General features: G+C 50.2%; 47 protein-coding genes (1 of these 47 running past the window's edge). 8 read left to right on the forward strand and 39 right to left on the reverse strand.

Going from position 1 to position 57,671, the window contains the following annotated elements; genetic code table 11:
* From VNQ80_RS00950 to VNQ80_RS00990, 9 genes are all read right to left on the reverse strand, one after another.
* A partial coding sequence (locus tag VNQ80_RS00950; RefSeq protein WP_325635447.1) for a hypothetical protein occupies positions 1 to 2,449 on the reverse strand: 2,449 nt, incomplete at its 3' end.
* A 78-nt stretch (positions 2,450 to 2,527) separates the two neighbouring features.
* Positions 2,528 to 3,172 carry a response regulator transcription factor gene (locus VNQ80_RS00955; protein WP_325635449.1) on the reverse strand — a complete coding sequence of 215 codons (645 nt, stop codon included), beginning with the start codon at positions 3,170 to 3,172 and terminating at the stop codon, positions 2,528 to 2,530.
* Between the two features lie 111 nt (positions 3,173 to 3,283).
* On the reverse strand, positions 3,284 to 3,625 hold the full coding sequence (locus tag VNQ80_RS00960; RefSeq protein WP_325635451.1) for a hypothetical protein: 342 nt from the start codon (positions 3,623 to 3,625) through the stop codon (positions 3,284 to 3,286).
* A gap of 248 nt (positions 3,626 to 3,873) precedes the next feature.
* Positions 3,874 to 4,515, reverse strand: a complete 642-nt coding sequence (locus tag VNQ80_RS00965; protein ID WP_325635453.1) for a response regulator transcription factor — start codon at positions 4,513 to 4,515, stop codon at positions 3,874 to 3,876.
* A 108-nt stretch (positions 4,516 to 4,623) separates the two neighbouring features.
* Entirely contained in the window at positions 4,624 to 5,253 is a 630-nt protein-coding gene (locus VNQ80_RS00970; RefSeq protein ID WP_325635455.1) for a response regulator transcription factor, read from the reverse strand.
* A 103-nt stretch (positions 5,254 to 5,356) separates the two neighbouring features.
* Positions 5,357 to 6,118, reverse strand: coding sequence for a hypothetical protein (locus VNQ80_RS00975; RefSeq protein ID WP_325635457.1), 762 nt, complete (start codon positions 6,116 to 6,118; stop codon positions 5,357 to 5,359).
* Positions 6,103 to 9,102 (reverse strand): histidine kinase, encoded by a 3,000-nt coding sequence (locus VNQ80_RS00980; RefSeq protein ID WP_325635459.1) that lies wholly within the window; start codon positions 9,100 to 9,102, stop codon positions 6,103 to 6,105. The genes VNQ80_RS00975 and VNQ80_RS00980 overlap by 16 nt, the downstream gene beginning before the upstream one ends.
* Before the next feature lie 31 nt (positions 9,103 to 9,133).
* On the reverse strand, positions 9,134 to 9,661 hold the full coding sequence (msrA, locus tag VNQ80_RS00985) for a peptide-methionine (S)-S-oxide reductase MsrA (protein ID WP_325635461.1): 528 nt from the start codon (positions 9,659 to 9,661) through the stop codon (positions 9,134 to 9,136).
* A gap of 174 nt (positions 9,662 to 9,835) precedes the next feature.
* On the reverse strand, positions 9,836 to 10,858 hold the full coding sequence (locus VNQ80_RS00990; RefSeq protein WP_325635463.1) for a N(4)-(beta-N-acetylglucosaminyl)-L-asparaginase: 1,023 nt from the start codon (positions 10,856 to 10,858) through the stop codon (positions 9,836 to 9,838).
* 171 nt (positions 10,859 to 11,029) lie between these two features.
* On the opposite strand from VNQ80_RS00990, the gene VNQ80_RS00995 reads away from it, so the two are divergent.
* Both VNQ80_RS00995 and VNQ80_RS01000 read left to right on the forward strand, forming a co-directional pair.
* Positions 11,030 to 12,262, forward strand: coding sequence for an NlpC/P60 family protein (locus VNQ80_RS00995; RefSeq protein ID WP_325635465.1), 1,233 nt, complete (start codon positions 11,030 to 11,032; stop codon positions 12,260 to 12,262).
* Positions 12,263 to 12,292: 30 nt separating this feature from the next.
* On the forward strand, positions 12,293 to 13,351 hold the full coding sequence (locus VNQ80_RS01000; protein WP_325635467.1) for a dipeptide epimerase: 1,059 nt from the start codon (positions 12,293 to 12,295) through the stop codon (positions 13,349 to 13,351).
* Here the strand turns inward: VNQ80_RS01000 and VNQ80_RS01005 are convergent.
* The 10 genes from VNQ80_RS01005 to mutS form a co-directional block, all read right to left on the reverse strand.
* Entirely contained in the window at positions 13,348 to 14,739 is a 1,392-nt protein-coding gene (locus VNQ80_RS01005) for a putative oxidoreductase C-terminal domain-containing protein (RefSeq protein ID WP_325635469.1), read from the reverse strand. The two genes, VNQ80_RS01000 and VNQ80_RS01005, sit on opposite strands and share 4 nt — an antisense overlap.
* 174 nt (positions 14,740 to 14,913) lie before the next feature.
* Positions 14,914 to 16,335, reverse strand: coding sequence for a Gfo/Idh/MocA family oxidoreductase (locus VNQ80_RS01010; protein WP_325635471.1), 1,422 nt, complete (start codon positions 16,333 to 16,335; stop codon positions 14,914 to 14,916).
* A gap of 33 nt (positions 16,336 to 16,368) precedes the next feature.
* A complete protein-coding gene (locus tag VNQ80_RS01015; RefSeq protein ID WP_325635473.1) occupies positions 16,369 to 17,214 on the reverse strand; it encodes a ThuA domain-containing protein in 846 nt (281 codons plus the stop codon).
* Between the two features lie 41 nt (positions 17,215 to 17,255).
* On the reverse strand, positions 17,256 to 18,227 hold the full coding sequence (locus VNQ80_RS01020) for a PmoA family protein (RefSeq protein WP_325635475.1): 972 nt from the start codon (positions 18,225 to 18,227) through the stop codon (positions 17,256 to 17,258).
* Between the two features lie 165 nt (positions 18,228 to 18,392).
* Positions 18,393 to 19,868 carry a M14 family zinc carboxypeptidase gene (locus tag VNQ80_RS01025; RefSeq protein ID WP_325635477.1) on the reverse strand — a complete coding sequence of 492 codons (1,476 nt, stop codon included), beginning with the start codon at positions 19,866 to 19,868 and terminating at the stop codon, positions 18,393 to 18,395.
* Positions 19,869 to 19,880: 12 nt separating this feature from the next.
* Positions 19,881 to 20,897, reverse strand: a complete 1,017-nt coding sequence (locus tag VNQ80_RS01030) for an LD-carboxypeptidase (RefSeq protein ID WP_325635479.1) — start codon at positions 20,895 to 20,897, stop codon at positions 19,881 to 19,883.
* A 16-nt stretch (positions 20,898 to 20,913) separates the two neighbouring features.
* A complete protein-coding gene (locus VNQ80_RS01035) occupies positions 20,914 to 22,248 on the reverse strand; it encodes a dihydroorotase (protein ID WP_325635481.1) in 1,335 nt (444 codons plus the stop codon).
* Between the two features lie 339 nt (positions 22,249 to 22,587).
* Positions 22,588 to 23,070 carry a hypothetical protein gene (locus VNQ80_RS01040; protein WP_325635483.1) on the reverse strand — a complete coding sequence of 161 codons (483 nt, stop codon included), beginning with the start codon at positions 23,068 to 23,070 and terminating at the stop codon, positions 22,588 to 22,590.
* A 107-nt stretch (positions 23,071 to 23,177) separates the two neighbouring features.
* Complete coding sequence (locus tag VNQ80_RS01045) at positions 23,178 to 25,034, reverse strand: endonuclease/exonuclease/phosphatase family protein (protein WP_325635485.1); 1,857 nt, start codon at positions 25,032 to 25,034, stop codon at positions 23,178 to 23,180.
* A 146-nt stretch (positions 25,035 to 25,180) separates the two neighbouring features.
* Positions 25,181 to 27,814: a DNA mismatch repair protein MutS gene (gene mutS / locus VNQ80_RS01050; protein WP_325635487.1), complete on the reverse strand. Its 2,634-nt coding sequence runs from the start codon at positions 27,812 to 27,814 to the stop codon at positions 25,181 to 25,183.
* A gap of 72 nt (positions 27,815 to 27,886) precedes the next feature.
* Between mutS and mtgA the strand changes: the two genes are divergently transcribed.
* Entirely contained in the window at positions 27,887 to 28,621 is a 735-nt protein-coding gene (mtgA, locus tag VNQ80_RS01055; protein WP_325635489.1) for a monofunctional biosynthetic peptidoglycan transglycosylase, read from the forward strand.
* A gap of 60 nt (positions 28,622 to 28,681) precedes the next feature.
* Here mtgA and VNQ80_RS01060 read toward each other — a convergent pair whose 3' ends face one another.
* The 16 genes from VNQ80_RS01060 to VNQ80_RS01135 form a co-directional block, all read right to left on the reverse strand.
* A complete protein-coding gene (locus tag VNQ80_RS01060; RefSeq protein ID WP_325635491.1) occupies positions 28,682 to 29,140 on the reverse strand; it encodes an ABC transporter ATPase in 459 nt (152 codons plus the stop codon).
* Between the two features lie 18 nt (positions 29,141 to 29,158).
* Entirely contained in the window at positions 29,159 to 29,710 is a 552-nt protein-coding gene (locus tag VNQ80_RS01065; protein WP_325635493.1) for a DUF420 domain-containing protein, read from the reverse strand.
* A gap of 24 nt (positions 29,711 to 29,734) precedes the next feature.
* Entirely contained in the window at positions 29,735 to 30,445 is a 711-nt protein-coding gene (locus VNQ80_RS01070) for an SCO family protein (RefSeq protein WP_325635495.1), read from the reverse strand.
* Complete coding sequence (locus tag VNQ80_RS01075; protein WP_325635497.1) at positions 30,442 to 30,825, reverse strand: cytochrome C oxidase subunit IV family protein; 384 nt, start codon at positions 30,823 to 30,825, stop codon at positions 30,442 to 30,444. Before VNQ80_RS01075 ends, VNQ80_RS01070 begins: the two co-directional genes overlap by 4 nt.
* A 23-nt stretch (positions 30,826 to 30,848) precedes the next feature.
* Complete coding sequence (locus VNQ80_RS01080; RefSeq protein ID WP_325635499.1) at positions 30,849 to 31,577, reverse strand: cytochrome c oxidase subunit 3; 729 nt, start codon at positions 31,575 to 31,577, stop codon at positions 30,849 to 30,851.
* A 9-nt stretch (positions 31,578 to 31,586) separates the two neighbouring features.
* Complete coding sequence (locus VNQ80_RS01085) at positions 31,587 to 32,168, reverse strand: cytochrome c oxidase subunit 3 (RefSeq protein ID WP_325635501.1); 582 nt, start codon at positions 32,166 to 32,168, stop codon at positions 31,587 to 31,589.
* 5 nt (positions 32,169 to 32,173) lie between these two features.
* Positions 32,174 to 33,076 (reverse strand): heme o synthase, encoded by a 903-nt coding sequence (gene cyoE / locus VNQ80_RS01090; protein ID WP_414692973.1) that lies wholly within the window; start codon positions 33,074 to 33,076, stop codon positions 32,174 to 32,176.
* Positions 33,077 to 33,270: 194 nt separating this feature from the next.
* Positions 33,271 to 34,329, reverse strand: a complete 1,059-nt coding sequence (locus tag VNQ80_RS01095; RefSeq protein ID WP_325635503.1) for a COX15/CtaA family protein — start codon at positions 34,327 to 34,329, stop codon at positions 33,271 to 33,273.
* 6 nt (positions 34,330 to 34,335) lie between these two features.
* Positions 34,336 to 36,228, reverse strand: coding sequence for a cytochrome c oxidase subunit I (locus VNQ80_RS01100; protein WP_325635505.1), 1,893 nt, complete (start codon positions 36,226 to 36,228; stop codon positions 34,336 to 34,338).
* Between the two features lie 32 nt (positions 36,229 to 36,260).
* Positions 36,261 to 37,613, reverse strand: a complete 1,353-nt coding sequence (locus tag VNQ80_RS01105; protein ID WP_325635507.1) for a cytochrome c oxidase subunit II — start codon at positions 37,611 to 37,613, stop codon at positions 36,261 to 36,263.
* Between the two features lie 71 nt (positions 37,614 to 37,684).
* Positions 37,685 to 38,920 (reverse strand): quinol:cytochrome C oxidoreductase, encoded by a 1,236-nt coding sequence (locus VNQ80_RS01110; protein WP_325635509.1) that lies wholly within the window; start codon positions 38,918 to 38,920, stop codon positions 37,685 to 37,687.
* A gap of 20 nt (positions 38,921 to 38,940) precedes the next feature.
* Complete coding sequence (locus VNQ80_RS01115; protein ID WP_325635511.1) at positions 38,941 to 39,564, reverse strand: cytochrome c; 624 nt, start codon at positions 39,562 to 39,564, stop codon at positions 38,941 to 38,943.
* On the reverse strand, positions 39,557 to 40,093 hold the full coding sequence (locus VNQ80_RS01120; RefSeq protein ID WP_325635513.1) for a DUF3341 domain-containing protein: 537 nt from the start codon (positions 40,091 to 40,093) through the stop codon (positions 39,557 to 39,559). The genes VNQ80_RS01115 and VNQ80_RS01120 overlap by 8 nt, the downstream gene beginning before the upstream one ends.
* A 4-nt stretch (positions 40,094 to 40,097) precedes the next feature.
* Positions 40,098 to 41,579, reverse strand: a complete 1,482-nt coding sequence (gene nrfD / locus VNQ80_RS01125; protein WP_325635515.1) for an NrfD/PsrC family molybdoenzyme membrane anchor subunit — start codon at positions 41,577 to 41,579, stop codon at positions 40,098 to 40,100.
* A gap of 22 nt (positions 41,580 to 41,601) precedes the next feature.
* Complete coding sequence (locus VNQ80_RS01130) at positions 41,602 to 44,616, reverse strand: TAT-variant-translocated molybdopterin oxidoreductase (RefSeq protein WP_325635517.1); 3,015 nt, start codon at positions 44,614 to 44,616, stop codon at positions 41,602 to 41,604.
* Between the two features lie 57 nt (positions 44,617 to 44,673).
* Positions 44,674 to 45,969 carry a c-type cytochrome gene (locus VNQ80_RS01135; protein ID WP_325635519.1) on the reverse strand — a complete coding sequence of 432 codons (1,296 nt, stop codon included), beginning with the start codon at positions 45,967 to 45,969 and terminating at the stop codon, positions 44,674 to 44,676.
* 691 nt (positions 45,970 to 46,660) lie between these two features.
* On the opposite strand from VNQ80_RS01135, the gene VNQ80_RS01140 reads away from it, so the two are divergent.
* Positions 46,661 to 47,158 carry a methionine-R-sulfoxide reductase gene (locus tag VNQ80_RS01140; protein ID WP_414692974.1) on the forward strand — a complete coding sequence of 166 codons (498 nt, stop codon included), beginning with the start codon at positions 46,661 to 46,663 and terminating at the stop codon, positions 47,156 to 47,158.
* A gap of 475 nt (positions 47,159 to 47,633) precedes the next feature.
* Positions 47,634 to 49,466 (forward strand): exosporium glycoprotein BclB-related protein, encoded by a 1,833-nt coding sequence (locus tag VNQ80_RS01145; protein WP_325635523.1) that lies wholly within the window; start codon positions 47,634 to 47,636, stop codon positions 49,464 to 49,466.
* 161 nt (positions 49,467 to 49,627) lie between these two features.
* On the opposite strand, the gene VNQ80_RS01150 is transcribed toward VNQ80_RS01145, so the two are convergent.
* Together VNQ80_RS01150 and VNQ80_RS01155 are read right to left on the reverse strand one after the other, a co-directional pair.
* Positions 49,628 to 49,774, reverse strand: a complete 147-nt coding sequence (locus VNQ80_RS01150) for a hypothetical protein (protein ID WP_325635525.1) — start codon at positions 49,772 to 49,774, stop codon at positions 49,628 to 49,630.
* 138 nt (positions 49,775 to 49,912) lie between these two features.
* Entirely contained in the window at positions 49,913 to 50,110 is a 198-nt protein-coding gene (locus VNQ80_RS01155; protein ID WP_325635527.1) for a hypothetical protein, read from the reverse strand.
* Here VNQ80_RS01155 and VNQ80_RS01160 point away from each other — a divergent pair.
* From VNQ80_RS01160 to VNQ80_RS01170, 3 genes are all read left to right on the forward strand, one after another.
* On the forward strand, positions 50,055 to 51,593 hold the full coding sequence (locus tag VNQ80_RS01160; RefSeq protein WP_414692975.1) for a gliding motility-associated C-terminal domain-containing protein: 1,539 nt from the start codon (positions 50,055 to 50,057) through the stop codon (positions 51,591 to 51,593). The two genes, VNQ80_RS01155 and VNQ80_RS01160, sit on opposite strands and share 56 nt — an antisense overlap.
* Positions 51,594 to 51,611: 18 nt before the next feature.
* Positions 51,612 to 52,523, forward strand: a complete 912-nt coding sequence (locus VNQ80_RS01165; RefSeq protein ID WP_325635531.1) for a PorP/SprF family type IX secretion system membrane protein — start codon at positions 51,612 to 51,614, stop codon at positions 52,521 to 52,523.
* Positions 52,524 to 52,665: 142 nt separating this feature from the next.
* Positions 52,666 to 54,966: an O-antigen ligase family protein gene (locus VNQ80_RS01170; RefSeq protein WP_325635533.1), complete on the forward strand. Its 2,301-nt coding sequence runs from the start codon at positions 52,666 to 52,668 to the stop codon at positions 54,964 to 54,966.
* Here the strand turns inward: VNQ80_RS01170 and VNQ80_RS01175 are convergent.
* Positions 54,949 to 55,953 (reverse strand): LacI family DNA-binding transcriptional regulator, encoded by a 1,005-nt coding sequence (locus VNQ80_RS01175; RefSeq protein ID WP_325635535.1) that lies wholly within the window; start codon positions 55,951 to 55,953, stop codon positions 54,949 to 54,951. The genes VNQ80_RS01170 and VNQ80_RS01175 overlap by 18 nt on opposite strands.
* A 225-nt stretch (positions 55,954 to 56,178) precedes the next feature.
* Positions 56,179 to 57,671, reverse strand: the 3' portion of a protein-coding gene (gene pnp / locus VNQ80_RS01180; protein WP_325635537.1) for a polyribonucleotide nucleotidyltransferase. Its footprint extends 646 nt past the window's final position; only the last 1,493 of its 2,139 coding nucleotides appear in the window; its start codon lies off the right edge, out of view; its stop codon occupies positions 56,179 to 56,181.

Below are 57,671 nucleotides of genomic sequence, written 5' to 3' on the forward strand. Positions count from 1 at the left end.
GCAACACCGTCCCCGAGGAAACGCCCAGGTTGTTCCCATTCGCATCTTTCAACTGAACGGTGACCAACGTGCTGCCGTCGGTCGTGATGCTGCCAGAGGCCGCTGTGATCGTGGTCGTGCCAACAGAGGCCGCACCGGCTACGAACTCAATAGTAACAGGACTACCGTTAGAAACTGGCGTTGCTGTTCCTTCAATCGGTACAGTGGCCGTAACTTCTGCTTCACCGGCTAGTGAAGAAGCCAATGTCGCCGTAGCCAAACCGTTTGCATCTGTCGAGACCGTAACAACTGCTGCGGCCGGATCACCACCATTATCCAAAAGACCATGCGTAGCGGTGAACACTATTTCTACATCCGGTTGATGAATATTATTTCCATAAGTATCTTTCAACTGTACACCAACAGTGGCTATTTCAACCCCGGCGATACGTTCGGTCTCGTCGACACTGAGTAGTGTGCCATTGGGACCGACGGAAATACTACCTGCCATGATTGTAATATCAACCTCATCCGAACCGCCTCCGGGTAAGGTCTCACCGCTTTGACGCGTGGCAGTAATTGTGTAATCACCTGCTTTGGTGTTCTCATAGCTAAAAGTAACACTTGCGCTACCTGCCGAGACGGTCACTGGACTTAGAGGGTCGAAAGTTGGTTCACCGTCGCCATTACTCGACAAACCAAACTCCGTATCCGTGGAAACTGCTTTGGTATTGCCATCTGCATCGACAACCGTCAATGTAAATTCATCACTTGCTATCCCGGCTGTTCCTTCCGTTGGCCCAGTCAATGTGACGGTATGTGCTGGACCAGGACTGAATGAAGCAGTGACATCTTTATCATCGTCCATCGTCAGGTTCATTGGGGTAGTATTCGCCGGATTGTCGTCCCAACCGCCGAACGTTGAAATTCCTTGAGCAGCGGCCGACAGCCTGATATTCGCCATATATGGAAGGGAAAGTGTCTGTTCGCCGTTACTGGATTGGAGAGCTGCGCCATCGTTTAATCCAATGATGGAACTGAATTGTGCCCCTTTGGTCGTCAATCCATTATATTCAGCATCCGCTAAGGCTTGCAATATCCCATCAAAAATAGGATCACCAGCAGCATTGTGCGCAATGGATACTGCTCCTTGGCCAGTACCGCTAAAGCCCAAGGTCAAATCAACAGCACAGTCACCTGTTTCACATCGTTCAACAGCTGGTTGAGGACCATTTTCATCACCCCAATGATTGAGTTCCATTTTTACGTCGGCATTATTCCGTAAATTGCCGACATGGTGATTTAATCCTTCTGGTAAGCCGATATCTTCTCCTGAACCACCTGCTGGGCCGGAGAAGTTGTCATCAATCTCGTTTCCCTCAAATTTGACCATTCGAAAGACCGCGCGCACAGCAGGTTCTTGGCCTTCCGGCGTGACAGCAGTTTGCTGCAAATGCACCCCGCCCCCGTGCCGATAGACAGCACCCGAAGCATAACCGGATTGAAAACCCCGGACCGTGTTATGCTGGACTTCACCTCCATACATGATCAATGAGGCATATACAAAAACATGAATACCCCCCCCTTCCCCCCGATGCGAGTAAGGGTTCTCCCGTGCAATATTCTCTTTGATGACGGAATTAATAATGATCCCTTCTCCTAAACCGACAACAACTGGCACCCCTATTGCTGAACGTCCTTCAAGGAAAATACCACCGCCATGGCTATCGCTCTTATTGCCGGAAACCTCTGAATCCATCAATATGAGTTTACCCCCATTACTATGAATACCTCCGCCACGGCTATCCGATGAACCGACAAAAAGTGGTTCCAAAGTTGGTGCTACGCCCTTCGCATAATTATTTGAAATCGTTGAAGCATTTATTTTCAGTAAACCCTTAAGACTATAAATACCACCCCCATTTCCGTGCAATACGGTACCATCGGCAGTATTCTCGGAAATTATCGAATTGTTCAACGTAAGATTACTACCATTATTAAATATTCCCCCTCCGGCCGCCCTATCGGCAAGATTAAATTTTGTATTGAGTATAGCAGAAGACCCCGAAGCAGTATTTCCTTTGACCTCCATGCGATTCAGCGTCACATCCCATCCTTCATGTATAAAAATCCCCCCGCCTTCGCCATTCCTCACATCGCCCCCCGTAATCGTCAGGTCTTCCAATATCAGCGTAGCTCCCTGGTTATCTGTTTGCCCAACCGTAAACACCCGCTGATTGGTACTCGTTTGTTGGATGGTAGTAATCCCCGCTCCTGCCCCACGGATGGTGATGGTTTTGTTATCGGGAATAACGAGTGCCGTACTTATCGGATAGGTAGTCGCACTCAAGGTAAGTGTGCCGCCATTCGGCGTATTATTAATATCAATCTGAAGATCCTGTGTATAAGACAAACTAGGATACAACCCTACAAAGAGGGCAACGAAAGTGACTACTTTCCGTATTCTCAACCTTAAAGTCCCGCTTTGATCATTCTTTTTCGTAATCATTTCTATTGGTTAGAATGGTATTATGTACTTATTTTATCGCTATATTGGTTTATTATACTTCTCCACCATCTCCCCCCGACTATTCAACTGCAACTTCCCATATACATTCCTTATATGGAATTTTACCGTACCTATGGTGATAGAAAGCTTCTCGGCTACTTGTTTATATGTATCCCCTTGTTGCAATAGGGAGACGATTTCCGCTTCGCGGGTGGTAAGCTGCTCACCGGCCGTACCGCTTTCACGATGTCCAAGGGCATTGAAATGCCCGAGAATCATCCGGGCGACTTGTGGGCTCATCAGCGAACCACCCCGAAGTACTTCCAACAGACGCACTTCCACTTGTGGCAATGGGGTGTTTTTCAATAGATAGTCTGACGCCCCGGCACAAATGGCCTGGAAAACGGTCTCCTTGTCTTCAAACACGGTAAACATGACGATTTGGGTGGTGGCTGATTTCCGCTTCGCGTACCACGCCACCTCAACACCTGATTTCCCAGGCAGGCTGACATCGCACAGCAACAGGTCTATGCGCTGTTCCTTCCAGCTTTCGAAAAATTGCTCGGCAGACCCTTCAGCCAAAATCGGCTTGAAATTTGGTGACGACGAGAAATACGCAAGCAATGCATCAAGAATGACAGGCTTGTCTTCGACTATAGCTAAATAATAATTAGCGGATCCCATTGGGTTCTTTCATGAGGTAGTTACATGACTTAACGACCACAAATGTATGCCCCTCAGGAATACGTTTTCCCACCCAAGTGGGTGGTTTTTCAGATTGTTACAGGCAGTTATCTAGGCAACGTCAGGCGTCCGCTGCCGAAGAAGCACCCCAAAGGCGCGATCCATCCGCACATCGATGATAACCTCGTCACTGTCGTTATCCGCAAAATCGGCTTGGATAGTCATCTTGCACCTGCCACCCAACTGTACCTTGGCAGACGTGATGTGCCGGTGCAAGTGTACCTTGGCCCAGGGTTCCTTGCCATCATCAACGCCAATGGCGTCCTCCCGGGTCGACACCAAGTAGTCTTCAATCCGACTAGCCCCAATAAAATCGAGCAACTCTGTTTCACCGAAATACGCCACAGCTTGGGCGATATCGACATTTTTTAACTGTAAATCCAAACTTTCCATAGGTATGCTGGTTTATCAATTTGAGCATGAATCAATTAGTTGGCAAAGTTAAGATATTCCGTTTAGGAATAAACTACCTAAAAAGGGCAGTTTCCGAACAATCGTCTTTCTAGCACGAAAGACAAGCGGATGGATGGAGCGGAAAAAGGTTTGATTTCAAAAATGCATGCATCCGGCAAGGATACCAGCGTTGCGTTCTACCACCGCAACATGGGGATCCGGTATCCGCCGGCGTGCATGCAAGGCTTTCAGGTTGGCCGCTTATATTTAGTAATCAGTTCTGAACGGCTGTTGATTTGCAACTTGCCGTATATGTTTCGGATATGGTATTTCACGGTATCCACACTGATGTGGGTTTGCGTGGCGACCTGCTTGTATGAATGGCCATCCTGCAACAAAGAGACGATTTCAATCTCTCTCGGCGTAAGCCGCTCGACATCTGCATAGGGTTTGTCCAAATAAGGGTTGAAATGGCCGATAACCATGCGGGCTACATGCGGACTCATCACCGATCCGCCATTTAATACTTCAATCAATCGCTCTTCTACCTGCGGCAACGGTGTGTTTTTCAATAAGTAGCCCGATGCGCCGGCACAAAGGGCCTGGAAAATTGCGTCCTTATCGTCAAAGACGGTATACATGACCACCTGCGTAGACGACGACCGCCGCTTCACATACCACGCTACCTCAATACCCGACTTGCCAGGCAAACCGATATCACACAGGAGTAAGTCGATGCGCTGGTCATCCCAACGTTCCATAAACTGTTCGGCAGAATCAGCCGCAAAGACCAGGTCGAATCGTTCGGACGCTCCAAAAAATGCTGTAAGCGAATCGAGAATGACGCGTCTGTCTTCTATAATTGCCAACGTGTTCTTGTCTGACTTCATGTCTTGTTTTTCATCGAGATGCTTACAAAAGTAATGGATACGGCAATAAGTTTTCCCACCCAAAGGGGTGGTTCTTCAAAAACAAGGGAATGGCAATGGCTTAGCGATTTAGTATTTGTTGACCAGTTCAGACCTTGAATTAATCTGTAGCTTGCTATAAATATTGCGTATATGGAATTTTACGGTATCCACGCTGATAAAAAGCCGTTCGGAAACGGTCCGGTAAGTCGCCCCGTGCTGCAACATGGATACAATCTCGATTTCCCGATGGGTAAGCCGGTCGATTGCCCTATTATCCTTGTCCAGCAACGGGTTGAAATAACCAACCACCATCCGCGCTACCTGAGGGCTCATCACCGAACCGCCGTCCATCACCTCCAACAACTGCTCTTCAATCTTAGCCATCGGTGTGTCTTTGAGCAAATAGCCGGAAGCACCGGCACAAAGGGCTTGGAAGATAGTTTCCTTGTCTTCAAATACCGTAAACATCACTACTTGGGTGGCAAACGATTTACGCTTGACGTACCAAGTTGCTTCTATACCCGATTTGCCGGGCAAGCCGATGTCACAAAGTAAAATATCGATACGCTGGTCTTTCCAACGATCTATAAAAGCTTCGGTGGAGGTGGAGCAAAATAGAAGGTTGAATGGCGGCGATGTCTTGAAATACGACTCCAGCACTTTCAGGATAACCGGGTTATCTTCTATGATAACCAAATTGAATGTTTCATTTTTCATAACGTAGCAAAAATTATCCCAACTGATTAGGAATAGCGTTTTTCATGGTGCGATAAAGGTACTATATTCCTCATTCGGCAACACTACCCGTTTGGTGTAGTTTTTAAAATATATTGCCTGATCGCCGAAATCGCAATGCGAAACATACCCAAATACTGAACAACAGGTAAAACCCGCTGATCCAAATGAGTTGATGGGCATCTTTCAAAATGTACGATGCCTGTATCTGGTTAAACAGGATATTCAGTATCATGCTCACCTGCAGTGCAATAAACAGCGAGTAGATGACTGTCAACGCATATAGCGAATAGAGGAGCTGTTTAGGCACACCACCCTCCTCGGTATCGGCCAGAAAAAGCAAACGCCACTGCGCCAATAAATAAGCAAATGACAAAACTAAGCGGATGACATAGTGCCACTGCTGGTCGATAAATCCATATTCGTGCTCAAAGCCCATGCGCATGTTGCTTGTCAACTGTGCCATAAGGGCTTGTTTTTCAACCGCACTTGAGAGGGCATAGGGCATAATATCAATAAGCCCGAAAACAAACGGCAACAAGTGCAGGTACCAGTAACGGGCCAACTTGCGCCTTCGCTGCAGTTTGAGCCATGCGTAAAAATAGGTACAAGGTGCAATGAGATAATATAGCGGAATCCCCTTGTTGTATAGATTGGGAATATAGACAATGTAGCCGGTGAGCACCATCATGTAAATAAATGCATACCACATAATGGCAAACAACGCCACGCTTAATAGCAGTTCGGCTAGATCACGCCATCGATAATAATCAATAATACGCAGCACGATACTCAATGCACTGAGCGCAATACCCGCTACCGCAAAGCCAATCACCCATGCGTCCATGTCAAACCGAGGTATTTAAAGGGATTTACGAAAAAACCGCTACGGATAGGTACCACAACAGACACTTCATATCCATCGGCAAACCGCTCCGCCTTAAACATTGCATCGAGCTGCGCGGCACGCAATTGCATGTTGCGGTACCCATGGCCCCTCCGGCTTGTAGTTTGTTCCGCGCGCTGCTTGCCTGATCCGTCATTGCGGACAACCATCTCAATATACCTGCCGGTATGATGCAGTTTAATATGGACCGCCTTCGCGTTGGCGTGTTTGCAAATATTATGTAAGGCTTCTTTAAAAATCAGGTAAAGGTTCTGCCGTATCTTCTGCGAAATCTTCCGGTCATCCTGTTGATCAAAGTCGAAGGTTACCACGGCATCTATCGGCTCTAGCAATTGGGAAACAAGAAATTTCATACGGTCGCTCAGACTACCCTGCTGGTTGTTGCGCGAATCGACCGCCCAGATGATATCGTCCATCATTTGTATGGCTTCGCGACTATAGCTTCCGATCGATTCGATGGAACTGGCGTGATGGTCCTTGAGGCGAAGGAGGTCGGTTTGCATGGAGATACCCGTAAGCAAACCACCTACCTCATCGTGCAAGTCGCGCGAGATACGTTTTCGCAGGCGTTCTTCGCCCTTGATCTTCCGCGCCCGCTCATATACGACATAACCCGCTATCCCCCCTACAAATAGAATCAACAACGCGTAAAACGCGAACGTTTCCGTGAAAACGGGATTCTTGGCAACCAACCACGTATGTTCCGATGCCACTCCACCGCCGTTGGTCGCTTCCATTTTTACAGACACATAGTATTCGCCAGCCGATAGGCCGGATAGGTTAATCTGGGCCGAGGCAGGCATCTCTTGGTACTCCTTCATAAACGGCGCTATCTTGAACAGCATCCGGTATACCCGCCTGTACGAGTCGGGGCGTGCAAAATCCATCGAAAACCAAACGGCGTCAGCAGGCAATTTGAGTGTATCGCCCAACTGCTTCCGGCCATACCCTTCTACATAACGATTTGAATGCATTCCGAGCCGGATGGCGGAAAGCTGCGGATGGGGGGCAGCGACATCGGCAGCCAGCAACAACTGGTCGGGCTTGAACGAAATGTAACCACCTATACCACCCATAAACAACTTGCCCTCCTCGGCATCGTAATACGTGGCCTGATGGTTGAACTCTTCAAAAGGTAGCCCATCCGTATGGTAATAGTTAAAAATCCGACCACCTTTGCGCACGGATAGTCCCTCGTGTGTACCTAGGAAAAGCGCGTCATCCGCCCAAGCCATTTGGTACACGGTATTGCTCGCCAGCCCATGCTCGATGTTAATCATGCTGGCACGCCCTTCACCATCGATGACAATAAGCCCCTGCCCCTTTGTTGCCAAATAAACCGTGTCTCCACGCTGAATATGCGCATAAACGTTCACGTCGGTATTTTCTGTGGGGTATATTTTATGTAACTGATTTCGCCTCCAAGTAAAATAACCCTGATCTGTGGTAAACGCTATGCTTCCTCCATGCAAGGATATCGACTGTACCCGCATGCCCCGACTGAAGAATCCGGATACGGGGCATATCAAAGGGGTAACTTCTCCAGACGACCGTGCATATTTCCATATCCCGTTATAGGTGCCTACCAAGAGTGTATCGGCCACATAGTTAACCATACAATAAGCCATACCGGTAAAACGTTCTTGGCTGTCGGGTAGCGGACGTACCGGGGCGGGCGACACGTTACCGCGGATAAGATAGGCCAGGAAATCGCCTTCCAACGCAATACAAGTGGTATCTGGCGACAGCGCTAAGAAGGCGTAGTAATTGTTTTCAGGGGCTCGGGTAAACGGGGCCAATTCGCCCTCGTGGGGCAACGCATCAAGATACCCATAGCCACCAAAATAATAGGTCCCTCCCTGTTTAATCATACCGCGGGCACTCCCACAATTGATAAAATCGAAGGTAACGTTTGCCGGAAAAACACTATATAACCCTTGATCGGTACACAACAGCCATTCGTCGCCAGCACGCTGCCAGCCATTGAGTCGCTTATATAAGATGTGTTCGTTGAATTGATGGGTTCCGGTGGCCAACAGCCGGAAAGCGGTATCCCGGCTGAACTCGAAATATTGGGTCTCATGGAAGACAACTATCTTGTCTTCCGTTTCGAACGACCAATGGTTCCAATTGGTGAAATCGGTGGTGCGAAAGACAGACCGCGGCATAGCGCGCAATACCTCACCGTCGAATAGGTAATAACCCTGCGAATAAATTCGAATGAGTACCCCGCCGGCCACCGGAAGTAGGTCTTCCATACGATTAAACAAGCCCTCCGGAAAAGGTGATACGGTCTGGCGGTCGGTCGCCAAGTCATACCCATACAGATTGTCTCCGAAAGCCAGCCAAAGCCGGTCGCGATCGGCTACGAGGAGCCTGCCCACCGGACGACGTTCGAAAACGGCATACGGATTAAACTGGAAAAGCAATCGCTTGTTTTGTTCACCGATAAGCCAGACGTTGCCGCGCCGATCTGCCAAATAGAATGCATCATCGGAAGCGAAAAATGAAACCACCTGCCGGCCCGCTAACTCACCCAACGGATGATCCCGTTCTATGAACGACCACGAGTTTAGGTCAAATATTGCAAGCCCATTGCGGGTGCTGATCCACAGGCGCCCCCACGGATCGGCGTGCAGTGCATTTGCTTCATAAAACGGCAGTTCTTTGCCATACAGTTTTGAAAAGGGGGTGACGGAAACCCCGTCAAAACGATAAATCAGCCCGCCGGATAACATCCATACCATCCCAAAGGGATCCTTGGTAGCTGTGTTGATCATCATGTGGTGCTTGTCTACACCAGGAAGTACTTGGGCATGGTGATATGGTGATGCATCAAGCTGGAAGGTAATCGAGACCATTCCGATCAACAGCGTCATTACCGCTCGGCTCCACATTTTGCCTTTTGGTCTAGTATCCTTCATTGGTAGATGAATTCCAAAGTTAGAAAATTATCTAATGTCTTAGGAAATCATCCCGGTTTTTTAGAAATTTTTGAAGCTTTGGCGCAATCACCGCTGCACAATAGGGATTTTGTGGGTTGTTGTTATAATAATCATGATGGTAATCTTCCGCTTCATAAAAGGGCTGCGCCGGTACTACCTCTGTTACAATCGGGGAATCGTATACTTCATGCGCCGATAACTGGCGAATAAATGCTTCCGCTTCAACACGCTGGCTCTCATTGTGGTAAAATATAGCCGATCTGTATTGGGTCCCTACATCATTGCCCTGCCTATTAAGGGTGGTAGGGTCATGCGTCTTGAAAAACACCGCTAAGAGCGCCTCGTAAGGCAGCGTTGCCTCATCATAATCAATCTGCACAACTTCTACATGCCCTGTAGCGCCACTACAAACCTGTTCATAGGTTGGATGCTCACGGCTGCCCCCCATATATCCCGGGCTCACATGCCTCACTCCTTCCAATTGTTGGAAAATCACTTCAGTGCACCAAAAGCACCCGCCACCGAATGTTGCTACCATTGTTGTTGTTGTTGTTTGCCTTTTGCTGTTTTGCTTTTTGCTAGTTGTCGATTCTCCGTCATTAACCGGCTACTCACCACGCCCCCTCCATCCACTAAATCCGTGTTCCCATGCCCACATCATCAAATCACCATCTCATCATTAAACACGGATTAGATGAAACAAAATCTAAAATCAATACACGTGCTCACCATCCACCAGTAAGTCCCGCTGATTCGTATCACACACGGCATATGAAAAGCCATTTTGTAATGAAAAAGCGCCATATTCTCCACCTTTATTCAACGCGAGAAATCCGACCTGGATTTTCTTGGCGGTTTCGGGCTTCTTTTTAATGATGCGTTCCACAGCCTCACGGCAAGCATCGCGCGGTGATAAACCCTGCCTCATCAACTCAACAACAAGAAAACTACCCACTGTCCGGATCACCTCTTCACCCACACCGGTGGCCGTAGCGCCACCCACCTCGTTATCGACGTAAAGTCCTGCTCCGATAATCGGACTATCCCCTACACGGCCACGCATTTTGAAGGCCATACCACTGGTCGTACATGCGCCCGAAAGATGACCATTGCTATCTAGCGCCAGCATACCGATGGTATCGTGGTTATACTGGTTACCCGGCAGCTTGTCCGTGGTATACGATTCATTTTCGATATTGATCACGGGCTCGTATTTACCTTCTTTGAGCCAAGCCTTCCACGCGGCCTCGCCTTCAGGTGTAAGGAGCCTTTCCCGTTCGAACCCATTCTCGAGCGCAAACTGCAAAGCGCCTTCGCCGACGAGCATTACGTGGGGTGTTTTCTCCATGACCAGCCGCGCTACCGAAATTGGGTGAGCTATGTGTTCCAGCGCCGCGACAGCACCGCAATTACCCTGATGATCCATGATACACGCGTCTAACGTGACGTGGCCGTCGCGATCCGGATACCCCCCTTTACCAACGGTTAGGTTTGATAAATCGGCTTCCGGTATGCGGACACCCGCTTCCACCGCATCCAATGCACTACCGCCACCATCCAATACCTCCCATGCGGCTTGGTTTGCCGCTACACCAAAGTTCCAAGTAGATATGACGATCGGTTTATTGATTGCCCTATTTGTTCGCTGCGTGGCGGTGGCAGCCGTAAGTCCACCTATCGAAAACACCGAAGCACCAATTGTCCCTGCTTTTATAAATGTCCTTCTGTCAATCATTTACTTCTTTGCTTTTTTGAATATGGATCTCGTCTAAACCGATACAAGTAACGCAAATTTCGACAGGTTGCTGCGGTGCATTTTCATGCAGGCAATGCTGCCATTTACAATGATTTCATCAAAAAATTGTACAATACCGAATTATCCGCTAACTTCGTATGAAACATACCCATGATGAAAATCCGCTATGTATTTCTATTAACATTGTTTTATAGTTGTATTTACATCCCAGTCAATGCACAAACCCATTTGCAGGATTCTGCTGAATACAACAAAATCACGCATATTGTTGAAGAAATAAAAACCCTATATGCACCTGACCAACGTACGGCGCTTTTCGAGTTGCACCCGCCGAATGAGGGCTTATCGGCTCACTACCAAGTGACGACTACAGAAGCAGAAGCACTGCCTGCTTTTCGTCGTCAGCTTGCCAATAATGACATCTCCGAAACAAATATAATGATAAATCTATTGCCTGACAGTAGTGTGGGTGAGAATGTTTCGGGTGTGGTAAATCTTTCGGTGGCAAACTTACGGGTGACGCCGCGCAACCAAGCCGAGCTGGCATCGCAGGTGTTGTTGGGCACAACGGTGGACTTACTACAACAAGCCAATGGATACTATCGGGCACGCACGCCCGAAGGGTATATCGGCTGGGTAAGTACCTCGTCGGTTACGCCCATGTCTCCGGAAGAAGTTGGCCGATGGAAATTGGCTAGAAAAGTCATCTTCACCGCTGATTTTGGACATGCTTACACGGAACCTGACCTCCAATCGCTGCGCGTTTCTGACTTAGTGATGGGCAATTTACTGATTGCTTTGGATCAGACCAACGGGTTCTACCACGTACAATATCCGGACGGGCGTCTTGCTTACGTAGCCGATGAGTTGGTCCGCCCCTTTGACGAGTGGCTGGGTACAAATAACGTGACAGCAGAGAGCGTATTAGCTATTGCCAAAACCATGATGGGCGTCCCCTATCTTTGGGGGGGCACTTCGATAAAAGGTGTAGATTGTAGTGGCTTTACCAAAACGGCCTATTTCATGAATGGGATTATCATACCGCGGGATGCATCGCAACAAGTACTGGTAGGTGAACCAATCGACATCTTATCGGCCGACACATTAAATACCGAAAAGGCACTCCGAAACCTCCGTCCTGCCGACCTACTCTTTTTCGCCTCGGGCCAAGGGCGGTCATCCGACGCGCGGATTACACATGTGGCGCTCTACCTGGGCAATGGTGAGTTTATACATGCTGCAGGCACGGTACGCATCAACAGCATGCTTCCAGAGGCATCCAATTATAGCGACTTCCAGTCGCGGACGTTGGTGGCTGCACGGAGGTATGTGGGGCAGGAAGATACCGGTCTGAAGGCAGTTGCTACAAACCCGTCCTATTAGTCTAGTCACTCATGAAAATCGTCAAAAAGTATGCAAACAACCATCCGTAAGTTTGGAAACTTTACGTTAAGATACCGCCCCTATACCCTTGAGCTTCGGCATGTGTTTACCATTGCTGCGGGCTCACGTAGTACCACCCCCGTTGTGCTCACCGCGTTGGAATATGATGGAACCGTGGGCTATGGCGAAGCTTCAATGCCGCCTTATCTAGGCGAGTCGCACGAAAGTGTATTGGCATTTCTGAACCGGGTAGACCTTTCCGGCTTCGACGACCCCTTCCATATGGCCGATATCCTCGCCTATATCGATCAGCTTGCCCCGAAAAACACGGCGGCCAAAGCCGCGGTAGACATCGCCCTGCATGATTTGGTAGGCAAAATCATGGGCCAGCCTTGGCACCGGATATGGGGGTATAATCCCGCCGATACACCCAATACATCCTTTACCATCGGTATTGATACTGCCAAAGTGGTGCGGCAAAAAGTAAAAGAGGCTGCACCCTATAAGCTACTCAAAGTGAAACTCGGACTCGATACGGATAAGATGATGATTGAAACCATTCGTGAGGTTACAGACAAGCCCCTCTGCGCTGACGTAAACCAAGGTTGGAAGCAGCGAGAAAAGGGCTTGGAAATGGCGCATTGGCTGGCCGATCGCGGCGTTATATTCCTTGAACAACCGATGCCTAAGGAGCAGGTAGACGACAACGCATGGCTTACGGAAAACAGCCCGATACCTACCATCGGCGACGAAGCTGTACAGCGCCTTGAAGATGTGCACAGCGCGTATGGTGTCTATAGCGGCATCAACATCAAGCTGATGAAATGCACCGGCATGCGCGAAGCGCACCAGATGGCTGAGCTGGCACGAGCCTTCGGCATGAAAGTAATGCTGGGATGCATGACAGAGACCTCGTGTGCCATTTCCGCTGCCGCCCAATTGTCGCCGGTAGTGGACTGGGCCGATCTAGACGGCGCACTCCTTACCAGCAACGACGTATACCACGGCATGGAGGTGGTAGATGGCAAAGTGGTATTGCCCCATGCACCTGGCATCGGTATCCGATTAGCGGGCGATGGAATAATCTAAGGTGCCGTTACTGTTTCTGCTTCCGTGAGTGCCTTCGTTGTCAAATAATATTTAGCAATCATATTAGGCACTTCCCATTCGGGCATTGCACCCGATTCCAGGAAGCCAAGGTATTTCTCAGTCACTTGTGCAAAATGCTCCTCATGGGTTGTCACCAATGACGGGTCAACGCTTACGCGGTACCGACCGGGAGCAACAGGCTCAAATGCCAACCCTTTGTAGTCGGCACGCAGCTGTTCAATCGCTTGGGTAAGGGCAGCCTCAAATGCCGCTGTGTCCCGCTCGCCCGTCGATTCTACATACAGCACCGGTTTGTATCCTTCTTCCGCGCCTTGCTTGATAATCAAATCGGCGTACTTTCCGCGCATGATTGAATAGTGGGTGTCGCCCGTACCCTGCGGGGCCTCGAAATTCCAAATAACCGATACCTTGGCATGTACGCCTTTCAGTGTATAATTAATTTCGCCATTGGCAAATACGGCGAGATTACCATCTTCGCGGACCGATTCCTCAAGGAATGCCGGAATTTCCTGTTGCCCTGTTGAGCGTTCGAACTGGGCCGGTGATAGTAGCGTTGGCCATCGCTTGGCAGATATCAGCTCGATATCCCGCTCATGGTCGATGACTTCGCCTGGAAAACTTTCCCATTGAACCATGTCTACCAAATGCGTGGTCACGTCAACTAATCCCTCACCCTGCTGCCGCGAATCGTAAAACCACACGGGGCGCACCAACGGCTTGCCCGACACTTCTTTAAAGAAATGGTGCACACTTTCCTTGGTAATGGCCGGGTTGTCGGCAGTGCCTTTTTCCAACCCACCGAAAAAATCGGGGACCTGCGACAACTCCTTTTGCAGCATCGTGTTGATTTCGTACCGCTCAGTCATGATATCATAAAGCAAAACTCCCTGCTCGTCCGCCTTCGCAAATGCATCCACCAATTTCGAAAAACCTTCCGTATTAATGGCCATGGGTTTATCGGCAAGTACATTCAACCCGGCATCAATAGACCGCGTAATGTAATCGATTTTGTCTCGATTGTTACCTGCCAATACAACGACGTTACCTTTCCGCTCTTCCAGCATTCTTTCCAAGAAATCAGTTCCGGTATAAATTGCCTCGTCCCACCGTGTTGGCGATTCGCCTCGTGTATTGTATTGATCGATCAATGCGAGATAGGCATCCAACTCCACCCCCTCAGGCGCATAAACATGGACTACGCTATCTACCTGCGGATACATGCTTTTCTGCACCAACGCCGCGTGGAAATGACCGGGTGCTACGGTAATCAACTGAATATCTTTACGCTGCATATTATCTTGACTTGGATTGCACGATGCAAGGCATACCGCAGTAATTAAGGTAATCAATCCCGTTTGTTTTTTCATTCGAATAAATTTGCTTTTTTAACGGTAATGAAGCTTGCATAAATCATTCATATCTTTTTATTTTTTATGGCAATTTATGCAAGTCTCATTTATTTCTTTATTTCGACCACTATCCCAGACAATCAACTAAAAACTTACGATTGTCAATTATCAACTGTCAACTATCAACTAAAACTAACCTTTCACATACGACGTGCCATAAGGGAATCGTTGCGGACGGGAAAGTAATGCATTTGCCTCTTTATCGCGGATAAACTGTTCTTTTTTCGCATTCCACCGGAGTTTACGCCCCAGCTTCATCGCTGCATGAGCAATGAGGCAGGCCGATCCTGAACGGTGCGCTATCTCAACGTGGCTGATGGTCTGCTTACCGTTGCGAATACATTCCAACCAGTTTTGGTGTTGCTCGGGGCTTTCATAGAGTTTAGTTTCGTTCTCGCCAATCACGGATTGGAGTATCTTGTTGTCACTTGCTTTGAAAGCTTCGTTTTCCTTGCCATCGCCGGCCCCGGGATCGGTGGCGGTAACCCCCACGTTCCCCCGCGACACGAATATCCACCCTTCTGTCCCTTCGAACCGGACGCCGTTAGGATTTTTTCCGCTAATCTGCATCACCACGTCATTGGGGTATAGCATCTGTACTTCAAAATCGCCATGCACATTCCACAGCCCGCTTGTTGGGAAATTCGCCCAGCCTTCCGCTTCCAGCGGGCCACTCAATTCCGTACCAAGCCCCCAATGGGCAATATCGATGTGGTGCGATCCCCATCCGGTAATCATGCCTGCACCAAATTGCTCGCACCGCAACCATCCCGGACGGGCGTAAAGATCGGTTTGCGAATGTACGCGATCGAGTGTATACGGCACCAGCGGCGTAGAACCCAGCCAACGGTCGTAGTCTAGGTTTTCCGGCACGGGCATCTCGGCCGGATTGCCCCCTGCGGGATCACCTGGAAGGCCAACAATGACCCGCTTGATGGTACCAATACGACCGTTACGCACCAATTCGCATGTCCGTTTGAACTGGGGCCATGGATTAACGGAGCGCTGCTGGCTTCCGAGTTGGAACACCACACCCTTACGTGCCACCACATCAGCCATCATGCGCCCTTCTTGAATGGTAAGCGACGTGGGTTTCTGCAGGTAAATATGCTTCCCGGCAATAGCCGCTTCCATTGCTGGTTGGGCATGCCAGTGATCCGGCGTGCTGATTACCACGGCATCGATATCTTTATTGGCAATCAATTCACGGTAGTCCTCATACGTTCTCACGTCAACTGGAGACTTTCCTCCGTTTTTCTTTGCTTGCTGTTGTTCTAACCATTCCTTGCCCGCCATAGCTCGGCTGCGATCAACATCGGCGACCGCAACGATACGCACATAATCGTGTTTCAACACTTCGGGCAGGTCATGCGACTTGGCAATACGGCCAAAGCCAATTTGCCCGATATTGATGCGGTTGCTCGGCGCGTTCTTCCCAAATACCGATGCCGGCACGATGGTTGGAAAGGCAGCGGCTGTTGCCAACAAAGCAGCGCCGCCAGCGGTTTGTTTGATGAATGCCCGTCTATTCAATTGCTTATTTCGTGTATCCATAATCTACTTATTTATTTTGCGTTTAAAATCAGTTTATTTTTGCCGCACCTCGTCGTTCGGACTGGTAGCGTATGCTTTGCTGTAATTTCTCTTTTTGGTTCCCTTCACCACCCATTCGATTCCGCCAAGGATGTGCTTCATGAACTCCTCGTCTTTATAATCTTCTTTGCCATGGCCAAGTGACGTGTACCACGACCGGCCGCCATCAAACTCATGGCACCAAACCGAGGGGAAGACATCGCCGAATGTATCCAACCTACGGTTGTTCTCACCCGCCAACGTGGTAGCATCGTTTACAGCTACCACGTGCAGGTTTACATTCATCTGCTTTAAGTAATAAAATTCATCACCCTGCACGCGCACCCATTTCCGGGGCAAGTGGACCACCGACGGATGCTCGGCATCGACAATGTTTACCGTAAACGGCTGGTATTTGTCATGCCAATAAAAGGTTGCCCCCAATAGCTGCTTAAACCACTTCCATTTACGTTCTGTGCCCGATGCCGAGTGGATACCCACAAAACCGCCACCCGCTTGGATATAACGCATTAATGCCACGCGCTGCGCATCGGTATCGAAAACATCGTTGTTGGTATTTGAAAATACCAACGCATTGTATTGTTTCAGATTCTCATCGGTAAATACCGACGGGTCTTCTGTGGCATCGACCGCAAAGCCGTGCTGCTCGCCCAGCGCTTTCAGGGCAATGATTGAATTTTCGATGTTATCGTGTACAAATCCTACACCGTTTTTGGTATATACCAATATCTTGATTTTTTTCCAGTTTACCGACTGCGCAACTGATGCATTGACAAACAATAAAAATGGTAGGCACAGCAGCACCACCCGTGGTAATCGTAACAAAAAGCTGAATCTCATGGTTATTTTATAAATTATCATTTCAAGGGATACGGAACGTGCTAGTTAGCGAAAGATTGCCATAACTGCTCAGCGTCGCTGGCTGATAATGAACCATCAAAAACGACGAGCTGGTAATGCAAGTTATATGTTTTTCCAGCTTCCAATACCCAGTCCATATTTTTGGTAGGCGAGAAGTTAAAAAACTGGTCCCCCCGGCCGCCATTGGCGTCGACAGGCCATATCCGCACCGGTTCGGGGAAATTATAATTATCGGGGTGCGAGAGAAACAGCACGCCCCCCTCCGTATTCCCTAATTGGCCAGACATGATGGCCCAACGCTCCAAGGACCCGTCCGCGTCTTTGCGGGTCTTACCTGTTGATGTAAGCACGCCGCTATTTGTATTCGTCCATTCGGGTGTCGCCCGAAATCCCAGCCCGCCATAGCGGTATTCTTTCAATATGACATCGGCATCGGTGGCAGGAACCAGCGTAGAGTGGATGTCTACAATGTATCTGCTCGCATCCAATTGCGAAATGGCGATGCGCCAATTTTCTTTCATAATGACGGTTTCCTTGCCTTCATCGAAAATAACGTGCTCATGTACCGCTTCGAAGCCTGCGTGTTCCTTATCTCGGAAGATTTCGGCAAATTCCGCGAAGCGCACCGTTCCCTTTTTACCTCCGATATTCCAAAGGTCATACATTTTGTCCCTATATTGCACATGCGTCCAAGGATTCCACAAACCATAGTGATGGTAATGGTCCGCTGGCTGGATATGAGTGAGCACTTTACCCGAAAGTGTCTGCAACGGATGGATATACCCCCCTCGGCCGTATGCCTCATCAACGTTACCAGGCGGGGATTTCACGGTGTACCTATAGGTAAGCAAAGGCTTTCCATCCGGATTGCTCAACACGACCTCGTCAGCGCCTTTAACTGCCGAATACATGTTGTCGGCATCAGATGGCTGCCCCATGATCCACAGCGTACTTACGCATAGCCCAAAAGTTGTCATTATTATTTTTAACATCGATCTTGATTAGATTTACAACTAATTTCAGGATAAAGTTATCAAAAATCTCATCGATAAGGGTATCGTTCTTTATTTACTGATCATCCCAATGGCCTATTCGGCGATTTAAGGGGTATTCAACCGTTATACTAAATGGGGCAGGTAAAATTGGAGGCGGGAGTGCTATTGCACATAATTCTTGAACGTTTCCTGCGGCAGCGACGAAAGGTCGATGAGGTATCCATTGATTACGGCATACACCGGCTCACCATCTTTCGCTAGGAAAAAGTTGGCTGCTCTGCCCAGAAGGGGGCTGGCAGCACCCGGCGCCTGCTGGTAAAAAGCCACCAATGGCAGCCCATGATGGCGATCCTTGGGCATCTGAGCTAGCTGGATGGCACAAAAGCCCTGTCGCAATAAGTCCATCGCTTGTGGCAAAGATAGGTCATCGACCTGATCAAACACCTTGGGATAGATTTTCCCCGGCATGAAGTGGAGGCCAACAGCATCAAGTTCGGCATAGCCGAAATTCTCTTGCAAATCGCCCACATCGCTAATACGCGACTGTATATAATAGTCACCGTCTGCCGTATATTCGTTGCGGGATATCGATAAATCCACGGTATATTCCATCGAATCGCGGGAAATACTGACATGCCGCAGCAGCACATCCGAGAGTTTGGAGTCACTGAACGGAATCGACTCATACGCTTCAATGTCATACTCTACATAACTGCTCTTAGCAATTTCTATCAATGCATTGAGAATGACAATGAAGTTTAGCTTGCGGATGAACTGCTTTTCGGGATCGCCTTTGTAGCCTCCCGACTCAATTAGCACCGTACGTGTACCCCAGCTTTGAAAATTATCGCCAAATGATCGCGGCGAATAAGTATCGTCGTACTTCGCAACGCCACCCGGCACATATGCCTGCAGCAGCTGGTTGATACCGGCTGCTATTTTCATCGCATCACCGCGCACCGCGTTGACTTCACGCTCCTCATTATATGCCGGTGCCAGTAGCGCAATGGTAACCGGCGTGGGCGTGCCGGGCACATTGTAATAAATATGCATATCGTGCAAATTGAAACCGTAATCGGGTTCGACAGCCTTCGCTGCGTTAAGCAGTAAACGCCCTTCCACGGTGGCGCCCGAGCGGGCGTCGCGGTTTAAATCCACATCCATCGCATTCCGGCGCGTGTAAACGTCGGCTCCATCGGGGTTAAGCATCGGAATAAAATAAAGACTCGTCTGTACGTTCAACAGGTTGCGTATGCTATCCATCCCATCGCCCGATGCTTCCAGGAAATTAAATAGGTCCATCAGCGCCATGGTAGCTGTGGGTTCATTACCATGCATCTGCGACCAAAGCATCACCCGCTTGGGGCCGCTGCCGTACCGGAGTTGATAGATGGGCTTTTTGAGTACCGAAATGCCTAGCTGGGTCACTTCAAAAACACCGCTGTTCCGTCGCTTAAGGATAAGCGGTTCGATATCGGCGTGTTTGAAGCGACGGTTGTTGATGGCCGATTCCCGATAGATTTCATAAGCAGTTCCCAGCATGGCCGTATCCGGCTCGTAAATGATCCGGCTTTGACCTACCCCATCGCAGGCGGCCGAAACCAGGATGATGGTCAATAAGTGGATAACATGTCTCATGTATGCAATTAACTAACCGGCGGCGAAAATGTTTTCGACGACGGTAATGGATCCCCAATCTGCATCCATACGCACGCGGGCTCCCACCGGCAGGATAAACTGCTCGTCCATGTGCCCTATCAGTGCACCCTGATAAGCCGGTATATCCAGCGGCTTGATGTAATTGTCCAATATCTGGTCTAATGTCAACGAGTTGCCCGGATTCGATGCCTCACAATCCGAGCATCGCCCAAAAACAAACCCCTTGATGCGTTGCAACGCGCCAGATAGCGCCAGTTGGCTAAACATCCGATCGATGCGGTATGGCTCCTCACCGATATCTTCCAGAAAGAGGATGCTGTCGGTGAAGTCGGGATAATACGGGGATCCCGCAAGGCCTGTCAACACCGTGAGGTTGCCACCTAATAGTTTCCCTTCGGCTATTCCCGGTGTCAGCGTTCGGACCGGACGCTGATTGGCCGCGTATATCGGTGGTTGGCCCTGGAAAAACAACTGCTTGAACTGATCGAAGACCATAGGGGTCCACCGGCTATTGGCAACGGCCCCATGGAACGTAATCAGTCCCGTTTGCGTATGGATAGCCTGATGGAACGCCGTGATATCGCTATAGCCCAGAAAAATCTTCGGGTTACGGGCGATGAGCCCGTAGTCCAACTTATCGAGCAACCTAGCCGCGCCCGAACCACCCCGCAGGCAGATAATAGCCTTTATGTGGGGGTCGGCAAACATATCGTGCAGATCGGCTAGCCGCTCTTCGTCTGTACCGGCCAAGTACCCGTATTTCCTACCCACATTTTTGCCCCATCGGAGCTGGAGACCCAGTGCCTCGAAGTTTGCGTCAGCAATCGGGTAACCTTCGTCGTCAATCAGTGGCGACGACGGTGTAATCACACCTATGGCATCCCCTTTTTTGATTGTGGGTGGATGTATGGGCGACCGATAACGGTGCACAACTGCAGGGCCACTGGTGGATAAAGGCATTGCTGCCATACTTAATCCCAGTGTTTTGATAAAGGTGCGCTTATCCATATCTTTTACAATGACACTACCGGTCAAACGATAGCCGGCGCCCGCTACCCTTCTCTAATACCACGCCGTGTTCATACACCAGGTTACCCGATACCCAAGTACGGGTAATGCTCGACTTAAAGGTATGCCCCTCAAATGGTGACCAGCCGCACTTGGAAAGGATGTTACTCCGGCTCACCGTGTAAGGCTTGTGCAGATCGACCAATACGAGGTCGGCCCAATAACCTTCGCGGATAAAACCCCGCTGTTTCACCTGGAAACAGGTAGCCACGTTGTGTGCCGTCTTCTGTACCAGTTGTTCCAGCGTAATCTGGCCATTATGGTGCATATCTAGCAGGGCTTGTAACGCATGCTGTACCAGCGGACCGCCCGAGGGGGCTTGGCTGTATGGCTGTAACTTTTCCGCCAACGTATGCGGGGCATGGTCGGTAGCGATTACATCTATCCGTCCTTCCAACACCGCCGCTAATATCCCCTTGCGATCGGCATCTGTTTTTACCGCAGGGTTCCACTTGATGAAATTACCTTTTTCGGCATAATCTGTGTCACTGAACCAAAGGTGGTGTATACATGCTTCGGAAGTAATCCGTTTGGCCTCCAGCGGCACGTCTTTTTCAAACAAGCCTACCTCTTCAGCCGTGGAGATGTGGAGTATATGGAGCCGCGTATTGTGTTTTTTCGCTAAATCGACCGCACGGGAAGAGGAGATGTAGCATGCTTCGGCAGACCGGATTAAGGGATGCATATCAGGAGTAAGCTTATCGCCGTAAGTCGCTTTATACCTAGCCAGATTTTGCCGGATGGTCGCTTCATCTTCACAGTGGGTGGCAATGAGTATAGGTGCATTGGCAAAGATGCCTTCGAGCGTATACTCATCATCTACCAACATGTTACCGGTGGACGACCCCATGAATACCTTTATACCACATACCTGCTGCGGGTCGGTACGGAGCACCTCCTCTAGGTTGTCATTAGATGCCCCCATATAGAAGGAATAATTGGCCAATGACTGGCGCGAGGCGACATCGTACTTCTCTTGTAGAAGTTCCTGTGTCAGCGTATTGGGAATGGTATTGGGCATTTCCATGAATGACGTGACCCCCCCCGCTACCGCCGCACGGCTCTCGTGCCAGATATCCGCCTTATGGGTAAGTCCCGGCTCACGGAAATGCACCTGATCATCGATCAGGCCCGGCAGCAGATACAGCCCTTCGGCGTCAATTTCGGTATCCGCCGCCACATCAAGCTGAGGTGCTATTTTTTCAATGCGACCATCAACAATCAATACGTCACACGAGTTTATCGTTCCTTCATTGACAATGGCTGCAGCTTTGATAAGGGTTTTAGACATCTATGGATCTTTTTACAAACTTAGTTAAAGTTGGCTTAATAACCTGCGTTCGATTATTCTTTGTCGGCTCAAAGTATGCTTGGGGTTGGCTTCGGGTTGGCTTCGGGTCGGCTTCGGTACTTCGTCTGAACTCCGACGTAGCTTGGATTGGACTTAGACTGGACTTGGATTGGCCCCGGCAATCCAAGTGCAAAGCAGGCTGGCACCGAGAACAATCCCACCTCCGAAGCCAACTCGAAGCCGATACCAGGCGGGGGTCAAGCCCGTGGCGATATATTATAAGATAAGCGAGCAAATGTGCGGCCCGACCGAAAAAGCGACGTATTGTTGATTGCTACCTTACAGGGGCACATTGGCCATAAACTGTACATTCAGCGATCCAACATTCACACCGACCATAAAGGAAGGCATGGTTTGGGCAAATACCCAAGCATTGTTTCGGCGGTACACGTATCCTCGACGGTACGGGTCATAGTAGGTACGATATTTTGGGAAATACACGTATTCGCTGCGATGATGAAACCGCTTGCCATAATACCAATCGTCGTGGTCGCGATAACGGTGTCTGTGTTGCTTCACGTATTTCCGGTACTCACGATCGCGCTTTTCATAATATTTGTGGTATTCGCGGTCACGTTTTTCTGCATGCTTCCAATATGTTTTCTCCTGTTTATGAAAGGCCTTATCGTGTTTACGATACTTCTTAGCGTACTCCTTTTTGTGGTTACCACGATGGCTTTTTCCCCGCTCCTGTGCGTCAGCTTCTAAGGTTGTACCCGCAACAAATGCGAGGGCAGCGATTCCGATCAATAACTTCTTCATGGCATCAATCTTTTACGTGAAACAATCAATCAACTATCCATAGGACAGCAGAAGTGATGCCAAGGTTTAACAATCCTTAAGGTCGTAGATCATGCGCCACGAAAAGGTTACATATCCAACTTCAGTTTCTCCACTCCATTCACATCAAGCACCTGAAGGGTCATCTTTTCTCCCACTTTTTTAAGTATCATCATGGTAGCGCTTTCGGGAATGTTTCCTCCTCCCACCACCACCGGGAAATTATTGCCTGCCGTATGTCTCGGATGGTAGGCAAACCGGTGTGTGTGGCCATTCAGGGCAACGTCGAATGGTGCACCTTTCAAAATTCCCCCCCATTCTTCCAAGCTTGGGTTGTAACTGTCTTCACGCATGCCGTAGATGGGAATATGGTGAATCAGCACGCGCCTCCTCGCACTTTTGAACGCGTCTGTAGCCAGTTCTTCTCGCAGGAAATCCGCTTGGTCTTTCCGGAGACCTGTAAAATCGTTCAAACCGTAATATACCCAATGGTCATCTGCCTTATCCTCGCCACAGTCGAGCATCACAATTCGGGTATCGCCCCAGTTAAACGAGCCATACGTTTTATCACCCACGTAATCAAGCAGGTCACGGAGCCCGATGGAATAGGCGTTCCGGATTTCGTGATTGCCGCGTATATAAAAAACGGGGACCGTTTCTGCATTGAAATGCTCATTCACGTACGACATGGATGCGACAGCCTGCGCTTCGTTCCTTGGGTCGTCGATAACGTCGCCATTTAAAATGACAAAATCATAATCGACATCGCTAATCAGTGCCGAGAACATGTCCACCAGTTCCTTGCGTTGGTGCAGGTCGTTAAGAATAATGGCGGTAAAGTCTGTATCCCCAACTGAAGGCAACCTAAAATTATACGTCTCAGAAACTGCCGTTTCCCCAAACTCTTTGCGGTACGCTTCATAAACGGCGATTTCCCGGGAATATACCCGATAACTATACGTTTTGCCCGGTTCCAGATTTTCCAAGCGGAATTTATGGTGGTAATTATTGCAAAGCATTTGCCCATCCACATAAAGCTGTAATGTTTGGTCCAGGTTGCCATCGGTACCATATTCCACCCAGCTATGTACCGGCACATTGGTAAGCCATGAGATCGTTATGCCATTCCCCGTAGGGTTTTGCAGGTAGGGTTTCGTACGGAAAATCTCATCTTTCGCAGCATGTAACCGAATCTCGGCATAAAGCGGCCGGTGATCCGATGCCACTTCTGCTGCGATTACGCCTCTGTTTGTCAGTCTGGACCAATCGTCCTTCCCGTTATAGCCATAGATATAGTCAATGCAGACATTGGGATCAGTCGCGGGGAAGGTATATTGTTTGGGGGAGGTCAGCGCAGTGAATGATTCGTTCATTGCTTCCTGTACCGGCGAGTCGGGCGATGAGTTCATGTCGCCCGCCAGGAAGAACGGCTTATCCAGTCTCTCCGCTTCCCGTTTGATAATCGCTACGGCTTCAAGGCGGTCTTCCGCGTTCAGGGAAAAATGAGTACAACCGAAATAGTACGCTTCAAGTTCCACAATAAGGAGCATGCGTGCCTCTTCACGTCCTGGCAGCGGGATTCTTTTTACGCTCAAGGGCTTCTCCTTAGAGAGTACTCCTATCCCGTACTTTCCCCCATCGAAATCGATGGCAGCTGCATAGGTAGGGAACATCAGCGTATTCCTGGATAGCACATCGAGCACATCAACCTTGTTGCTTCGATTCGTTACGCTATCCAGCTCCTGGATGGCAATGATATCGGGCTTGGCCGCATTGACCACATCCGCTATCCGTTGATAATCGGTCACATCATCCATCCCTCGCGCATTACGAATGTTATAGCACATCAGCCGTATGGAATTTTCCTCCTGTATCGGCAATTCGTTGGCAAATGATGACACAAAAACAATAAGCCCTAAAACCAGTAAGATTTTCCTTTTATTCATTCGGGTATAATTGATCAACACGGTAGTTATGAATTTCTGCAAATTCAATAATACATCCAATAACTTGATAATCCAATACTTCAACGAACGCAAACGATTGTTCAATTCCACAATCAGGTTTGCCGTACGCAAAATCCCACCGCTACTCAATTCTTCAGCAGCCGCTGAATCTCGTCCAGCTTCATGAGGGCCTCCACCGGCGTGAGGGTGTTGACATCGAGGTTATTGAGCATATCGCGGATTTTCACGAGAATGGGGTCGTCGATTGAGAACATCTGCAACTGATAAGCCTGTTTCTGGATTTTCTTGATGCTGTCTTTGATGTGCTCACCGCCGGTACGCTCCTGTTCCAAGCGCTTAAGGATTTCATTGGCGCGTTGCAACAACTTTGGCGGCATTCCGGCTAGTTTAGCTACATGGATACCGAAACTGTGCTCACTGCCACCAGGCACCAGTTTACGGAGGAAAATCACCTTGTTTGCTACTTCCTTTACCGATACGTTGAAGTTCTTAATCCGCGGGAACGAGGCAGCGAGTTCATTCAGTTCATGGTAATGGGTGGCGAAGAGCGTCTTCGCCCTTGCCGTGGGATGGCTGTGGAGGAACTCAGCAATAGCCCAGGCGATGGATATGCCGTCGTAGGTACTGGTGCCCCGCCCGATTTCGTCGAGCAGAATAAGGCTGCGCTCGGAGAGGTTGTTCATGATACTGGCCGTCTCGTTCATTTCGACCATGAACGTCGATTCGCCCGACGTGAGATTATCTGACGCACCCACACGGGTGAATATCTTATCGACCAAGCCAATCCGGGCTTCCTTGGCCGGCACGAAGCTACCCATTTGGGCCATGAGTACGATCAGGCCGGTCTGACGCAGCAAAGCAGACTTACCCGCCATGTTGGGTCCCGTAATAATGATGATCTGCTGGGTATCATTATCCAGGAAAACGTCGTTGGTAATATAATCTTCACCCACCGGCAAGTGCTGTTCGATAACCGGATGGCGACCGCCTTTGATGTCAATGGCATTGTTCAGATCGATGGTGGGTTTCACGTAATGGTTCCGCTGGGCAATTACGGCAAAATTGAGCAGCACATCCAGCCGGGCTACCAGTTGTGCGTTGTGCTGTATGGGTTTGATGTATTCGGCCACGGCAGCAACGAGTTCACCATACAACTTGTTTTCGAGCGCCTGTATCTTTTCTTCGGCACCCAATATCTGCTCCTCGTAGGTTTTCAGTTCTTCGGTAATGTATCGCTCAGCGTTAACCAGTGTTTGTTTACGTACCCAATCCGCTGGCACCTTCTCCTTGTGGGAATTGGTTACTTCCAGGTAATAACCGAAAACATTGTTGAAAGCAATCTTCAATGACGGGATCCCGGTGGCTTCCGCTTCGCGCTTCTGGATGGCCAGCAGGTAATCTTTTCCACCGTAGGCGATTTCGCGCAGCTTATCTAGATCTGCATTTACCCCATCGGCAATGACGTTCCCTTTGTTCACGGCTATCGGTGGCTCAGCCTGTAACTGCGCTTCGACACGCTCGCGGATTTGCGTACAAGGATCCAGCTGCTCGGCTATGATGCGAAGTGCGTGCACTGGAGTATCGCCAATATGCACTTTGAGTTGTTCAACCGCATGTAGCGCACGCTTCAGTTGAACGACTTCCCGGGGGTTGGCCTTTTGGAGGCCTATCTTACTGATTAGCCGCTCCAAATCGCCTATTTGTTTGATTTCACGAATCAACTCCTCCCTGAGACTGGTATGCCGATACAGGTAGTCGACAACCTCAAGCCGTTCCGTAATGGCTTTTTCGTCTTTCAGCGGCATCACCATCCAGCGCTTAAGTAAACGGGCACCCATGGGTGAAGCGGTTTGATCCAGCACATCGGCCAGTGTTACGGCCCGTTCATTCGCTGAAGCGACCAACTCGAGATTGCGAATGGTGAATCGATCGAGCCACATGTAACGGTCTTCTTCAATGCGCGAAAGTGTTGAAATATGCTGCAGGTTCCGGTGTTCGGTTTCATTGAGGTAATGTAGCGCAACCCCCGCCGCCACAATACCCAGTGGCAGCCGATCTACGCCGAAGCCCTTGAGCGACTTGACCTCGAAGTGTTTGAGCAGGGTTTCGGTGGCGTAGTCGCCTGTGTAGGCCCATTCGTCGAGTGTATACGTATAGAATTGGCTTCCAAACTGATCAACGAACGCTTTGTATTGGCGTTTGCCCATGATGATCTCCGTTGGCTTGAAACCTTGGAGCAACTTATCAACGTAGGCCGGAGTTCCCTGTGCCACCAGGAACTCGCCCGTGGAGATGTCGAGAAACGATACGCCTACGGCCTGCTTGTCAAAAAAAATGGATGCCAGGTAGTTGTTGGATTTCTGTTGGACAATATTATCGTTGTACGACACGCCGGGCGTTACCAATTCGGTTACACCCCGTTTTACGATGGTCTTGGTCGTTTTCGGATCTTCTAGCTGATCACATATCGCCACACGTTGACCTGCACGCACCAATTTCGGCAGGTACGTTTCGAGCGAATGGTGCGGAAAACCCGCCAAAGCAGTCTCTGATTCACTGCCATTGCCCCGCTTAGTCAGCACGATTCCGAGTATACCGGCAGCCTTGACGGCATCTTCACCGAATGTTTCGTAAAAGTCGCCCACTCGGAAAAGCAATAACGCTCCGGGGTATTTCACCTTGATGCTGTTGTATTGCTGCATCAATGGGGTTTCTTTCTTCGCCGTGTTTTTCACCGCCTTACTTGCTGTCTTTGCCATGTCAAGGGCGTAAAAATAGGATTATTGGGGTGATTTGGCAAACGGTATTCGTATATTCGCCACAGGAAAACCATGGCAACCAAACAAAAACGTAGGCGTAAACGAAAAGGACTATCGCGGTACATACCGAAGGTTAAAAATAAATACCTCCGGTGGTCCTTGCGGGTAGTTGTTTGTTTTTTTGTCGTCACAATCGCGTGGGTTGTCCTGCTCAGTTTCATCAACCCACCAATCACCTGGCTGATGGTGCAGCGCGGGATCGAGCGAAAAGCCGACGGTAAGGAATGGAAGATCACAAAAAAATGGGTACGATACGACGACCTGTCGGACAATCTGAAGCGTGCGGCCATTGCGGGCGAAGATGCCCGTTTCATGGAGCACTGGGGACTCGACCGTGAAGCCATTGCTGATGCGTACGAGCGCAATAAAGAAGGTGGCCGGTTACGTGGCGGAAGTACCATCAGTCAGCAAACTGCCAAGAACGTGTTTCTTTGGCCCCGCCGATCATGGATAAGGAAGGGCTTCGAAACCTATTTCACCCTACTTATCGAATTATTTTGGAGCAAGAAACGGATCCTCGAAGTGTACCTGAACGTGATTGAAACGGGAGACGGATTATACGGCGCCGAAGCTGCCACCCAGCATTACTTTGGACAATCGGCAAAAAGCCTTACCAAACGCCAGGCAGCCTTGATCGTAGCAGTACTCCCCAACCCCAGGCACTGGTCGCCCGCGAAACCGACAGCATTCATCAACCGTAAAGCAAACACCATCGTGCGGTATATGGGCCACAGTCAAATTCCTTAAATAATGGACAATGGATAGTTGATAATGGATAACGAACTGTCAATTATCAACTGTCAACTATCAATTAAAAAAGACCCCTGCGTGCCAGCTTTCTTTCAACGGCACTTCCCAATGGGTTTCCAGTTCGGGGTAAGTGGTGATCAGGTTGTTGAATACGATGGTATCCCCCGTTACTTCTCCCGCAGCAACTAACTGCTCAAATTTATCGCGCGGAGCAACAACTATCTGGCCTCCTTTCCGGTAAGCCATCTGCAGGCGGTCGAAGAGGTTCAGACCCGTTTCCTTTTCGATTTCTTTAAGCAGGTATACTGATTTATCGATGGAACAACCTGTTGGCGGCGCTATCGCATCATCCACCATCAGGATAATGAAGCGATCATGGCGAACCTCAGCCTTTGCAGCCAGCGGCCGGCCATGGGCCTTCCACTCGGCCGTGAAGAGTTCTAATTTGTCCAGTACCTTTGCCTTATCAGCAGCGGTGAGTTCCCGATCGGCTTGATATATCCAAATGCGCTCCATAGCGCAAAGTTACGGATTTTAAGTGTAATACGGCGAAATCATCAGGTATACCACCACGCCGGAGACCGCTACGTATAACCAAAGCGGAAACGTATACTTAGCCAATTTCCGATGCCGTAAAAAATCGCCCGACAAACCCCGAATAAACGTAATAAGTACAAAAGGGATGACAACGATGGAAAGCAGGATATGGGAAATCAAAATAAAAAAATACACGTATCGGATGGTGCCTTCGCCGCCGTAAGGTGTAGACTCGGCCGTCATGTGGTAAGCAACATACATCAGCAGAAATGCCGCCGAACAACCGATACATACTTTCACCAAGGTTTCATGTACCTTGCGTTTGCCGTTCTTGATAGCAACCACTGCTAAGACCAGCAAGATGGCCGTCAAACCATTGATCGTGGCGTAAATCGGCGGCAGGAAGGTCAGCGGCTCCACGTCGTACCCCAAATCCCGCAGATTCACCCCAAATAGGATAGCCACCACCACTGGAATAGCAATGGAGAGTATCATAATCCATCGGTTGTATTGCCGCTCTTTGCTCTTTGTTCTTTGCTCTTTGCTCATATCTTACGTCTCATATCTCATATCTCAATACGGACTATTCTCCCTTATCTCTTGCACCAACAGTAATTTAAGTTCATCAATCATGCGGTCCACCTCTTTTTTCTGATTGACATCGTAATACCCTCTTATACGCCGCTTGGAATCCACTAATATCAGTGACGAACTATGGATGAAATGGGCGTCGCGCGTTGTATCTTGTACGGCATCCACCAAAAAGCCATTTCGAGCGATGTCATATACATCGTCTACACCGGCTGTGAGGAAACGCCATTTTTTTGTTTCTGGCTGGTAAACTTCAGCGTATGCATCCAGCACTTCAGGCGTATCGTAAACCGTGTCTACCGTTAAGGTATAGAAGTTTACCATACCGTTGCTGGCAAACCGATCGGCCACCCGGTTCATCTCATCGTTCATATGCTTGCAAAAGGTGGGACAACGTGTATAGAAAAAATTGACCACCGATATCGCCGGATTACCGGCCAGCACGGTTACGGATTCACCCCGCTGGTCGGTCAACGTAAAGGGTGTAATCTGGTGAAACAATGTATCCGGCACCTGCTTCCCCATCCTACTGGTGAATGTACCCGTTAATACTTTCTCGCCATAGATAGGTAGATCCTGGTAACGGTTTTCACCTTGCCTTTCCAGTAAAAAATATAAAAATCCTGGCAGAATTAAAATAACTGCCAGGATCGCAATTTTCTTTACACCGCTGGTGCCGCCCGAATTCGTCATTGCGGATTTGCCCAATGTGGGAACGGATTGTAGTGAGTATTGAGGTAACCGCCCTCAGTAAGCATCAATGCGATGAAGTAAATAATCAGCACAAACGAGATAGCAACAGACATGATGAAGCCGAACGTTTCGAACTTTAAGTGCATGAAATAGGCAATGATATAATAAGCCTTAAGCAGCGTAAGCGCGATGTAAACAGCATTCACCGCCAATCCCTTTTCGACCACGCCACCGTGTACCAACACCAATGCGATGAAAAACTCAAGCGCCGTGAGTGCAAGAAGGTAAAAAAAGATGCGCCAAATCTTGCCTTTGGTCATACCCTCGTGGTGTTGCCCGTCTGCGTGCCCTACCGTATGATCTTGATGTTGAGAAGCCATAATTCCAAAACTGCTTTAACTGTTTATACCAAATAAAAGAACGTAAATACAAATACCCAAACCAAATCCACAAAGTGCCAGTAAAGCCCCACCTTCTCTACCATGAGATAGCTTCCCCTACGTTCGAACGTGTTGGCAAGCGTCATACACAGGATAATAATGTTTAGCAGGATACCAACGGATACGTGGAAACCGTGGAAACCGGTAATGGTAAAGAAAAGATTGGCAAACTGCAATGCCGAGACTTCCGAAATGTCTTTCGAAAAATACGGCGCCAGCGTAACCTCGGGCGAAACGCCTTCCTGAGACGGAATACTTCCCCACCAGAAACCAGCGTGGTGTAAGTGTGTCCACTCTAAGGCCTGGCAACCAATAAACATCAAACCGCCGATAATGGTGGCGATCATCCACCCAACCACCTCTTTTTTCGCATTGCGATGGCCGGCCTCCACCGCCAACACCATGGTTACCGAACTCATGATAAGGATAAAGGTCATAATCCCCACAAATACCAATGGATAGCCGTAATCCGCTACAAAGGGAATTGATTGGAATAATTTATCCGGATCAGGCCACGTCATATGAGCAAAACGCTGTGCGCCATAATAAATCAAAAAGGCCGAAAACGTAAATGCATCGGACGCAAGGAAAAACCACATCATGATTTTGCCGTACTCCACGTTGAAAGGTGATTTACCACCGTGCCATCGTCCGGTTTTTACCTTATCTAATTCCGTTACAGTTGTACTCATTGTTCAGTGTTATTGGTTCAAAAGTAAAAAAACATAAATATAAATCCACAAAAAGCCTAGAAAATGCCAGAACAGCGTAGCTAAGTCCATCCGGAACACATTACTTACCTGATTAACGCCCCGGATGCGCCCTACCAGGGCGCGGGCCAGCACAATAAGCCCGGCCAAAATATGGGCAAGGTGCATACCCGTAAAGACATAAATGAACGACTGGGATGCGTTGTTATTCACAAATACGACGCCACGGCTCGTTAATACACCCCAAGCATACACCTGGATAACAAAAAAACCAATACCCAAGAGGAGCGTAGCCACGAGTAGTAACTTTTGTTGTGTAAACCGAGTTTTCTTAGCCGCTACATAAGCTACCTGCATCGTAATACTGCTTGCTACAATCAATAGCGTACTGTAAACAAATGCATCGGGTAGCATGGTTTTGATGCCACGATCTGCCCCACCGGCGGTGTATACAATAAAACCACTGGATAATGCGGCAAACATCATAAACATCCCGATCATGCCTAGCCAAAGGTTGAATTTCTTCGCCTTTTGCTGTGCTAAATCTTCCTTATTCTGGGTATACTGTGCCATGGCTATCATAATGCTACAAAGTCAAATAATAACACCAATTGGATAAGCGGCAAATAGAAAAACGACGTAAACATCACCTTCCGCGCCGATGCCAAATCACACTTCAAAAATAGCTTCAGACCGTACCAACTGAACAGCAATGCCCCCACTAGTGATACCACTGAAACTGCTATTCCGCCGAATCCGAAATAATAAGGAAGCAAGCTCACCGGAACCATCAACAGCGTAGAAAATAACACCATGAAAGCCGAAACCTTGTCGCGGCGCGTAGTGGGTAACAACCGGAACCCGGCTCGCTTATAGTCTTCGTCAAGTACCCAGGCAATGCCCCAGAAATGAGGAAATTGCCAGACAAACTGAATGGCAAACAAAACCAACGGGATGACGATAATCGCCGCAGCGTTCGACTGGCTGTACAACGCCAGGTCATCTTGGCTAAAAGCGGCATAATACCCAATCAAGGGAGGTAGTGCCCCCGGGAAAGCCCCTACGAATACGGCAATCGGTGACTTCCGCTTTAATGGCGTATAGATAAACGCGTATAGAATAATAGAAAAGACCGACAGCACGCCGGCCATGAAATTGAGCGTAACAAGCGTGTACGTGCCTGCAATCCCCATTAATAAACTCAATACCAGCGCCTGTCCGGTCGTCATCCGACCGGCAGGAATTGGCCGGTCAGCCGTACGCTTCATCAGTTTATCCAGATCTCGTTCGATGATCTCGTTGAAACCATTGGCCGAACCGGTCACAAGAAAACCGCCAAGGGTCAATATCACCCAGTTGAGCCAGTTGATATCACCTTGCTGCTTGCTACCAATCAGGAATGCGATGGATGCCGAAAACACCACCGTCATGGTCAGTCGCATTTTGACCAACTTCTTCAGATCGTCTACAAACTGCATCACCTCCGCGAGCATCGCCCCCCGATGATGCTTCTGCACAACGACATCCCCCCCGTGTTTCTTTGCCTGCATGTCATTATCCGATATATTCATTCGAAAATAATCTATTCTTAATGGCCTCATGGAAGCTGCACTTTCATCGCCTTTTTGTGCCAGGCGCTGACATGGCAGGTTTCATTCACTCTCTTTCTAAATTGTCAGATGCCCTTTCGGGAAACCCTACTCAGCAGTAGCATCTGGTAATACTGCGTTCCGAACAATAAACAGGCAACCATCAGGTGGACTGTCTGCGCGTACGGGGGCATTCCTAAATACGCCAGCACCAACGCACTGACCAGCTGTAACACAAACAGCAGGAGCAACAGGTTGGTAAACCGGCTTTGATGCGTGTTGGAAGCGAACCGCGAGCGTACCACAAAAAACAGTCCCACAATGGCAATGCCAGACGCCCACGCCAAACTACGGTGTAGCTCAAATACCCCGCTTACCTGCTCCAACCAATCCGCCCGATCCGGCCAATTGCCCGATGCCGCTATGATATCGATCTCCTCCCGCACGCCTGTACCAATGGCCACCTGCAATACAATCAGCAGCAGCGAAAAAACAGCCAGTGGTTTTATCCAACGCGACGTGTGATTAATCAGCAGGTCCTTATCACGCATCGACCTTACTTTGAAGTAGGTGTAGATGCTAATGCTCAAAATGACCAATGCCAACAGCATATGTACCGTGATAATCCACGGCATGAGATTGGTCGATACCACAATCGACCCTAACCAGGCCTGGTACCCGAGCGCAAATACGTTAATCACACTCCAAATAAAAATGGACCGCTTCGTTTTAAAGAACGTAATGGAGCATATTGCAGTGAGCAAAACCAGTATCCCTGTTACCGCCCCCACTAAACGGTTAACATATTCCGTCCACGTTTTTGCAGCGTTGAACTCCTCATGTTGAAGGATACTTTCATCGTGCCGGATACGATTGGCCAGCTCCTTATTGCCAAACCGCTCCAACATATTAGCAAACCGCTCGTTCTTCGCTTCGCGCCCGGCTATATACTTTTCCTCATATCCGGGCGGCAGCTGAGACGCGTCTGTGGGCGGTACCAGCCGATCGAAACACCGGGGCCAGTCCGGGCATCCCATTCCAGACCCCGTGCTGCGTACCACACCGCCTGCGAGGATTACCAGGAATATCGAAACAATCGCTATCTTGTTAACCCTTAAAAAACGTCGTTCAGCAGGTGGCAGCATATCCGGTTATTCCGTCTCCCTCTCCGGCTGCGGCTTATTCGCCAATTCCCATTCCCGCTGGATACGTTCAGCCTCGGGATTACCCTCAAAATCATGAGGCAGGTTAGAGCTCATCGTTTCTGAGAACGGGACGGTCTGCGGAATGAAATCCTCATGGTGCCCGGGTTTGCTGTAATCATATGGCCAACGGTAAACCGTCGGTATCTCCCCCGGCCAGTTGCCGTGAAAATGCTTCACGGGCGTCGTCCACTCCAACGTGTTGGAGCCCCACGGATTCTGCGGCGCCACTTTACCATACCGTATCGACGTAAAGAAGTTCCACAGGAAGGCGATCTGTCCCAATCCAGCGATAATTGCCGACCAGGTGATAAAGATATTGACGGATACCCATTTCTCCATGAAAGGAAACTCGGTAAAGGCATAGTACCTACGCGGAACGCCATCGATCCCCATGAAGTGCATCGGGAAGAATACGAAATAAGCCCCGACGAAGGTGAGCCAGAAATGGAGATAGCCTAGCTTCTCGTCCATCATCCGCCCGAACATCTTGGGATACCAATGGTAAACGCCACATAACATACCGAATATCGAGGCCGACCCCATCACCAAGTGGAAGTGGGCCACCACGAAATAAGTATCGTGAACGTGGATGTCTATCGCGGAGTTACCCACATATAGTCCCGTCAATCCGCCGGATATGAAAAACGATACCATGCCGATAGCAAACAACATGGCCGGTGTAAACCGGATGTTCCCGCGCCATAATGTAGCAAGGTAGTTAAACGATTTCACCGCCGACGGTACGGCAATAATCAACGTGGTGATCATAAACACACCGCCCAAGAACGGGTTCATACCCGTTACGAACATGTGGTGCCCCCATACAATAAATGACAATACCGTAATACCCACTAACGAGTAAACCATCGCATGGTAACCAAATATGGGCTTACGGGCATTGGTGGAAATCACTTCTGAGGTCAGCCCAAGCGCAGGCATCAATACAATGTAAACTTCCGGGTGCCCTAAGAACCAGAACAAGTGCTGGAAGAGGATCGGGCTACCACCTTCGTTGGGTAGAATCTGACCTTGGATAACCAGATCAGACAGGTAGAAGCTCGTGCCCACACTCCGATCGAAGAAAAGCAACACAACTGCCGATACCAGTACTGGAAACGAAAGCAGGCCCACGATAGCGGTCAAAAATATGGCCCATATCGTCAAGGGCATTTTCCACAGGTCCATCCCCTTTGTCCGCATGTTCAATATCGTACTGATGTAGTTGGTACCTCCGAGTACCTGCGATATAATAAACAACACCATACTAGCCAACCAGAGGGTCATCCCCGTGCCGGAACCACTAATGGCTTTCGGCACCGCAGATAGCGGCGGATAAACCGTCCAACCGGCACTGGCGGGTCCACTCTCCACAAAGAAGGAGGAAACCATAATCACGCAGGCGCCGAGGAAAAACCAATACGAAAGCATGTTCATAAAAGGCGAAGCCATATCTCTTGCTCCTAATTGATAAGGGATTAAGAGATTTGCAAACGTACCGGTAAGGCCAGCTGTTAGCACAAAAAAGACCATCATGGTACCGTGTATGGTGACCAAAGCGAGAAAAAATTCAGGATTGATGCGGCCACCCTCTGCCCACTTGCTGCCCAAGAGCACTTCCAAAATAGGAAACTCCTTGTCGGGCCATGCAAGTTGAAGCCTGAATAATATGGATAATATCATGGCGAAGACCGCCATCACAATACCTGTAATCAAAAATTGCTTCGCAATCATTTTGTGGTCTTGACTAAATACATATTTAGTCCAAAATGACTCATGGTGATGGCCATGTTCAGCGTGGTGTTCTAAACCATGTGTACCTGCGCTTGCTATACTAGACATATCTGTGTATTAAATACGTTATTCTTCAATTTTTAGTTAGCCTGGGCCAATAAGTTGGTATCTTCCTCCTCCTTGGCCGCATTTGTTAACTGAAATTCTTTCCGCAAATCCTCTGTGAAAAAATACGGCTGCTCATTAAGCCACGCCTGATATTCCTCTTCGGTAACTACCCGTACTTTTTTCTGCATGTTGTAATGACCGCCACCGCATATCTTGTTGCACAACATCACAAAGTCGTAGTTATAATCCCCCAACTTATCGCGCATCTCCTCGGTGGTCATGGTGGCCGTAAATTGGAAATACGTCTTCATGCCCGGAACAGCATTCATCTGTACCCTAAAATCAGGGATATAGAAGCTGTGCAAAATATCTTTGGAACCAATCTGGAACCGGACCGGCTTATTCACCGGGATAACGATTTCGGTCCCCAACTGGTCGTCCCAGCTGTTCTTGTCATTGAAATCGATACCCAAGCCATTAAGTGGTGTGGTAAGCCGATAATCCCGCTCACCGATTTTGCCATCCCGGCCGGGATACCTCACGGTCCATGTAAATTGCTCGCCCACCACCTCAATAAGGATAGCCTCCTTTTGGGCCTCTTCAGAAACGTTGGTGATAGACCGCCAAGTGAAGAAACCGAAGAGCACGAGTATCGTCAAGGTCACTGCAGGAATAATGGTCCAGATTTTCTCCAATGTATTGTTGTGGGGATAGAAGTATGCCTTCCGCGTGGGCCGTGCACGGTAAATGTACACAAATGAAAACATCGCGACGTGCATGACAACCAGTACAATCGTACAAATAATGGTTGTAATGATAAACATGGTATCGATACGCGCCCCGTGCTCGGTTACTGCCGCCCGAAAAGCTTGGCCACCATGGTGTACGTACGACCAATACACGCCATATAAACCCAAAACGAGAGCAATTATAAACAACCGCGCATTGAAATTACGCATATAGTAGGTCGTATCCTTGCCATTCATCCGGCGCGTTAATTCATACACCTGGATGATCTTACCGATTACGGCTACCAGTACACAAATCAGGAACACCAACAAGACGCCATAAAAGAAATTCATGTACACTTGTGGGTCGATATTCGGTCCGCTCTCTTCCGCAACTGCAACAGCCGTTGCTGCGCTACCGCCCGCTGAGGCTGCGGGAGTCGCCGCTGTATCGGAAGCTACTGCTGCTGAATCACTAGCAGCAGCTGTTGTATCGGTCACCGCAACCGCCGTATCTGCAACTTGCGCTACCGTATCCACAGCCTGCGCCGCTGTAGTAATAGTATCCTGCGAGTACGCACGGGGTGCCACCCCTATTCCCACAATGAACGCCAGCACAATGACTGCCCTAAACTTGCTATTCTTTATAAAGCCCATTTCTTTTATAACGATTATCCCTATTTAGTGTTTCGTATCTCTATCCTTACTACGGTAGCCCATTAACTACCTTAAATTTGGTGGTGCAAACTCTCTTCCAAGAACGGATGTTTTGCCGGTGCCAATGCATGCTTGCTCAGTTTATTGAGCACGAGGAACGCAAACAATCCGGTGAATCCAAGTGCTGCACCGATTTCAACCCAGCCAAAGGCACGATGGGCTTCAACAGTACCAGGCATCACCATGATATAAAAGTCAAGCCAATGCCCAAGGAGCAGTACGATACATACTGTAGCGAGTATCTTACTGTTCCGCACGAAGTCGCGATTGACCAAGACCAATACCGGTATCACGAAATTAATGAATATGTTGATCCAAAACCATGGTTTGTATTCCGGCTCCCAACGTTTATAGAAGTATACGGTTTCCTCGGGAATGTTGGCATACCAAATCAACATAAACTGTGCGAACCAAACGTACGTCCAAAAAATGGAAAAGCCAAAAATCAATTTGCCGAGATCGTGCAGGTGGTTTTCGTTAACCCAGGCTAGATAACCTGCCTTCTTCAATAAGATCACCATCAGGGTAATCACGCAAAGGCCACTGACAAATATCGCAGCGAAGTTATACCAACCGAACATGGTAGAAAACCAGTGGGCTTCCAACGACATGATGGTATCGAACATCCAAATAGGCGAGGTGAAACCAAAAATCACCAAGAATATTGCCGACAGTTTAAAGCTCCGTTTGTAGGCGTTGAGGCCACCATGAAGGTCTTCGCTATACGAATAACGGGCTAGAAGCCATGCACAAATGCTGTACGCCCCCATAAAGGCCACCTGCCTAATCAAAAAGCCAGGCGCATTGAGGAAAGACGACTTACCAGCTATCAACGCATCATAGTTAGCGCTATTGGGGTCGGTAAGCCCTTCGCCAAACCAATGGTGGTAAAGATTGTGCGAGAACAACCCACCGACAATGATGACAAGTAAAATCAATGAAGCAACAGGCAATACATACGCCATTGCTTGCGGTATCCGTATTAAACCTGAAGGCCAACCGGCCTGGGTGACGTACTGGATTGCCAGAAAACATCCGCCGGCAGCACATACACCGGTAAAATAATATCCCATCAGTAACAAGTTGGCGTACGTGCGCTCCACGGTGACGTGGTCGCTAGAGAGCAAGCCAATAGCAATAGTCACAACGCCGATGGCTAGCGCGACCAAACTCACCACTTTCCCCCTTCCAGTGAATTTAAATTGCTCGCTGAAGTTATAATCGTTATGATGACTGTGAGTTCCCATTTAATATAGCTGATATAATATTATTTCTTTTGTAATTCTCTAACATACATAACCACCTGCCAACGCTCCTCCGGCGACAATTGCGACGCGTGCGATCCCATCATATTCAATCCGTATGTAATGGTATGGTATATCTTGCCATCGCTGAGATCAGCCATCGCTCCCCCGCGGGAAGAATTGGCACCATCTGACCGCGCATAGGATGGCGGTGGAGGGAAATTTTCCAACTGGCGTGATTCGGCCTCCAATGTCCTGTCTTTTGTAATCGAACCATCGCCATGTCCCTCAGGTCCGTGGCATACCGCACAGTATACCTGGTAAAGTGCTTCGCCTTTCACGAGGTTCGCTTCCGTGCGTTCCAATGGATTGATCAACTCCACACCTGCACGCTCATAATCATCCATCGTGTTTGCATAGGTGAATCGCTCAAACCCTACCGGGACCGTACCTGCTGGTGGCATCTGGGCAGTCTTTCCGTCGGCGAAATTCGGATTGGGCTGATCGGGGTTATAGCCGAGGGGATCATACATATTCCGCGAAAACTCCCAGCCCCGGCTACGCGTGGTGCCGTCTCCGCAGGAAGTCACCACGGTCGCTATCGCGACGGCAGCACCTACAGCGCTAAGAAGTTTCATCTTATTCATAGCTAACATATTTTCGTTCGTTGTACTTCACTTCAACCGCACCTGCCGACTTCAACAGGCCTTCAATCTTCTCATGATCAGCATTGTCCTTCGCGTCGACAGCAATAATGAACCGGTCGTCCGTAGCACGCAAATCCATTACGCGGGGAGCTCGCCCGGGGAACAGGTGGTTACGGTAGAAAAATGTGGCCACCATACCCAGTGCACATAGCAGGATCGTCACCTCAAACGTAACAGGCACGAATGCCGGTAACGGAAGTGATGGCTTTCCACCGATGTTCATCGGCCAATCGTAGGTCATGGTATAATAAAGCAAGCTGAATCCAAGGAACGTGCCCGTGATCCCAAAGCAGAAAGCTGCAATCGGTAAGCGCGAAGGCCTGACGCCCAGCTTCGCTTCGATACCATGTATCGGCATCGGGGTAAAGCAATCGTAGATGCTGATGTTGTTGGCTTGGAGTTTGTCAATCCCGTCCATCATCTCGTCCGGATCGGCAAAACTACCAAGGATGTACTTAATATTGCTCATTGCGCTATTTCGTTTCTAATTCGTTAATTTCTTCTTCCTTTACCGAGTCATACTTCGTCAGCGTATTCCGGAAAAACTCCACCTGTTCGCCGTCCAGATGACCTTCCTTGATCAATTTGGTCTTATGCTGCAAGCTCGAACTCTTCAACAATAGTTTTACTTCGGCAATGGCTATACCGGGCAGGAAGCGTAGGAAGAGCAGGAACAGCGTGAAGAAGACCCCAACTGAACCGACGAACACGCCTACATCCACCCACGACGGGTAAAACATGGCCCAACTTGAGGGCAGATAGTCACGGTGCAGGGACGTGACAATAATCACGAAACGCTCAAACCACATCCCGATATTAACCACGATAGAAAGGACCCACGAAATGGGGATGCTGGTACGGATACGTTTGAACCAAAACAGCTGCGGTGAAATAACGTTACACGTCATCATCGTCCAATACGCCCACCAATAGGGCCCGGCAATCCGGTTGGTGAATGCATACATTTCATATTCCGAGCCCGAGTACCACGCGATGAACAGCTCGGTCAAATACGCGATACCGACAATGGAACCCGTGGCAAGAATAATCTTGTTCATGGACTCGATGTGGAACATCGTAATGTAGTTCTCGAAGTTGAGCACCTTACGCATCACCAGCAACAGCGTCTGCACCATGGCGAAGCCCGAAAAAATAGCTCCAGCTACGAAATAGGGTGGGAATATGGTGGTGTGCCAACCCGGAATCACCGAGGTGGCAAAGTCCATGGATACAATAGTGTGCACCGAAAGCACGAGCGGCGTAGAAATACCGGCGAGGATCAGGGACACGATTTCAAACCGCTGCCAGGTTTTTACCGAACCGTTCCATCCGAATGACATGATGGAATAAATCCTCCGCTTCAAGCCCGCAGCACGGTCGCGTACCGAGGCAATATCGGGTAGCAATCCGCAATACCAAAACACCAGGGATACGGTAAAATAGGTCGAGATCGCAAACGCATCCCATACGAGCGGTGAGTTGAAGTTGACCCACAGCGAGCCGAATTGGTTGGGCAGCGGGAAAATCCAATACGCGAGCCAGGGACGGCCCATGTGGGCAACCACATAGGTCGCCGCACAGATTACCGCGAAGATGGTCATCGCCTCGGCAGAGCGGTTGATGGAATTACGCCAGTTCTGGCGGAAAATAAGGAGTACCGCTGAAATCAATGTTCCAGCGTGGCCAATACCTACCCACCACACAAAGTCGGTGATATCCCACGCCCAGCCAACAGTCTTATTAAGCCCCCAAGCACCAATACCGGTCCAAAACGTGTAACCCACACTAAACACCCATAGCAAAGCGCCTAAGGCCGCCAACGTAAAGCCGATCCACCACGCCTTATTGGGCTTGTTTTCTACCGGCAACAGGATATCGTCAGTCACCTTGGCATAGGTGATGTCTTTGCCGGTTACTAAAGGTTCCCTTATTATTGATTCGTTATGCGATGACATAAATATGTTGTTTCAGAATTAATTAAGCCTCGTACGTATTTCTCACCTTCGTCATGTACCCGATACCTGGCTGAACGTTGATTTCCTCCAGCACGTAGTACACACGCTCATTTTTCAGCGCCTTCGACACTTCCGATTCGGGATCGTTGGCGTCACCGAAAATAATAGCATTTGCCGAACATGCCGAAGCGCAAGCCAACTTGATGTCGCCATCCTTCAATGGCCGCTTCTCTATCTTCGCCTGCAGCTTACCTGCTTGGATACGCTGGATACACATCGAGCATTTTTCCATCACACCGCGCGAACGGGAAACCACATCAGGGTTGAGCACCAAATGGGTGAACTCGTTATTGAGGTAGTTATCGAAGCGCGAGTCGTTCCAGTAGTTGAACCAATTGAAACGACGAACTTTATACGGGCAGTTATTGGCACAGTACCGTGTACCGAAGCACCGATTATAGGCCATATGGTTCAACCCTTCCGATGAGTGTACGGTAGCCAATACGGGGCATACCGTCTCGCAGGGTGCATGTTCGCAGTGCTGGCAGAGCATGGGTTGGTGTACCACAGATACATTCTCCATATCATCCAGGTGACGGATCTCATCCTCTTCCGTATAGGCTTGGCCGTCTTGTTCAATGGAATAATACCGGTCGATACGTATCCAGTGCATTTCACGGCGACGGCGAACTTCGTCGCGGCCAACCACCGGAATATTATTTTCGAGATTACAAGCTACGATACAGGAACCACAACCCGTACAGGCATTGAGGTCGATAGCCATCACCCATTTGTGGCCCGGTTGCTCATATTTATTCCACAAATCGTAAGTTTTGTGTGTATCGGTCCACCGGCCAGCGTTATGGGCCGGATTTTCCTGGTACTTGGCAAAGCTCGTTTCGCGGATAATGTTACGTCCTTCGATGGTGTGGTGGGTTTGGGTTTGGGCCAACTCATACGAACCGCTGGCTTTGGCCAACTTCGCCGTTGTATTGTACTGCATGGTGCCGTTTTGCAACTTTACAAACGGATATGCGTTTTTACCCACGTTGTTGCCCGCCTTACCGGCCTTGGTACGGCCATAACCTACGGCAATGGATACTGTTCCCATCGCTTGCCCCGGTTGCATCAACACGGGCAGGGTTATCTGATAACCATTTTCCCCCTCCACCGTTACCAGGCTATTCTCTCCCAAGCCCAATGTCTCGGCAAATTTCGGGTTCAACGCCGCGTAATTGTCCCAAGTTACCTTGGATACCGGATCGGGCAATTCCTGCAGGTAAGCGTTATTCGCTTGCTTGCCGTCTTTGAGCGCCACGCTTTGATAGAGTTGCACTTCCACATCGTTGGCTTGCGCTTTGCTTTGCGTAGCAATAGCCTGCGCTAAGGCGCCCAAATTTGATGTGTCGAAACTATACGTCGATGCAGGTTGGTCGCCCTTAAACTCAAACCCAGTTTGCAATACGTCCTTCCATGTCTTCGTGCTACCAACGAGAATCTGTTGCTCCCAGTTATCTTTTACAAACGTATAATAATCAGTGGTATCGCCGGCCCACAACAGCAAGCTTTGCTCTGCTTGGCGGGTATTGTACACCGGATTGATGGTTGGTTGCACAACAGTATAGTACCCTCCCCGCGGGTGGGCATCACCCCAAGACTCCAAAAAGTTGTGGTTTGGTGCGATGGCCTCCAACTCGGCTGCGGTTTCATCTTCACGGTCGGCAAATGAAAGCTTAAACTTGATTTTTCCGAACGCTTCAGCCACCTTATCTGCTGCGGCATACTCGTATAGTGGATTGGCGTTCAGGAAAAACGCGACATCTACTTCGCCGCGGCCTGCTTCGGCCAAAAATGTTTCAAACGCTTCGTCGTTGCCTTTGTATTGGTAAGAAGGGTTATCAAGATCGATGGTACTGCCATAGCTTTCAAGCGCTACGTTGAGGGCATTGGTCAATGTTTGTATCCCTACATCGTTCGAACCGGAAACAACCAAGGCACGACCACGGGCCTGCAACAATTCCTGAGCCACCAACTTCAGTGCGGTTTGCGCTTTCGGATTGGTGCTGAGCGCTCCGGGCAGGCTGCTACCGGTTACCGCGTTATACAGGGCAATCAGCAGTGGCCCTTCTTCCGAAGGTTTGATAGCAACACGAACGTCGGCGTTCGTTCCGGTCATGCTCATTCCGCCTTCGAACTGGATATGGCGCGACATCTTCCCTTTTTTCAGACTTTTGTAGTCGCGATTAGCGATGTATTGCTGCGTGTGTTCCTCACCGCTGAGCCATGTGCCCAGGAAATCGGCGGCAACGCTAACAATAACATCGGCGTTGTCAAATCGGTAATGCGGCACGACTTCCTTGCCGAAACTATTCGCGTTCGCTTTAATAATACCGCCATAAGAAACCGCATCGACCTCAATCAACTTGGCAGTCGGGTATTTCTCGGTAAAACGGGCAATCACAGCAATTGTGGACGGACTATTAATCGTGGAAGACACGATACGAATTTGCTTTCCGGCCGCTTGGGCTGCGCCCAGTGCCGTAACGACATGTGTATCCAGTTCATCCCACGATATATCAGCTCCATTGAACTTCGGACCCTTCAGCTTTGATTGGTCGTACAGGTCGAGCACGGATGCTTGCGTAGCGGCATCCGTACCACAATTCAGACCTACCGCCGCGGGGTTAGCTTCCAACAGGATGGGCCGCCCCTCACGCGTCCGCACCAATACGCTCTGCCCTTTATAGCTGGATGCGTAGAAATTCGGAATACCGGGGGTAATCTCCTCCGGCTTAATCAAATAAGGCACCGCTTTGTGTACAGGAGTACGATTACAAGCGGCCAATGTGACCGCACCTACCCCAAATCCCAATGCTTTCAGGAAGTCCCGGCGCGGTGTTTTGGTGCTTAAGCCAGCCTCATTCAAAACATCTTCAACAGGAATCGTTTCGGCAAACTCACCTTTGCTTTTCGCTACGAAAGCGGGCGTCTGCTGCAACTCTTCCAAACCTTTCCAATATTGCTTGTTGCTATCCATTTAAGCTATGTATAAAGATTGCGTAGTCTAGTGATTACGTAGTTGTTATTGTTATAATTAATAATGGCATTTGCCACATTCCAATCCGCCCAGCATGGCCGCAGTAACCTTCTCCCCCTTCTTCAGCTGCTCATGTGCAGCAATCAGTTGGTCGTAGTAGGCGTTATCCTCATGGTTTACTTCCGTCTCCTGGTGACAATCGATACACCATTTCATAGTGAGCGGCGAGTATTGGTACACTTCAGCCATGGTCTCAATCGGGCCGTGGCACGTCTGACATTCTACGCCAGCTACGACCACGTGTTGTGAGTGATTAAAGTAAGCGAAATCAGGAAGGTTATGGATGCGTATCCACTCGATCGGACGTTGATCCGGTCCATATTCCATCGTTTCGGGATTATAGTCCAATGCCCGGTAAATCTTGGCAATTTCAGGCGAAAGCTGACCGTCGTATTTGTCGCTTGCCGTAATGGCCTTATGGCAGTTCATACACACATTGGCCGAAGGGATGGAGGCATTCTTGGATTTATAAGCCCCTCCGTGGCAATACTGGCAATCAATCTGGTTGACACCGGCATGGAGCTGGTGGGAAAACTTAATCGGCTGTACCGGCTTGTATCCCTCATGCACCCCCACGTTCCAAAGGGTTTTCCATCCTGCTGAACTCAGGAAGATAGCTACCAACAGCACGGTGAAAAACACCAACTTCTTATTTTTGGCCAGCTTTTTTAACTTGCCGAGGTAATCTTTCCCTTGGGTCTCTTCCGTTTCCACTTCTTCCGGGATGAGCGTTTTGTTGTTGCTGATGACACGCTCCAACGTACGGATAACCTTGTTGAGCACCAGAATGACCGCGAATGCCAGAACAATCACCGCCACAAGGCCGATAATCATGAAATTGCTTGCATCACCACTGGCACCTGCTGCTGCTCCAGCAGCGCCACCAGCGGCACCGCCACCCGCATCGGCAGCAGCCTTTTTCTCCTCTTCCGATTTGATGTAGGCAAGGACATTTTTTATATCGTCGTCAGTAAGCGCCGGGAATGCCGACATCATAGCACCCGGGAATTGGGCATCCAATTCCAGCGCGATCGGATCGCCGGATGCAATCATGGCAGGTGCGTTGTGTATCCATTTCACTAGCCAGGCTTCCTCTCGCCGTTCATTCACCCCGGCCAGCTCCGGCCCCAGAAATTTGCCGTACACTTTGTGGCAAGACGAACAATTAGCTCTAAAAACCGTCTCGCCGGCCTTCGGATCCTGAGCTTGCAACGAAGAAACCGCAAACAACAACACCAAAGCAACGGATATCGGCTTGGCAATTCTTTCAAAAACTAACGAGATATGTCTCATATCGAGCACGTTATACTGATTATGATAAATGTTAAAATTTGGGTAATCTGAATCAATGGAACTACACCCCTCTAATAATGCCACAAAAGTATAATTTATTGCCATATGGATGACAATGGGATGACCGAATTTAATAATTTATAATCGTTCTAAATTGATTAAAATCCGCGATTAAAGCACATATAGCCTGTTTTAGCGGAATGACGACAACCGGTGAACAGCGACGGGCATCCGGGCAAATTTGCGTTTCTAAAAATTATTTTTTATTATCAAATGATGAGCCCTACACCAAGGCCAACGCATTTAAGATTTAATTGAAAAAGTTGAGGATATAGCCGAGGGTCTCAGGATGTTTTTTAGGACCGCGAGTTCGAATTATTGGCCACACACGGTGGCATATATGCGGTTACCCTCCATTAAGAGCCCGTCTAAGCACTTAAAACGCCGGATGAGATAAATTCGACGAACTTGAAATTAAAATTAACTTTAAGTTAATAAGGGCTTTTCAACGGCGCCACACATGTCTACCGGTTCAATGCGCGAACCAAAGGCGATAAAATGCCGGTTTAAAAATGCAGATTCCACAACGCCCGAAAGAAATGACCTTGGGATGAAAACATTTCAGGAATAAATAATGTATATTCGCATAAACAGCGTATCCACGGTCTCACTTAGAGTTTAAAAGGTTATGATGCGGTATATCGGACTTATGTTAGTGCTCTTATCACTGCAAACAGCTTGCGGACAAACTGCTCAACAGCGGAATAACCGAAGTGGGGCCAATGTTAGTAAACATCACACAACTGCCAGCAACATGGACACATCAAAATACAACGAATTGACAGCAGAAGAAGAATACATCATCCTGCATAAGGGAACCGAACGGCCATTTACCGGGGCGTTGCTAAATAACAAAGCAAACGGCACCTACGTGTGTAAGCGTTGTGATGCGCCGCTTTATCGGTCGGAAGACAAATTTGAATCGCATTGCGGGTGGCCGAGTTTTGACGACGAAATCGACGGGGCCGTAAAACACGTGCCCGATGCCGATGGGCGGCGAACAGAAATTCTGTGTGCCAATTGCGGAGGCCACTTGGGCCATGTGTTCGTTGGTGAACGGTTCACACCAAAAAACACACGTCATTGCGTCAATTCCTTATCGATGAAATTTGTGCCTACCGCTCCCTAACGCGGTAGCGGCTTGCTGCCAGCCCAACTACAAACTAGCTACTACATAGCGCCTATTGGTGCGCATACCTCCCGTACTATTTTTTCAGACTCCCGCTGGGTGTTGGAAGTCGTATTTGATACCTACTGATCTGGCCACAGGCATCATCCTAGCATGTCACGCCCAAATATTATAAGGTATCAGAAAAAATACAAAACTACCCATTCGGGTGGGAAATTTGTCTCAAAAAATCTGTTCTTTTGAAAACATTCTATCCATGATAAAACATTTTCTATTTAAACGAAAAACAACATACGATGACCAGCAACCGGAACCAAAACCGGGACGGATATTCTCCGTTTCGATTGCCGCTACCGAATAGTCTTATTATTGACGGTGCCGTCAATAAACCATCACAAGCTGAAGCCCAACGATATAAATCAATGTGAGCCTTCCAATATACTGCCATCTAATACCAATATTATAATTTATTAACATGAAAAAAGCGTACGTAAATCTCATCATCTGCTTCTTAGCATTGGTGCCATCCCTCGCGTTGGCCCAAGTCGGCATCGGCATCGAACAGCCTGATCCGTCGGCACAACTTGAAATCATGTCAAATGGCAAGGGTTTATTGATCCCCCGGCTGACTGCCGCACAACGACCCGCTAACCCGGCAACCGGCCTGCTAATTTACCAGACCGACAACACGCCGGGTTTCTATTATTATAGCGGCTCGGTTTGGCTGCGCATCCAATATGCCGGCGAAAACCCATTTGCCGCGGCGGAGGCATACGATGCCGAAGACGCTGCAAACTATAAAGCCGGCCAGTTGGTTACCTACAATGGCAGTGTTTACCGGGCCAATAAGAACAACCCAGCTGGCACGCCCGACGCAGGAGACTATCTACTCTTGGTCGCACGGGGAGCCGATGGCGAAACGGGACCCGCTGGGCCACAAGGGCTGCCCGGTCCAGTGGGACCACAGGGACTGCAAGGACTGCAAGGTGAAATCGGAGCACAAGGAATACAGGGACCAAAAGGGGATACGGGATCACAAGGACTGCCCGGACCAGTCGGACCACAAGGACCACAAGGAATACAGGGTGAAACTGGCGAAACGGGACCGCAAGGGCTGACCGGACCAGTAGGACCACAAGGAGTACAGGGTGAAACTGGACCAGCTGGAGCAACGGGGCCTAAGGGCGATACTGGGGACGCTGGACTGCAGGGACCAAAAGGGGATACTGGACCACAAGGTTTCCCAGGACCGGTAGGGCCGCAAGGAATACAGGGTGAAACCGGACCAGCCGGAGCAACGGGGCCTAAGGGCGATACCGGGGCCACTGGGGACCCTGGACTACAGGGACCACAAGGTGAAGCCGGACCACAAGGCTTCCCAGGGCCGGTAGGACCACAGGGTGACGCCGGGGCGACTGGACCACAGGGACCCAAGGGCGATACCGGCGCTGCAGGGCCGGAAGGACTGCCGGGACCACAGGGACCACAAGGTGATACCGGGCCGCAAGGACCAAAGGGTGATACCGGCGCTACGGGATTACAGGGACCCAAGGGCGATACCGGGGCAGACGCAACGTTCACGTCGATGGTCACTTTTGACCTCCTGAGTGCCTCAACCTACCAACCCGGACAAGTTGTCCACTACAATGGTTCCACTTACGTGGTTATCAACGTACCATCTATAATCCTCCCCCCAGATGTCAGTCCAGACTATGCACTAGTTGCCGCAAAAGGAGCCCAGGGCGATCCGGGACCCACTGGGCCACAGGGGGACCCGGGATCCGGCGGGGGTGGAAGCGCGATTATCCCGTTTTCGTCTGGCACGCCGGTCTCATTAACAACGATCATGGGCGGACTAGTGGGCAAGCCTGCCGCCATCGGTTTTGGCAACAGCGCAGAGCTACCAGCTCCTATGGGTTACATTGATTTGACGGGTAGCCCGAGTACGAACCTCAATATGGCCTTTATGGTGCCGCGGGATGGCACGATTACGAGCCTCTCGGCGTTCTTCAGTACGACCACTGGATTATCGCTCGTTGGCACTACGATAACTATCCACGCCGAATTGTACCAGTCTACTACCCCGGATAATATCTTTACATCCGTCCCGGGTACCACGATGACGCTTTCCCCCCCTTTTACGGGGCTTGTTAGTATTGGCGATATGTGTAACGGTATATTAACTGGCTTGTCCATTCCGGTGACCGCAGGTACGCGGTTAATGTTTGTCGTATCTGCAACAGCTGATGGCCTTACCCTGATAAACACCATCGACGGTTATGTCAGCGGAGGATTGGAAATCCAATAACCACCTTAAACCACTGAGGATATGAATTTGAAAAACAAGTTTCCCCTCTTCGCACGCTGGCTGGCCATGCTGGCGGTGGCCATCATGTGGGCCAACCCCTCACATGGCCAAGTCGGGACACACGACGAGGGCATAACGGCACATCCGGGGTCGTGGTTTTCCTACGAACGCCTGGCACTGCTGCCAGCCAGCGGTGCACCACTGGTGATGCGGGGCAAAACGCTTGCCTTCCGTACTTCGCCCGTACCAATCGGTACGGGCAACTCGCTGCCCCGGGTGTATCGGGTGTCTGGCCCTGTGGCGTTCACCGGCCGCGTGCGCGTGCGCTACCAAACAACTGAACTGGGCCAACATGATGCGGCGACGCTGCTGCTCTTTGCGCAGGCCACCGCTGACGCACCCTTCAAGCCCATCATGGGCAGCACCAGCCACACGGGTAGCGACAGCTACGTGGAGGCCGACCTCGAAGACCATTCCTTCGTCGCGCTGACCGTTGCCGACCCTGTGGCATTGGGGTACGCCCTCACACCGCAGCTACCTAACGTCTCCGAGATCACCGATGACGGCTTCGCACTGGCGTGGCCCGACGTGATCGGTGCGGAGTCGTACCAACTGGACGTCTCCCGCCTGGCGGATTTCTCCACGTTCGTGGACGGCTACCAAAGCCGGATCGTGACGAACACTTCTGCCGTGGTGGCGGGCCTCGACCCCGGTACGCACTACCACTTCCGGGTCCGGTCCGTCGATGCCGACGGGGGAACCCTCGAATCGCCCACCGGCGATACGCTGACCCTTACGTCCGTTGCGTCTATCTCCCGCGATGTCGCGTCGCCGACCAATGCAGAACAACTGTCCTATACGGTTACCTTCTCTTCACCGGTTTCTGACGTGGATGCCGCCGACTTCGCCCTGGCGACCACAGGCAGCGCCATTGCCACCATCGGAACACCTTCCGGCAGCGGAGAGGTGTGGACCGTGCCGGTGTCGGCCGTAGCCGGACAGGGCACACTACGCCTCGATTTCATAGATACCGCAGGTATCCAGCCGCATGCTGTTCGGACCTTCGCCTCGGGTGAGTCTTACGCCATAGATCGCGTGCCGCCCGTGGCCAAAGCGAAGGATATCCGGGTAACCCTCGGTACCGGCGGCACCGTCACCATCACGCCGCAACAGGTAGACAACGGCAGCACCGATGCCGGTGGAACCGTTACGCTGTCACTGGATAAAACAGTGTTCAACCGTAACGAAACGGGCCGCCGGACTGTCACGTTGACCGTGACCGACGCCGTGGGCAACACGGCCACAGCAACGGCCACCGTAGACGTGGGCCGCGACGTGGCGACGGTAGCGGACCTGGCCGATGTGGCCACGACCTATGGCATTCCAGCCGCACAGCTGCCGCTCCCCGAGCGGGTCGGTGTGGTGTATACCGATGGCACCACGGCCAACGTGGCCGTTACTTGGGACCGCTCTACATTTGGGGACGGTGTAGGCACTTACACGCTCTCCGGAGACATCGTGCCCGCCGAACACACCACCAATACGCAGGCCGCCAAAGCGTCCGTACGTCTCGTGGTGACTCAAGCCACCCAGACCATCACGTTTACCTCACCGGGTGAGCTCCGCCGCGATGCGGGCAGCGTAGCCCTGCAGGTAAGCAGCAGCAGTGGTCTCCCTGTAACGCTCAGCGTAGACGACGAGCAGGTAGCCACCGTAACGGGCACCACGCTCAACGTACTTCGTCTCGGCACCGTGCGCATCACCGCCACACAGGCAGGCGACGCCAACCACCTGGCGGCAGCGCCGGTAACCGTTACCGTCACCGTGGTCGATCCCGCCGAAGAGCTGCCCATACGAGTGCACCAAGCCGTATCACTCAGCGCCGACGGCATCAACGACTTCCTGATGATCGAAGGGATACGCGACTATCCTGAGAACAAGGTCACCATCTTCAACAGGAATGGCACGCTCATTTACGAAGTGTTTGGCTATGACAATGGCGCCAGGGCATTCCGCGGTATCGGCACCGGCAGACTGCCCGTGCCGTCAGGCACCTACTTCTACATTGTCGAGATTAAGGAAAACGGCCAATGGAAGCACAAAAAAGGCTATTTCGTAATGAAATAAACGGAAGGAAGAAGGACTATGAACAATAAACGAAAAATGAAACCGTATCTCATAACCACCCTGTTGCTGTTGCTGGCCCTGGCCAGCAACGCCCAGCAGGGCATCACGTATACGCAGCACGGCCAGATCCGCGGTATACTGAACCCCGCGGCAAGCCTTATCCACGGGAGTGGTGAAATCTCCATCGTCGGCCGGCGGCAATGGGTCGGACTGGAAGGGGCGCCCACCATCCTCTGGGGCGGCGGCCATGTTGGGCTGAAAAACTTCGGCGCCACGGTGGGACTCAATTTCCGGCATGAGGCCCTCGCCGTGGAAAAGCAGACCGAGGTTTCCGCCTACTTCGCCAAAGCGGTGCGCATATCGGAATCTGAATACGTGGGTTTATCCCTCAACGCGGGGGTGGTGAACCATAACGCCAACTTTTCACAGTTGGACCCGATGGACCTGGCTTTCGCCGACGATATCCGGGAGACTGACGCCCTCGTTGGCTTCGGCGTAATGCTCTACCGCCCCGATCGGTACTATGTAGGCCTCGCGCTGCCACGCCTCATGCTGGGCAACCTGGGCGTGGACTCAGACAACCGCTACAACTTTCGCAACCAGTATTTTCTCAACGCGGGGGCCCTGTTCGAGCTGAATAGCGACTTCCACGTGAAGCCGGCCCTGCTGGTTGTCTATGCCGAAAGCTTGCGGCCGCAGGCCGACGTGTCGGCCATGGTGTTCGTAAAGCGGGCTTTCGGACTGGGTATCAACCTGCGGAGCTACGGCGAGGTGGGACTGCTATCGCAAATCAACTTGCGGCAGATGGGCATTGGTTATAGCTACCAGTTCAACGCCAATAACCAGGAACTTAACCGCCGTATCGGGAACTCCACCCACGAGGTGGGGCTCTCCTATCGTTTCGGCAAAACGGGTATCAGCCTACTCTAACCGGCGCAGACGAACCCCATTCCGGGCGAGAAGAGGGTGTATCATCAGCAAGATACACCCTCTTTTTCCTTTGGTGGCCATCCATGAGCCGCCTCATTTCGGAAAACCCGTACCTTTGGTGCCTAACGTTAATTATACCGCGATGAAAACCGCTTCACCACAAAACCGCGACCCGCAAGTCGGCCTATGGGTGCTTGCTGTCCTAACCGCCTATCTCGCCATAGATCTCTTCCCCGTAGTCGACCGCATCGATATCGCCCGGCTCCAGTTTCTTTACCTCAACATCATCAACATCGGGGTTGTGCTGCTGTTCGCATTCGGGCTGATCGGCCGTCACCCGACACCGCCGGTATGGAAACATGGGGTGCTGCTTGCTTACATCGCTTTTGTTTGCCTGGCCGGGGCGTCGTATCTAGCTGCCGCCAACAAGTCCCTGGCCTTACTTTGCATCTCCCAGCTGCTCGTATCGGCCACGATGGTGACCCTGATATGTACGTTGCTCCAGGGGTACACCCGGCTGATACCGAAGGTGGTATTGCTTATCGCCATTATCGGCACGGTCCAGTCACTGGCATTACTCAACGGGTTACAATCGGCGGTGCCATCAGAAATTCTCGGTGCACTTGAGGGCAACGCCGGCAATCCCAACATCTTCGCCGCAAGCATGTTGTGGAAGATCCCCCTGGTTCTGTTCGGTATCGTCTATGGCAGTCCCCGCATGCGGTGGCCACTGTCTATCGCGCTGCTACCCATGGCCACCTGCGTCTTCCTCGTCAACTCCCGGAGTTCGCTGTTGGTGATGCTGCTATTGGCCCTCGCCTGCGTGGCCTACCTAATCAGGTACCGCGGCGAAAGCAAAATGGGCTGGGCAAAAGCGGCCCATCTGGTTGTACCGGTTCTCGCCGCGCTGGTTACGGCAAACGTCGTCTTCCACCACCTCGGCCTCAGCGGGCGTTTCGAGTCGACCACAAGCCGTATCATGCAAATTACGCCGGACGAATCGTCCGCACAGGCACGACTATCCTATTGGGCACAAGCCCTCACCTTTGCTAGCGAAAACCCATTGCAAGGTATCGGCGTGGGCAACTGGATGATTGCCAATACCCCCTACATGGGGAGCGATTATATCTTTTCGGTGCACACACACAACGATTTCCTCGAAGTGGCTGCCGAGACCGGCATTGTCAACGGATTGCTCTACCTCGCGATATTCGGGGCGTTGCTCACGATCAACCTGCGGCGTATCTTGAGGCCTACCGACGCGAATCAACGCGCCGGTGCGTTCCTGGCACTGATGCTCCTACTCGTGTATGCCGTGGATGCATCGTTCAACTTCCCCCTATACCGACCTACTATGCAGGTCGGCTTCGCCATACTGATGGGGCTCACCATCGCCAACGGCCGGCGCACCGGCAATCACGCCATACCGGCCACGCCCACCATACGGCGTGCGGTAACCACCTTGCTGTTTGCCGCAGCCCTTGCCCCGCTGTATGCCAGCTATCACGCCGACCGCACTGCACTACTAGAGAACCGCCTCGTGTCGGACGATATCGACAACAACCTTTCACCATCGCTCACAGGCGACCAGATTGCGGCGTTCGGCCCCAAAATCCCAAATGTAGCGATGTATTCGTCGGTATCCTTTGCTGAATATGCGGGCATCTGCTACTTCCGTGAAAAACGGTACGCCGAGGCCTCACGACAGTTCGACCTCGCCAATGCCATCAACCCACACTTCGGGCGGCCGGACTTCTACAAATACCTCATGGCCAAGGAACGCGGCATGTTCGATAGTGCGTACTACTACCTGAAGAGATCGTTTTACGCCGCCCCTAGCGGCTATAGCGGCTACCAGTACGCCATACGAGAGGCGGGGGCACGCGGCGATACCACCGAAGTGCTGGCCATGTACAGCCGCTATGTGGCCACTGCACGGACGCCGAAACCGGCCGCGCTGGAGGATGCGTCATGGGCGCTACAGTCGTCAGGCTATCCGCTCGACACGCTGATTGCCCTTGTCAAAAAGGAAAATGCCGACCGGTTCCAGGGCGATACCACCATCCAGAAACGGCTGGATGGCCTGACAATTACGAGCTATCTGGTGGAGGGGCAGCAGTGGTTCGCTGCGTCGCGTTACGACTTGGCTTTAGCACGTTACCAAGATGCATTAGGAATAGACCCCACAAGTCCCTACGCATTACAAAATATAGGCTTTTACTACTACACGCTCGGCGACCCCGGCCTGGCGATCCCTTACCTCCGGAAATCGATCAGTAAACCGGGCCTGCAAGGGGGAAAAACAGCATATTACCTCGCAGTCTGCTACCAACAGATCGGCGACATGGACCATGCATGCGTCTACGCAACCCTTGCAAAAAACAACGGATTCTCCGACGCCGCCGGACTCGTTAAACAGACGTGCCTAACCAACCGAGAGTGACGACTCCCTAATAATCAGCTCCGACGGCAACACCACCTGCTTCAGCCCTTTCTCCTTGCCATCGAGCTGGTTCAGTAGAATGTTGATCAGCTCACTCGCGATGGCTTCAATGGGTTGTGACACGGCGGTAATGGTGGGTGTGAACAGCTTGAAAAGCGTATGGTCGTCATACGATGCCATAGCCGGCACAGGCACCTGATGCTGCTTTAATGCTTTCAGACCGGCAATCGCCAAATAGTTGGTGGCAAAGAATACGGCATCGGGCTGTTGGTCTTCCATGAATGCACGGAATTCGGCAATCACCGTCGGTTCATCATCGCCCATGTTCACCTTTTTTACGTAGGGTTGTAACTTGTAGGTATCGATGGCACGCATATAACCGTTCATCCGATCGCGCATCTGTGTTTGCGACGAATAAAGCGTCACCATCGCGATGCGACGGTGCCCTTGCTGGGCAAGGTGCGCAGTGGCATCGAATGCACCGCGCAAGTTGTCGGTTATAACATGGCTCGTCTCCAATCCGGGGATGTATCGGTCAAACAATACAACAGGCAGCTGGCTGCTCAACAACGACGCAATGGTATCCCGTACGCCCTCAGACGGCGTGATGATGTAACCATCAACGTGGCGGTCACGAAAAAGCTGAATGAGCTCGGTGGCTTTTTCGGGCTGATTATCAGTACTGCAGTAGATGATGCGGTAACCCCTACTATAGGCCTTGGCTTCGATGAGACGGGCGATATTAGCAAAGAATGGATTGGAAATGTCCTCGATGACTAAGCCGATAATCTTTGTCTTTCCCGTTCGGAGGCTTTTTGCCAGCTCATTGGGCTTATAACCCACCTTCTGGACATGCTCAAGCACCCTTTTGGTCAACCCTTCACTAATACGTTTCTCTTTAGCCTTCCCGTTTAGAATAAACGATATGGTAGTAACTGAAACCCCCAAATCTTTAGCGATGTCGCTGATCAGAATTTTTTTCTTCATTTTAGCAAAAAAGCTTAATGTTTAGCACACGCGCAAACCTATCAATTTTCTGCGGAAGTAGGGCAAAATAATTCTTAAAAAACTCACTCCGATACGAATGGCTCTATTGGCCAGCCTTTCGCCAATACCAATATCAAAAGAGCCGCCTCGTTTGAAACGCGACGGCTCTTTTTCAAGTTACGTAAGAAGACGATCGACTTACGACTAAGACGATCGGCTATAAAATTAAGCTTCGTTTTTCTCCGGTCTCGGAATCAGTGCCTTGCGGGATAATTTCAGCTTACCTTGCTTATCGATATCCAACAATTTCACCTTCACGATGTCACCCACGTTGAAAATTCCATCCATGTTCTCAAACCGTTTCCAGTCGATTTCCGAAATATGGAGCAAACCATCTTTACCGGGGATGATTTCGATGAATGCACCAAATGGCATGATCGATTTCACCTTGCCTTCATAGACTTCTCCTACTTCGGGTTTGGCAGCAATGGCCTTGATGCGCCGCACGGCCTCGTCTATAGAGGCTTTGTCGTCCGCAAACACCTGTACCACCCCTTTATTGTCGACTTCGTCAATGGCGATGGTAGCACCGGTCTCGCGCTGCATTTCCTGAATAATTTTACCACCTGGCCCAATCACGGCTCCGATAAATTCCTTATCGATTGAGAAGCTGATGATGCGTGGCGCATGCGGCTTGTAGTCAGCCCGGGGCTCCGCAAGCGTCTTCTTCATTTCGTTGAGGATGTGGAGACGTGCTTCTTTCGCCTGTTCCAACGCCTGCGTCAACACTTCCCACTTCAGGCCGTTGATTTTCAAGTCCATCTGGCAACCTACGATACCTTTTTCGGTACCGGTCACTTTAAAGTCCATATCGCCCAAGTGATCCTCATCGCCTAAGATATCGCTCAATATTGCATATTTACCACTTTTCTCATCGGTAATCAAGCCCATCGCAATACCCGATACGGGTGCTTTGATTTTTATGCCGGCATCCATGAGCGCCAATGCACCTGCACAGACGGTAGCCATGGACGACGAGCCATTCGACTCGAGGATATCAGATACCACCCGGATGGTATAGGGATTATCGTCGCCCGCGGGAAGTACCTGCTTTAAGGAGCGCAGGGCCAAGTTGCCGTGGCCTACCTCGCGGCGGCCAGGCCCCCGGTTTGGACGTACTTCGCCTACGGAAAATGCAGGGAAATTATAATGCAAAAGGAATTTATTGTAACCATGAATAAACGCGCCATCAATCATTTGCTCGTCATCCTTCGCGCCTAATGTCACCGACGTGAGGGACTGGGTTTCCCCACGGGTAAACACAGCAGATCCGTGAGCAGCGGGTAAGTAATCCACTTCGCTCCATATCGGCCGCACGGTACGGACATCCCGACCATCAAGCCGCATACCTTCATTCAGAACCAAGTTACGTATCGCGTCGTATTGCACGTCGTGGTAATATTTTTTCACCAAGAACGCGGTATCCTCATCAAGCTCCTCTTCACCAAAAGTTGCCTCTACGAATGCCTTACCGATTTGCTTAAACTGTTCGCTACGCTCGTGCTTGGCAGAAGCAGATTTTGCCACGGCATACACGTCGTCATACGTAGCCGCAAAAATCTGGTCACGTAGTTCGGGATTGCTCGGCTCGTGGCTATATTCCCGCTTGGTGGTTTTACCGACCAATTGTGCTAATTCCACCTGTGCTTGCACCTGTT

Origin of the sequence: Parapedobacter sp., assembly GCF_035556095.1 — a bacterium.
GTDB lineage: Bacteria > Bacteroidota > Bacteroidia > Sphingobacteriales > Sphingobacteriaceae > Parapedobacter.

Excerpts from the sequence above, each read along its gene's own strand:
- VNQ80_RS00955 (WP_325635449.1), bottom strand. The coding sequence starts at position 3,172 with ATGGGATCCGCTAATTATTATTTAGCTATAGTCGAAGACAAGCCTGTC.
- VNQ80_RS00960 (WP_325635451.1), bottom strand. The coding sequence starts at position 3,625 with ATGGAAAGTTTGGATTTACAGTTAAAAAATGTCGATATCGCCCAAGCT.
- VNQ80_RS00965 (WP_325635453.1), bottom strand. The coding sequence starts at position 4,515 with ATGAAGTCAGACAAGAACACGTTGGCAATTATAGAAGACAGACGCGTC.
- VNQ80_RS00970 (WP_325635455.1), bottom strand. The coding sequence starts at position 5,253 with ATGAAAAATGAAACATTCAATTTGGTTATCATAGAAGATAACCCGGTT.
- VNQ80_RS00975 (WP_325635457.1), bottom strand. The coding sequence starts at position 6,118 with ATGGACGCATGGGTGATTGGCTTTGCGGTAGCGGGTATTGCGCTCAGT.
- VNQ80_RS00980 (WP_325635459.1), bottom strand. The coding sequence starts at position 9,102 with ATGAAGGATACTAGACCAAAAGGCAAAATGTGGAGCCGAGCGGTAATG.
- msrA (WP_325635461.1), bottom strand. The coding sequence starts at position 9,661 with ATGGTAGCAACATTCGGTGGCGGGTGCTTTTGGTGCACTGAAGTGATT.
- VNQ80_RS00990 (WP_325635463.1), bottom strand. The coding sequence starts at position 10,858 with ATGATTGACAGAAGGACATTTATAAAAGCAGGGACAATTGGTGCTTCG.
- VNQ80_RS00995 (WP_325635465.1), top strand. The coding sequence starts at position 11,030 with ATGATGAAAATCCGCTATGTATTTCTATTAACATTGTTTTATAGTTGT.
- VNQ80_RS01000 (WP_325635467.1), top strand. The coding sequence starts at position 12,293 with ATGCAAACAACCATCCGTAAGTTTGGAAACTTTACGTTAAGATACCGC.
- VNQ80_RS01005 (WP_325635469.1), bottom strand. The coding sequence starts at position 14,739 with ATGAAAAAACAAACGGGATTGATTACCTTAATTACTGCGGTATGCCTT.
- VNQ80_RS01010 (WP_325635471.1), bottom strand. The coding sequence starts at position 16,335 with ATGGATACACGAAATAAGCAATTGAATAGACGGGCATTCATCAAACAA.
- VNQ80_RS01015 (WP_325635473.1), bottom strand. The coding sequence starts at position 17,214 with ATGAGATTCAGCTTTTTGTTACGATTACCACGGGTGGTGCTGCTGTGC.
- VNQ80_RS01020 (WP_325635475.1), bottom strand. The coding sequence starts at position 18,227 with ATGTTAAAAATAATAATGACAACTTTTGGGCTATGCGTAAGTACGCTG.
- VNQ80_RS01025 (WP_325635477.1), bottom strand. The coding sequence starts at position 19,868 with ATGAGACATGTTATCCACTTATTGACCATCATCCTGGTTTCGGCCGCC.
- VNQ80_RS01030 (WP_325635479.1), bottom strand. The coding sequence starts at position 20,897 with ATGGATAAGCGCACCTTTATCAAAACACTGGGATTAAGTATGGCAGCA.
- VNQ80_RS01035 (WP_325635481.1), bottom strand. The coding sequence starts at position 22,248 with ATGTCTAAAACCCTTATCAAAGCTGCAGCCATTGTCAATGAAGGAACG.
- VNQ80_RS01040 (WP_325635483.1), bottom strand. The coding sequence starts at position 23,070 with ATGAAGAAGTTATTGATCGGAATCGCTGCCCTCGCATTTGTTGCGGGT.
- VNQ80_RS01045 (WP_325635485.1), bottom strand. The coding sequence starts at position 25,034 with ATGAATAAAAGGAAAATCTTACTGGTTTTAGGGCTTATTGTTTTTGTG.
- mutS (WP_325635487.1), bottom strand. The coding sequence starts at position 27,814 with ATGGCAAAGACAGCAAGTAAGGCGGTGAAAAACACGGCGAAGAAAGAA.
- mtgA (WP_325635489.1), top strand. The coding sequence starts at position 27,887 with ATGGCAACCAAACAAAAACGTAGGCGTAAACGAAAAGGACTATCGCGG.
- VNQ80_RS01060 (WP_325635491.1), bottom strand. The coding sequence starts at position 29,140 with ATGGAGCGCATTTGGATATATCAAGCCGATCGGGAACTCACCGCTGCT.
- VNQ80_RS01065 (WP_325635493.1), bottom strand. The coding sequence starts at position 29,710 with ATGAGCAAAGAGCAAAGAACAAAGAGCAAAGAGCGGCAATACAACCGA.
- VNQ80_RS01070 (WP_325635495.1), bottom strand. The coding sequence starts at position 30,445 with ATGACGAATTCGGGCGGCACCAGCGGTGTAAAGAAAATTGCGATCCTG.
- VNQ80_RS01075 (WP_325635497.1), bottom strand. The coding sequence starts at position 30,825 with ATGGCTTCTCAACATCAAGATCATACGGTAGGGCACGCAGACGGGCAA.
- VNQ80_RS01080 (WP_325635499.1), bottom strand. The coding sequence starts at position 31,577 with ATGAGTACAACTGTAACGGAATTAGATAAGGTAAAAACCGGACGATGG.
- VNQ80_RS01085 (WP_325635501.1), bottom strand. The coding sequence starts at position 32,168 with ATGGCACAGTATACCCAGAATAAGGAAGATTTAGCACAGCAAAAGGCG.
- VNQ80_RS01095 (WP_325635503.1), bottom strand. The coding sequence starts at position 34,329 with ATGCTGCCACCTGCTGAACGACGTTTTTTAAGGGTTAACAAGATAGCG.
- VNQ80_RS01100 (WP_325635505.1), bottom strand. The coding sequence starts at position 36,228 with ATGTCTAGTATAGCAAGCGCAGGTACACATGGTTTAGAACACCACGCT.
- VNQ80_RS01105 (WP_325635507.1), bottom strand. The coding sequence starts at position 37,613 with ATGGGCTTTATAAAGAATAGCAAGTTTAGGGCAGTCATTGTGCTGGCG.
- VNQ80_RS01110 (WP_325635509.1), bottom strand. The coding sequence starts at position 38,920 with ATGGGAACTCACAGTCATCATAACGATTATAACTTCAGCGAGCAATTT.
- VNQ80_RS01115 (WP_325635511.1), bottom strand. The coding sequence starts at position 39,564 with ATGAATAAGATGAAACTTCTTAGCGCTGTAGGTGCTGCCGTCGCGATA.
- VNQ80_RS01120 (WP_325635513.1), bottom strand. The coding sequence starts at position 40,093 with ATGAGCAATATTAAGTACATCCTTGGTAGTTTTGCCGATCCGGACGAG.
- nrfD (WP_325635515.1), bottom strand. The coding sequence starts at position 41,579 with ATGTCATCGCATAACGAATCAATAATAAGGGAACCTTTAGTAACCGGC.
- VNQ80_RS01130 (WP_325635517.1), bottom strand. The coding sequence starts at position 44,616 with ATGGATAGCAACAAGCAATATTGGAAAGGTTTGGAAGAGTTGCAGCAG.
- VNQ80_RS01135 (WP_325635519.1), bottom strand. The coding sequence starts at position 45,969 with ATGAGACATATCTCGTTAGTTTTTGAAAGAATTGCCAAGCCGATATCC.
- VNQ80_RS01140 (WP_414692974.1), top strand. The coding sequence starts at position 46,661 with ATGCGGTATATCGGACTTATGTTAGTGCTCTTATCACTGCAAACAGCT.
- VNQ80_RS01145 (WP_325635523.1), top strand. The coding sequence starts at position 47,634 with ATGAAAAAAGCGTACGTAAATCTCATCATCTGCTTCTTAGCATTGGTG.
- VNQ80_RS01165 (WP_325635531.1), top strand. The coding sequence starts at position 51,612 with ATGAACAATAAACGAAAAATGAAACCGTATCTCATAACCACCCTGTTG.
- VNQ80_RS01170 (WP_325635533.1), top strand. The coding sequence starts at position 52,666 with ATGAAAACCGCTTCACCACAAAACCGCGACCCGCAAGTCGGCCTATGG.
- VNQ80_RS01175 (WP_325635535.1), bottom strand. The coding sequence starts at position 55,953 with ATGAAGAAAAAAATTCTGATCAGCGACATCGCTAAAGATTTGGGGGTT.